Consider the following 45,628-nt stretch of genomic DNA (forward strand, 5'->3'; position numbering starts at 1 on the left):
TGGCCGGGACCCCGCGGGGTCCCGGCCATCGCCGTGTACGTGAAAGCGAGGGCCCTACTGGCGGCCCAGCGCCCGGTAGGTCCAGCCCGAGGCCCGCCAGAAGGTCGGGTCCAGGGCGTTGCGCCCGTCCACGATCCGCTTGCGCGCCACCAGGGCGCCCAGCTCCTCCGGGTCGGCCTCGCGGAACTCCGCCCACTCGGTGAGCAGCAGCACCACGTCGGCGCCGGTGACCGCCGCGCGCATCGACTCGGCGTAGTTCAGCTCCGGGTGCGCCTGGCGGGCCCGCTCCAGCGCGGCCGGGTCGTACACCGTCACCTGCGCGCCCAAAGAGGCGATGGTGGCGGCCACGTCCAGCGCGGGCGAGTCGCGGATGTCGTCGGAGTTGGGCTTGAACGCCGCACCCAGCACCGCCACCCGGCTGCCCGCGAACCCGCCGCCGATCAGCTGGCGGGCGATGTCGATCGTGCGCGCCCGGCGCCGCTGGTTGATGGCGTCCACCTCGCGCAGGAACGACAGCGCGGGCTCCACCCCCAGCTCGTCGGCGCGGGCCATGAACGCGCGGATGTCCTTGGGCAGACAACCGCCGCCGAAGCCCAGGCCCGGGCCCAGGAACTTGCCGCCGATGCGGTCGTCGTAGGACAGCGCCTGCGCCAGCTGGATGACGTCGGCCCCGGCCACCTCCGACACCTCCGCCATCGCGTTGATGAAGGAGATCTTGGTCGCCAGGAACGCGTTGGCCGCCACCTTGACCAGCTCGGCGGTCTGGAGGTCGGTCACCAGGAACGGGACGCCCTCGTCGATCTGCCTCTGCCACAGCGACCGCACGGCCTTCTCGACCCGCGGCGAGTCGGTGCCCAGCACGATCCGGTCGGGGCTCAGCGTGTCCTGCACCCCGAAGCCCTCGCGCAGGAACTCCGGGCTCCAGCCCAGCTCCGCCTCCTCGCCGGCGGGCGCCAGCGCCGCCAGCCGGGCGGCCAGGGTCGCGGCCGTGCCCACCGGCACGGTCGAGCGGCCCACCACCACGGCGGGGCGGGTCAGGTGCGGGGCCAGCCGGTCCACCGCGGAGTTCACGTAGCTCAGGTCGGCGGCGCCCGACTCGTCCTTCTGCGGGGTCCCCACACAGATCAGGTGCAGGTCGGCGAACTCGGCGACCTCGGCGAAGGAGGTCGTGAAGCGCAGCCGCCCCGACTCCAGCCCGGAGACCACCAGCTCCTCCAGCCCGGGTTCGAAGAAGGGCAGCCGACCGGAGCGGAGCATCTCGATCTTGGCCTCGTCGACGTCCAGGCCCAGCACCTCGAACCCCAGCTCGGCCAGGCAGGCCGCGGTGGTGGTGCCCAGGTAACCGGTACCGATGACGGAGACGCGCATACGGTCCGCTTCGATCACTGGTTGAGTCCTTCCTCGCTTTCGTCCGCGCCCGTATCCCATGGTTGTTCCCGTTGAGGGCGGTGAACACCCGGGGGCGGGCGGAAAGGCGGACATGAGTCGGCGTCGGGGGAGACCCGCACGCGGAGCATCACCCTACGCTCCGAGACGTGGCGCACGCCCGAACAGGGCGTGAACACATCAGGCGCTCAGGTTACCGCTGCGTGCGCGGTACCGGACACAGCCCCCTGGAGCGCCTCAATCCCGGCGTTCCGCGCCCTCGTTCAGCGGCGTCCAGCCGTCCTCGCCCCGCGCGAACGGGGTGGTCGTCTTGGCCGGATCGCCCTCCCGCGGCTCCCACACCTCGGTCGCGGGACCGCGGCCGGGGGCCTCGGGAACCGTGTCCCCCACCGGCGGCTCGGGCGGCGTCCCCCTGGGCCCGTCCACGTGTTCCCAGGGGGCGGCCATCATGGCGGGCCCGGCCGGGACCGGGGTGCGCCAGCGGTTCGGCAGGGCCGCCGAGAACACCAGCAGCGCGCCCAGCGGCAGCGCCACGGACACCCCCGGCCCGCCCGGGTACACGAAGCTCTCCGGGTTGAGCCAGGACAGCGCCGACGCCAGCGAGGCCGGGTGCACCGCCGGCCACAGCGCCAGCGCGCTCAGCGGCAGCCCGGCGGCCCCGGCGGCCAGCGGCGAGATCCGGGCCGCCGCCAGGTACGCGCAGCCGCACCCGGCCAGGACCAGCAGCACCGCGGCCGCGACCGTGGCGACCGCCACATCGCCCTCCAGCAGCCCGGGGAGTTCGACCGCCGACCAGGACACACAGATCCACAGCAGGGGGGCCAGGGCGATGCCGACCAGCAGGCCGAGCAGGTGGCGGAGCACGGGAACACCTTCTTTCGCGGGGATCACCCGCAGATGTTGTCCCGGGCGGTCGAGGTGGACAGCGGGGCGTCCCCGGCCGAGGGGGACTCCTCCGGCTCGGGGGCCTCGACCTCCGGGGCGTTGAACGTCGTGTAGTTGAAGCCGATCACGATCTGGATCTCACCGTCCAGGGTGGTGTCCTCCACCACCTCGGCGCCCGGGATCGACCCGGCCACGTACTCGGCGGCCGCGGCGTCGTCGGCGCCGTGCCGGACCTGGGTGGCGGGCACGTCCCGGCTGCTCCAGTCGGAGGCGGCGTCGGGCACCCGGAACCCCGCGCCGGCCAGGGCGCCGTCCAGCGACGCCCCCAGCCCGGGGGTGCCGGTGCCGTTGAACACCCGCACCCGGATGTCGGCCGGGGAGGGGTCCTTCTCCTCCTCTTCCGCGGAGGGCTCGGCGGAGGGCTCGGTGATCGGGCGGTCGGCGTTGATGTCGGCGAACAGCTCGCGCGCGGCGGGCTCGTCCCACAGCAGGGCGACGTCGCCGCGCGGGGTCCAGAAGTCCATGTCGGCGATGGGCACCTGGGTGAACGTCACCTCGGACATGTCCAGATCGCGCATCTGGTAGGCGAGCTGGTTGATGGTGGAGGTGTCCAGCCCCTCGTCGACGGTCACCGACGACAGGGCGCTGTCCAGGAACCGGGTGAGCTTGCCGGGGTCGGACAGGGTCTCGCTGCTCAGCGCCTGGTCCAGCATGGCCGACAGCACCTGCTGTTGGCGGTCGATGCGGTCCAGGTCGCCGCGCGGGGTGGCCCGGGTCCGGGCGAAGGCCAGGGCCTCGGCGCCGTCCACCCGGTGGGTGCCCGCCGCCATGTCCAGCCGCGCCTTGGGGTCGTCGATCGCCTCGGGCAGGCAGACCTCGATGCCGCCGAGCGCGTCGACCACGCCGACGAACCCGGAGAAGTCGACCTCCACGTAGTGGTCGATGCGCACGTCCGTGACCGATTCCACGGTGCGCACCGCCAGCTGCGGGCCGCCGAAGGAGTAGGCGGCGTTGATCTTCTCCTCGCCCTCGCCGGGGATGTCCACCCACAGGTCGCGGGGGACGCCGACGACGGTGATCCGGTCGCGCTCGTGGTTGAGCCGGACCAGCATCATCGTGTCGGAGCGGCGCCCGGGCGTGGAGCCCACACTCAGCGCCGTGCGGTCCTCCTCGGCCAGGGTCTCGCGGCTGTCGGAGCCGATGACCAGGAACGTCAGCCCGCCGGTCTCCTCGGGGCGGTCCCCGTCGGCCAGGCCGCCGAAGACGTCGAAGCGGTTCAGGGCGCCCGACATCCACCCCGTGATCGCCCATGAGGTCCCCGAGGCGAGCAGGACCAGCACGGACAGGAACGACACCACGACCAGGCCCGCGCGGCGCCGGCGGACGGCGGGGGCGGGCACGGTGATCCGGCCGGAGCGGGGGGAGCGCCGACCGTCGGGCGGGACCGGCCGGGACCGCTCACGACGGAACTCGCCGCCGCCCGGTCGATCCCGTCCCCCGTTGTCGTCGTTCATCTGTTGGTCAGAGGTGTGGAAACCCTGCCCTTGCGGGCGGGGAGGAAACACCCCCGTCCCCCTCTCACCGATCCTCGTTCGTGTTTTCGACGACTTCTTCGGTTTTCCTCACACAGGAGCGGCGAGGTCGCTACCGTGCGGAGCATGACCAGGAGAACCGTGAAGCGGGCGTTCAAGTACCGCTTCCACCCCACAGATGCGCAGGCGGCGGTGCTGTCGCGCACGCTGGGCTGTGTGCGCCTGGTCTACAACCTGGCCTTGGACGCCCGAGCAGAGGCGTGGCGCACCGGGCAGCGCAAGGTGTCCTACAACGACACCTCGGCGATGCTCACCGCTTGGAAGAGGACGACCGAGTACGCGTTCCTCAACGACGTGTCGTCGGTGCCGTTGCAGCAGGCGCTGCGCCACCTCCAGCAGGGGTTCGCGAACTTCTTCGCCAAGCGCGCGCGGTACCCGCGGTTCAAGTCGCGCAAGCGGTCGAGGGCATCGGCGGAGTACACCGCCAGTGCTTTCCGCTACCGGAACGGGCAACTGTTCCTGGCCAAGATGGCCGAACCCCTGGACATCGTGTGGTCCCGCCCCCTGCCCGAGGGAGCAACCCCGTCGACGGTGACCGTCACCCGGGATGCCGCGGGCCGGTGGTCCGTGTCGCTGCTGTGCGAGGACACCATCGAGTCCACTCCCGCGCCCAACACCGCGGTGGGGGTGGACGCGGGTCTGACATCCCTGGTCACCCTGTCCACCGGGGAGAAGATCGACAACCCCCGCCACGGACAGCACGACCGCGAACGGCTGGCCAAAGCCCAACGGGGACTCGCCCGTAAGCAGCCGGGATCCGCGAATCGGGCCAGGGCCCGCCACAAGGTCGCCCGCATCCACGCGCGGATCGCCGACCGGCGCCGGGACTTCCTGCACAAACTCACCACTCGACTCGTCCGCGAGAACCAAACGGTCGTGATCGAGGACCTCACCGTCCGCAACATGCTCAAGAACCGAAGGCTCGCCCGCGCCATTTCCGACGCCGCGTGGCGGGAACTGCGCGCCATGTTGGAGTACAAGTGCGCCTGGTACGGACGGGACCTGGTCGTCGTGGACCGGTTCTTCCCCTCGTCGCGCACCTGCGCGGACTGTGGACGGGTCACCGAGGAACTCCCGCTGCACATCCGGACCTGGGCGTGTGCGTGCGGGTTCGTGCATGACCGCGATGTGAACGCGGCCAGAACGTTGGAAGCCGCCGGGCTGGCGGTGCTCGCCTGCGGAGACGATGCAAGACCTCAACGGGGCTCCTTCCCGGCGGGGCGGTCGTCGATGAAACAGGAGACCCGGCGGGCGACCGCCGGACTTCCCCGCCTCTGACGCGGGGAAGAGAAGTCAACTCTTAGGTTGTCACCCGTATCCCCCGCATCGTGTGAGATGTCGATCCTCGGCGTGTTGTTCTCGGCTTGGACCCTCACCGTCGAAATGGGGGAGAAAAGGGGCGAGGGTTCCAGGACGGGCCGAAGGCCCTGACCTGTGGTAATTTGTCGCCGATCTCACCGGTACCCGGCGCCCGCCAGAAGGGCGCACGGGCCCCCGCCACCGGTTCCCTTCCCGGACGCGGACACCTTCATGTCCGTCGTCCCCCTCACGTTCCGGAGAAACCGATGACGCATCCCCCTGTCTCCCCCAAGAACTGGCTCGTCACCGTTCTGCTGTCCTTCTTCCTGGGCTACCTCGGCGTCCACCGCTTCTACGTGGGCAAGATCGGCACGGGCGTCCTGATGCTCATCACCTGCGGCGGCGTGGGTGTGTGGGCCCTGATCGACTTCATCATGGTCCTGCTGGGCAAGTTCAAGGACTCCGACGGCCTGCCGATCACGAACCAGGCCTGACCCGGTCGGCCGCGCCGGACGACCGGCGCGGCCGCCGCCCGCGGTGCAGTACTTTGGACGCGCGCGAGCGTCGACGTCCCGTACTTCCGCCGCGCCGTCCGACACGTCCGATCTTGGGAAGTGCCCGTGTCCTGGCCGCCGGTCTCCGTCGTCATGCCCGTCCTCAACGAAGAGCGCCACCTCGCCGCCGCGGTGGAGCACGTCCTCGCCCAGGAGTACCCGGGCGAACTGGAGGTCGTGCTCGGTGTGGGTCCCTCCGCGGACCGCACCCGCGAGGTCGCCGACGGGCTGGCCGCCGCCGACCCCCGGGTCAAGGTGGTCGACAACCCCACCGGCAGGACCCCCGCGGGCCTGAACGCCGCCATCGGCGCCTCCTCCCACGACATCGTCGCCCGTATCGACGGCCACGCGATGATGCCCTCCGACTACCTCCGCGTCGCCGTGGAGACCCTGGAGGAGACCGGGGCCGACAACGTCGGCGGCATCATGGCCGCCGAGGGCACCACCCCCTGGGAGAAGGCGGTCGCCGCCGCCATGACCTCCAAGGTCGGCGTGGGCAACGCCAGCTTCCACGTCGGCGGCGAGGGCGGCCCGGCCGACACCGTCTACCTGGGCGTCTTCCGGCGTTCGGCGCTGGAGCGCGTGGGCGGCTACGACGAGGCCTTCCTGCGCGCCCAGGACTGGGAGATGAACCACCGCATCCGCGCGAGCGGCGGCGTGGTGTGGTTCCAGCCGCGCATGCGCGTCTCCTACCGCCCGCGGCGCAACGTCAGGCTGCTGGCCAAGCAGTACTTCCACTACGGCCGCTGGCGGCACGTGGTGGCCCGCCAGCACAAGGGCACCATCAACCTGCGCTACCTGGCCCCGCCGGTCGCCCTGGCCGGGGTGGTGCTGGGCCTGCTCGGCGGGTTCCTGTGGTGGCCGCTGTGGCTGGCGCCCGCCGGCTACCTGGCGCTGGTGACCGCCGCGTCGCTGCCGCTGGGCCGCGGCCTGCCCGCCGCCTCGGTGCCGCTCATCCCGGTCGCCCTGGCCACCATGCACATGTCGTGGGGCGCGGGCTTCATCATCAGCCCGCCCGGTCTGGGCGCGGACTCCCGTACCGCACGGGCCTCCCGGGGCGCCGAGGCCTCCTGAACCCGGCGCCGTTCCGGCATGATGGGCCCATGGACGGATTGCACGGGGATCAGGCGGATTGGGGCTTCGACGGCGCGACCGTCGACATCGTCTACAAGAAGACCTGGACCGGCAGCCCGCTCCTCAAGGAGCTGGGCCGGCTGAGCGTACCGGTGGGCGTGATCGCCGGGGTCGAGTTCACCCCCGGCGGCGGGCGCCGCAAGGGGTGGCTGCTCCGGCTCACCCTGCGCGAGCGCATGGACCCCTACGCGGCGGTCGGCGCGATGCTCCGGGACGACCTCCAGCCCTTCCGGCTCACCGGGCCCGCCAAGACCGAGCTGATCGCCGAGTACCTCGCCGACCAGATCCGGTTCGCCGCCGAGCAGACCCCGGGCGAGCCGGACCCGGTGACCGTCACCCGGCTGGTCCCCGCCACACCCCTGCACATCAAGACCTGCGAGGGCACCGCCACCCTGGACGGGTCCACCCTGCGGCTGGTGTGGTCCGGCGACTACGCGAGTACCGCCAAGCGCCGCGCGGGCCGCCGCGAGTACGACCTGTCGGGGATCTCCGGCGTGGACTGGGGGCCGCCGGACGGCTGGGGCTGGGGTTTCCTGCGGGTCGTCCCGGCCGACGGGTCCACGGGGGACGGCCGGCCCAAGCACGACCTGGGCATGCTGCGCTCGGCCGAGGAGGGCGGCGAGAGCCACAGGGCCTTCCTCATGGCCGCCACCGTCACCGCGCACCTGTGGGTGCGCGGCGGCCCGGCCCGGTCGGGGAAGGGCGGCGGCTGGCGGGAGCTCGCCCTGGGCACGGTCCGCGCGCTGACCGGCGCGCCCGTGTTCCCCGGGGCGGACACCTCCGAGGGCGCCCCCGAGGACGCCGCGGAGGATTCGGGGCGGGAGGCTCCGCGGGAGCCGGGCGGCCCGGACGCACCGGCCGTGGGGCGCGGCCCCGACACCGCGTGGATCTTCACCCAGATCGAACGCCTGGGGGAGCTGCACGCCAAGGGGCTGCTCACCGACGAGGAGTTCACCGCCAAGAAGGCCGAACTCCTCGACCGGATCTGAGCCGCCCGGGACCCGGGGCCGGGCCCCGGGACCGGGGCCCCGACCACGACCCCGGCGTTCAGGCCGCCCCGTCGACCTGTGCCTCGCGCAGCGCGGCCACCGCCCCGGGCACGTCGTCCACCACCACCGCGTCCATCCCGGCGGCCGCGAACATCGCCGCGTCGTCCGGGTCGGGGCACCACGAGGCCACCTCCAGGCCCGCCTGGTGGGCCAGGTCCACGGTGTACTCCACCGAGCGCCGCCCGGGCAGCGGGCCGTCCTCGGTCAGCCCGAACGACCGCACGTCCACCGCCACGATCGGGCAGCCCAGCCCCACCGCGCCCGCGACCGCCTGGTCCAGCGGGTTGCGCACGAACGGCATCCACGCCGTGGGCACCCGCGGGGCGCCCTCGTGGACGGCCAGCAGCACCCCGGGGTCGAACGAGCACACGAACACCCGGCGGCGCTCGGCCTCCCGGCGCAGGTACGGCATCAGCAGCGCGGTGGTCCGCCGGGCGGGGGCGTCCACGGCGTCCTCCATCACCGTCTTGACGTCCACGTCCAGGCCCACCTGCCGGGGGATGGCCGCCAGGCCCTCCTCCAGGCCCACGAGCCCGGCCTGCGCGCACTCGGCCGCGGTCAGGTCCACCACCGCGCGCCCGTCGTCCAGCGCGGCGTTGTGGTAGAGCACCAGCTCGTCGTCGGCGGTGCGGCGCACGTCGATCTCGATCCAGTCGGCCCCGGCCGCGGCCGCCGCCGCGAAGGACTCGGGGGTGTTCTCGCGGGCCTGGTCGACCACGCCGCGGCCCACGCCGCGGTGGCCGATGACCTCGGTCGCCCGGCCGAAGACCCCGCTCACCGTGCCGCCTCGCTCAGCAGGGCGTCCCCCCGGGACCGACGCAGCAGCGCTTCGGCCACCTCCACGTCGCCGGGGTTGGTCACCTTGATGTTCGCCTCTTCGCCCGGCACGATCCGGACCTCCTTCTCGGGCAGGTAGCGGAGCACCACTCCGCAGTCGTCGGTGGCGACCAGGCCGGGGTCGGCGGTCGCCAGTTCGTAGGCGCGGCGCACCGTTCCCAGCCGGAAGCCCTGGGGGGTCTGCATGCGGCGCAGCGAGGAGCGCGCGGGGACCTCGGCGATCGCCTCGCCGTCGGGGCCCGCGACCACGCGCACCACCGTGTCGGCGCTGGGCACCGCCACGCCCACGGCGTCCGCCCGGGCCAGCGCGGCCACACAGGCGGAGATGACGGCGGGGGAGACCAGGGGCCGGGCCGCGTCGTGCAGCAGCACGAGGTCGTCGTCGGCGGCGCCGGCCACCGCGGCCAGGGCCGCCACGGAGGTGTCGGTGCGGGTGGCGCCGCCGGGCAGGACCCGGGTCACCTTGGCGAACCCGGCGTCGGCCAGCAGCCCCTCCACCCGGGGCACGTACTCGTCCACCATGAGCACGACGATCTCGTCCACGTCGGGGCACTCCTCGAACGCGGCGACCGCGTGTTCCAGGATCGTCCGCCCGGCCAGCGGCAGGAACTGCTTGGGGGTGCCCGCGCCCATGCGCGCCCCGACCCCGCCGGCCAGGACCGCCGCGATCACCCGCGGGCGCCCGGCGCCGTTCGCCTCGTCCACCGATCTCCTCCTCGTGGTCGGTTTCCCCATCGATGGCAAACCGATAGCGCAGGTACACGGAACGGAAGGTGACATCGCGCGGACGCCACGGTTCCGACCCCCGGAGGGAACACCCGTGGTCAGAGCGGCCCAGGTGTTACACAGGTGTTTCCGCCTCCTACGAGCCGAGGCTAGCCGACCGGGTCCGGCCACGCGTGGTCACGGTCCGGCCACGGATGCGCGGCAGGTTGGTGGGCGCGCCCCGTCCGTCGCAGCGGTAATCTATGCACGCCTGTTCAACGTGCCCGGTCCGACCGCAATGCACCGCGGTCGTCGAGCCGGGCGCGGTCCGTGACATCCCCCGGTCGCCCGGACACGTCCCCCCGTTTCCCCGGTCGTCGTCCGGCCGGGGCCGTGGATCGCGCGTGTCGACCGGTGCGCGCAGGCACGAGAACCCACCTGTCCGGTGGCGCGAGCGTGGACCGGACGGCAATTCTTTCGATCCTTGGAGGTGGCGGTGGCGTCAAGGGCGCTGGCCGTCTGGGAGCACCGGAAGGTCGTCGGCCTCCTGGTCCGGCGTGACCTGAAGGTCAAGTACCAGCAGTCGATTCTCGGATACGCCTGGACGATGTTGGAGCCGCTGGCTCTGACCCTGGTCTACTTCTTCGTCTTCGGGGTCATCCTGGGGGCCGACCGCGGCATGCCCGCGGGCGCGGCGGAGTACGGCGGCTTCCTCCTCTTCCTGGTGGCCGGCATCCTGCCGTGGAACACCTTCGGGGCGATCCTCAGCGAGGCCCCGCGCGCGATGATCACGCACTCCAAGCTGATCACCACGATGAAGGTGCCGCGGGAGATCTTCCCCACGGCCACGGTGGGCACCAAGTTCATCGAGTACCTGCTGACCTGGCCGATCCTGATTCTTTTCGTGATCTTCCTGGGCGGCCGCCCCTCCTGGGAGGGACTGCTGGTCTGGCTGCCGCTGGCGATCCTGCTCCAGTTCACCATCGGCCTGGGCCTGACGCTGCTGCTGTCCTCGATCAACGTGCTGGTGCGCGACGTGGAGCGGCTCGTGCGCATCGCCTCCCGCATCCTGTTCTACGGATCGGCGATCCTGTACCCGGCGTCCATGGTCCTGGACTCGCCCCGGGTGCCGGACTGGCTCCAGATCGCCTACCAGATGAACCCGCTGCTGGGTATCTTCGAAATGCACCGTGCGGTGTGGTTCGCCGGGTTCGAGGAACTGACCCCGGGTCCGATCGCGATCACCTCCGCGGTGGTCGGTTCCCTGCTGATGCTGGTCATCGGATACTGGACGTTCCGCCGCCTGGAGATGTCCGTTCTGAAGGAGTTGTGATGGCGCAGACCGACTACGGCACCGACCTGGCGAACGGCCCGGTCATCGAGGCCAAGGGTCTCGGTGTCAAGTTCGCGGTCAACCGCCGTCGCAAGCGCAGCCTGCGTGAGATGTTCATCCACGGCACCAAGCGCGACCCCAACGCCGAGGGCGACGAGTTCTGGCCGCTGCGCGACGTGTCCTTCGAGGTCGCCCGCGGCGACTGCGTCGGCATCGTCGGCAAGAACGGCACCGGCAAGTCCACCCTGCTCAAGATGATCGCCGGGGTGCTCATCCCCGACGAGGGGCAGGTGCAGGTCCGGGGCAAGGTCGCGCCGCTGCTGGAGCTGCGCGCGGGCTTCAACGACAACCTCACCGGCCGCGAGAACGTGTACCTGGTCGGCTCGCTGCACGGGATGACCGAGAAGCAGATCGACGAGCGCTTCGAGGAGATCATCGACTTCGCCGAGATCAAGCCGAAGTTCGTGGACACCCCGGTGCGCCACTACTCCAGCGGCATGAAGGTGCGGCTGGGCTTCGCGCTGATCTCCCAGCTGGAGCACCCGATCATGCTGGTCGACGAGGTGCTGGCGGTGGGCGACAAGGCGTTCAAGCGCAAGTGCTACGAGGCCATCGAACGGATGCTGGCCAACCACCGGACCATGGTGCTGGTCTCGCACAACGAGGGCGACCTGCGCCGGTTCTGCAACCGCGGCCTGTACATCAAGGGCGGGTCGCTGGCGCTGGACACCGACATCGACGCCGCGCTGGCCGCCTACAACGAGGACACCAAGGCCGAGATCGCCAAGCGCAAGAAGGCCGAGGAGGCCAAGAAGCAGCGCGCGGAGGAGGCCGAGAAGAAGGCCGGGGAGGGCAAGGACGGCGGCCAGGCCGCCTGATCCCACGACTGCTTTCGGCCCGAAGCGAAGCGGAGGGCCAAAGAAGTAAAGTTCGCGAGGGCGCCCACGGGGTTCTGGAGTCCCGGAGCGAACGTCCGAGGAACGAGGATGTGAGCGGAGTGGGCGAAGGTTCCCGTTCCCCGGGTGCCCTCGCACGGCCCGAAGCGAAGCGGAGGGCCAAAGAAGTACAGTGCGCACCGCCGGAGGATTCCGGCGGTGCGCACTTTGTCATCTAGACCCGACCGAAACACCGGTACGCCGCTCCGAACAGGCCAAACGGACACCACTGGCGTGTCAGTGATTGATTGACCACAGAGCGTGGGCGACGGTTGCTCTCACCGAGAATCCGAGAGGGACACGTCCATGGCCAACGGCACCGTGGCGCGCTCGACCGCGCGCCTCCTCGAACGCAGGCACGTCACCCGGGCGGGGATGAGCCGGATCGCCGTGATGGTCTCCGTCGTCGCCGCCGTCTGGTTCACCCGCCCGGACACCGTCGGCGGGCTGGCCGGCTCGGCCTTCCTGGTGGCGGTGCTGTTCTGCGACTCCGTCCGCGACCGCATGCGCGCCGGTCGCTACGACGCCCTCACCCTGTGGCTGGCCGCCATGCTCTCCCAGCTGCGCGAGTACATCGTCTACCTGGGCCTGGCCGTGGGCGCCGTGCTGGCCGGGATCGGCGGGGCCTGGGGGTGGGCGGCCGGGGCCCTGGTGGCCCTGGCACTGCGCGACGCCCTCCTGGTGGCCCGTGAGGCGCCGCCCGCGCCCCCGCCGCCGTCCCGCCGCGGCCGGACCGGCGGCGGTCCGCGCGGTGGCGCACCGGCGCCCGCGGCGGTCGGCCTGATCCCGCGCCCGGCCACCGGCGGCCACGACCGCGACAGTGCCGCCACCCCGTCCGGCCACACTCAGTCCGATCGCACTCTGCCCGATCACACCCCGGCGCGGCCGGGGCCCGCACCCGCCCCGGAGGCCGGCCCCGGGGAATCCGCGGAGCCCGCGCGGCCCCGCCCCGCCGCCTCCCCGGGACCCGCGGTCCGGCGGCGGGCGCCCGCCGCCGAGCTCGCCCGGCGGCTGCTCGTCTTCCCCCAGCCCGTCCGCTTCCTCGCGATCGCCGTCACGGCCACGCTGTGGGACCCGCGGATCTCCTTCGTCACGCTCATCGTCGGCTGCGCCATCGCCATCACCACCGCGCTCGTCGACCCCGTCACCGCGAACGGGGGGCGGCGGTGAACCGCGCACAGGACCCCGCGGACGTCCCCACCACCGGCCCGGACCTGCGGCGGCTCCGTGACGACGGTCACTTGTGCCGCCTGCTGGGCCGCATCGCACCGGGCCTGATCCCACCGCTCCCGACCGCGCTGGCCGCGGCCCTGATCGTGCTCGTCCTGCTGGTAGCGGATCGCGGACATCCGGCAGGCATTACCCTGTTCGCACCGGTCGCTGCCCTACTTCTGTCCGGAACGGCCTCGGGACACCCCCACGACGGACGGTTCGACCGACTCGTACCGCCCGTCCTGCGCGTCATGGAGTACGCGTACCTGATGGTCGTGGGGCTCGCGACCGGTGTACCCGGTCCCCTGGTGTTCGTACTCTTGATGGTGGTCGCCTGTCATCACCGCGACGACGCGGCCCGCCCCCCGGTCGGTGTGGCCAGGTCGTCGCGGACGCGCGCGGCCGCCCTCGGCTGGGACGGGCGCATGCTCGTCATCGCGGCGGGGAGTGCGCTGCACGTGCTCACCCCGGTCTACGGCATACTCGCCGCATACCTGGCGGCACTGCTCGTCACCGAGGCCGTGCGCACCTGGAGCGCCACGCCGGTGACCGACGTGCCTCCGGCTGGTGCCGTCCCCGACGACGGTGCCGGGCCCGGACACCCCCGGCCCGGGTACGGCCAGGAAGGCGACCCCGCACCGGTCGCCGGAACGAACGGGGAGGCGTAGACCTCCCCGCTAAGGAGGAACACGCCCGCATGCTCGGAATGGTTCTCGCGGCAGGGGCGGGGCGGCGACTGCGCCCCTACACCGACACGCTGCCCAAGGCCCTGGTGCCCGTCGACGGTGAGACGACCATCATGGACATCTCGCTGCGCAACCTGGCCGCGGCCGGGCTGACCGACGTGGTCGTGGTCGTGGGTTACCGCGCGGAGGCCGTGGAGGCCCGCAAGGAGGCGCTCGAAGAGCGCCACGGCGTCAAGCTCACCCTCAGCTACAACGACAAGGCCGAGGAGTGGAACAACGCCTACTCCCTGTGGACCGCGCGCGAGTTCTTCTCCGAGGGCGTCCTCCTCGTCAACGGTGACACCGTGCACCCGGTCGGTGTCGAGGAAACGCTACTCGCCGCCAGGGGTCCGGAACTCCTCCTCGCGGTGGACAACGTGAAAAGCCTCGCCGACGAGGAGATGAAGGTGACCCTCGACGAGGACGGCCACCTCGCCACCATCACCAAGCTCATGGACCCGGCCACCGCCGCCGGCGAGTACATCGGCGCCACCCTCCTGGAGGGCTCCCTGGACGCCCGCCTCGCCGACGCCCTCAAGGCCACCTGGGAGCGGGACCCCCAGCTCTACTACGAGGACGGCTACCAGGAGCTCGTCCGCCGCGGTGAGAAGGTCTCCATCGTCCCCATCGGCCAGGTGGACTGGGTCGAGGTCGACAACCACGACGACCTGGCCAAGGCTCGGGAGATCGCGTGCCGCTACTAGCCCGCATGCTGCCCTCGCCGATCTCCATCGACGTCCGGCGCGGGGCCATCGCCTCGCTCGGCTCGGTGCTCGCCGACCGGCGCATCGCCAACGAGGGCCGGATCGCCGTCGCGGTCGGCCCCGGCCAGGGCGAGCAGATCGCCGCCGACCTCGACCTGCCGCACTGCGAGGTGTTCCGGGTCGACGAGGGCACCGTCGACGCGGCCAACGAGCTGGGCAGGAAGCTCCGCTCGGGCGCCTACGAGGCGGTCGCCGGGATCGGCGGCGGCAAGACCATCGACGTCACCAAGTTCGCCGCCACCATGGCCGGCATCCCGATGGTGGCGGTCGCCACCAACCTGGCCCACGACGGCATCGCCTCCCCGGTCAGCTCCCTGGAGCACGAGGGCGGCAAGCCCTCGATCGGGGTCACCATGCCCATCGCCGTGGTCATCGACGTGGACTACGTCCGTGCCGCGCCCTCCCACCTGGTGCGTTCGGGCATCGGCGACGTGGTCAGCAACATCTCGGCCATCGAGGACTGGGAGCTGTCCGGGCGGACCAACGGCGAGCCGGTCGACGGCATGGCCGTCACCTTCGCCCGGGTCGCCGCCGAGGCGATCCTGCACCGGCCCGACTCGATCGACTCCGACGCGTTCCTCACGGTCCTGGCCGAAGGCCTGGTCCTGTCCGGGATGGCCATGTCGGTCGCCGGGTCCAGCCGGCCCGCCAGCGGCGCCTGCCACGAGATCCTGCACGCCGTCACCCAGCTGTACCCGGGCAAGGGGAACCACGGCGAGCTCGCCGGTCTGGGCGCGCTGTACGCGTCCTACCTGCGGGTCCGCCACCTGGGCTGGTCCGAGGCGCGGATGGGCGAGATCCGGGACTGCCTGGTCCGCCACGGGCTGCCCGTGGTGCCCGCCGACGTCGGCCTCTCCGACGAGGAGTTCGCGCGGGCCGTGGTCCACGCGCCGGACACCCGTCCGGGCCGGTTCACCATCCTGGAACACCTCGGCCTGTCCGAGAGCGAGATCGGACGGAGCGTCGCCGACTATGTCAAGACCGTCGGTCGCTGAGGTCCGCGCGGGCGGCCAGCCCGCGGGGATCAAGGAGAGAACCAACGAGGAGCACTGGGCGGGCCGCCTCTACATGAGGGACATCTCGCCCTACGTCAGCACCTTCTTCGTCCGGCTGGGCGTGCCGCCGAACCCCATCACCTACCTGATGATGGCGTTCGGCGTCCTGGCCGGCGTGGTGGTCGCCTTCGGCGGCCTGTGGTCGGCCCTGGTGGCCGCGCTGATGATCCAGATCTACCTGCTGCTGGACTGCTCCGACGGCGAGGTCGCCCGGTACACCGGCCGCACCAGCGTCACCGGGATCTACCTGGACCGGATCGGGCACTACGTGGCCGAGATCGCGCTCCTCATCGGCCTGGGCGTGCGCGCCCAGGGCGGTCTGGAGCCGGGCGGCTGGGTGATCCTGGGCATGGTCGGCGCGATCGGGGTGGCCCTCATCAAGGCCGAGACCGACAACGTCGTGGTGGCCCGCGCCAAGGCGGGGCTGCCCGAGAAGCTGACCGACGAGGCGATGCGCCCGCGCTCGTCCGGGCTGAGCCTGGCCCGGAGGCTGGCGTCCGCCCTCAAGGTGCACCGGCTGATCCAGGCCGTCGAGCTGTCCCTGATCGTCGTCGTGGCCGCGGTGGCGGACCTGTTCCTGGGCGACCTGCTCGCCACCCGGGTCCTCATCGCCGCCTGCGCCGCCGTGGCGGTGCTCATGAGCTTCGCGCACTTCGTGAGCGTGGTGGCCTCGCGCCGCCTCGAATAACGCGTCGATGACGTTCGCGTCACATACGGGGCCGTGGCCATTACCCCGTCCACGGCCCCGTACACCGGGCTTTTATTCTTTCGTTAGCCTGTTCCTGCGAATGTCGGTCTTCGTCAACCTGCAAGAAGCCTGTCGTCCACTGATACGGTCCCGAACATGACCACACCCGTGATTCCGCCCCGGACCGAGGGGTCCGCGAGGGAGGTCTCCCCAGGGCCCAGAGCCGAACGGAGCCGTCCCCAGGTGTCCGGTGCCAGCAAACCCACCCTCTCCTGCGTTCTGCTCACCATGGGCAACCGCCCGGCCGAGCTGCGCCGCGCCATCACCAGCGTGTTCGAGCAGGAGGGCGCCGACGTCGAGGTCGTCGTCGTGGGCAACGGCGCCGACCTGCCCGAGCTGCCCGAGGGCGTGGTCACCGTCCGCCTGCCCGAGAACGTGGGCATCCCCGAGGGCCGCAACCACGGGGTGCGCGCCACCCACGGCGACGTGATCCTCTTCCTGGACGATGACGGCTGGTACCGCTCCACCGACCTGGCCCGGCACGTGCGCGAGCGGTTCGCCGCCGAGCCGACCCTGGGCGCCCTGTCCTTCCGCATCGCCGACCCGGACGGCGGCCCGGACCAGCGCCGCCACGTGCCGCGGCTGCGGGTGGGCGACTCCCGCCGCTCCAGCGTGGTCACCACGTTCCTGGGCGGCGCCAGCGCGGTCCGCCGCACCGCGTTCGAGGCGGGCGGCGGCCTGCCGGGCGACTTCTTCTACGCCCACGAGGAGACCGACCTCGCCTGGCGGATCATGGACGCCGGCTACACCATCGAGTACGACGCCGACGCGGTCATGTACCACCCGGCGGTCGCCCCGACCCGGCACGACAACTTCTACCGGCTCAACGCCCGCAACCGCGTCTGGCTGGCCCGCCGCAACCTGCCCTGGCCGCTGGCCTTCGCCTACCTGGGCACCTGGGTGGCCCTGACCGTGCTCCGCGAGCGCGACCGCGCCTCCCTCAAGGCCTGGTTCGCCGGCTTCCGCGAGGGCTGGCGCGAGGACCCCGGCCCCCGCACCCCCATCCGCTGGTCCACCGCCTGGCGCATGACCCGCGCCGGCCGCCCCCCGATCATCTGACCCGATCACGTGAGGAGGGGCGGGACGCCTTCGGGCGTCCCGCCCCTCTCACATGTGCGGCCACAGAGTGACCTGCACGATCACGATCTCCCGCAGGTGCCGGGCCACGATGAACTTGAAGAACCCCACATCGTCACCGAGCGGGAACTCACGCAGACCCCCCGACCGGTCGTGCGGTCTGCCCGCCTGGTCGGCGTCGGCACCCAGGGCGGCCAACTCCGTGGCCAGCCGCTCGATCTCGGCCACCGCCCCGACGGGCAGCCCGGAGGAGAGGTCGGGCGGCTCGAAGCACCAGGTCCAGTCGTTCACTCGTCAAGCTTGGCATCGACCCAGGCCCGGATACGGGAGATCTCCGCAATCGCCTCCTTGGCATCGGGGGAGCCCGAGTCGACCAGGGCGAGGAGCTCGTTCTGGCGGCGTGCCACCGCCGGGTGGCGTTCGACCTCGATGAACTGGGCCCAGGAGCGGCAGAACAGCCACAGCGGGCCGATGCTCTCGCCGGTCAGGGCCTGGGTGCTGGCCTCCCGGAGCCTGCGGTCGAACTCGGGTATCTGCGAGGGGGCGAGCCTGGTCAGGGCATCACGCAGTGCCGCCGGTGTCGGCTCGGGCCTGCGGATCGTCGCTTCCTCGGAGTCCCAGGCCACAGGCTGTTCGGACATCGCTGCTCCCACCCAGGTGACGACCGGTCGACTTTCATTTCATTTCATTCTGATCTGACAAAACTATCCCGGCTCGAACCCCGGCGCGGTGTGTCCGCCCAGAAAACCGGATGGCGAAGCCGTGGCCTTCGCCCCCGAGCGGGGCGTGCCATGATGGGCGTCCCCGCCCCGTGAGCCTCGGGGCACGCATCCCCTGGAGGCAGTATGGGTTCCGGTCTGCTCGGACTCATCATCCTGGCCGTGGTGGTCCTGGTCGGCATCGCCGGGGTCGTCGGGCTGGTCCTGCTCATCGTGAAGGCGAGCAAGCCCAAGACACCGCCCGCGCAGCCCTACCACCCCGGGCCGCCGCACGCCGGGCCGCAGTATCCGCAGGGTCCGCCCCAGCAGGGGTGGGGGCCGCCGCAGGGCGGGCCCGGACCGCGGTGAAGCAGCACGAAGGGCCCCTCGCGGAGCGAGGGGCCCTTCACCGTCCGGCCGGGTGGCGGACCGGCCGGTGCGGGATCAGACCTCGGTGACGACGGCGTCCCGCTCCAGGCGGGGCAGGCGGTCGAACCAGGCGTCCGGGCCGGGGCGGCCGATGTTCATCACCACGACCGGGCGCAACGGCGAGTCCGGGCCGAAGAACTCCTTGCGCACGCCCTCGGCGTCGAACCCGGTCATCGGGCCGGCGGCCAGCCCCGCGGCGCGCACGCCCACGATCAGGTAGGCGATCTGGAGGAACGCGTTCTTGACGGCCATGTCCTCGCGGGCCTCGACCGGCATCCGCGCGAAGTTGTCGCGGGCGTCCGGCAGGACCGGGAAGGTCGTCGGGAAGTGCTCGTGGAAGTCGGTGTCCGCGGACAGGATGAGCGTCAGCGGGGCCGTCGCGGTCTTGGGCGCGTTGTTGCCGGCCATGTGCGGGACCAGGCGTTCGCGGGCCTCGGCGGAGCGGACCGCGGTCACGCGCAGCGACTGCAGGTTCATCGCGGTGGGGCCGTACTTGACCAGTTCGTAGATCGCGGCGAGCTGCTCCTCCGTCACCGGCTCGTCGGTGAAGGAGTTGGCGGTGCGGGCGGCCCGGAAAAGCAGGTCTTGGGCGTCCTTGTCGAGCAGCAACTGGGTCATGGTCGTACCTCGGTCGGTCGTGGGGTGTGACCTGCGGGAACTCCCGCGGGTCGGTACACCCGCACCCAACCTTGTTGACTAGGAAGATATTTCCTAGGCCAGGTAAGTGTGGTCGCCCTCACTCGCCGGAGTGCGCTCGTCACTGCGCTGGCGGGGTATCCGCGGCGCCGGACCGCCCGCCTCGTCCACCCACTCCTCCAGCTGCTTGACGAACGCCCGCGCCTGGACCGGCCAGTGGTACGAGGTCTGCGCGATGCGGTGCCCGGTCCGCGCCAGCCGACCGCGCAGCCCCTCGTGCTCGCGCAGGCGCAGCACCGCCTCGGCCGCCGCCGCCGGGTCCTGGAACGGCACCACCAGGCCTGCGGGCCCCTCGGGCCGCTCGGTCACCAGCCGGGCCGCCACCGGGCTCGGCGAGGTGACCACCGGCAGCCCGTGCGCCATGTACTCCACGACCTTGGTCGGCATCGAGTGCCGGTAGTTGGGGGTGTCGTGCAGCAGGCTGACGCCCGCCATCGCCCCCGCGCACATCCGCAGCGCCCGGTCGTTGGGCACGAACCCGTACCAGGTCAGCGCGTCCTCCTGCTGCGCCTCGCGCAGCAGCGGGCGCACGCCCGCGTCGGCGCCGCCGATGATCTCCAGCCGGACCCCGTGCGGCCGCAGCAGCCGCCCCAGCTCGACCATCTCCCGGGCGCCCCGCGCCAGCGACACGTGCCCCAGGTAGACGACCCGGTCGTCGCCCGGAACGCGGGTGGGCGCCTCGGGCACCTCGGTGGTGTTGGGCACCACCGGGTGCGGCCGCCGGAACCGGTCCCGGTACCCGTCCTCGGCGAGCAGCAGCTTCATCCGCCGCTCCGCCCGCCGCTCGAAGGACCGCACCAGCATCCCCAGCGGGCGGCGCACCGGCCTGGGCACCCACGGCTTGGTGAGGATCGACGCGGCGGTGTCCTCGTGCACGTCCCACACCGTCACCGGGCGCTCGGCCGGCAGCGCCAGCAGCAGCTCGGGGTCGTGGAAGAGCAGCAGGTCGGCTTTGGGCGCGTGCTCGGCCAGCACCGCGCGGGCGGCGCGCAGGGCGGACAGCCGCTCCCGGCCGGAGGCGCGCGGAACGTCGACCGAGCGCAGCTCGCTCCATGGGGTCACGCCGCATTCGCGGAAGGGCGCGACATAGGTCACCGTGTGTCCTGCGTCCAGCAGGGCGCGGATCTGCCGGTGCAGGATCCGGGCGTCCTCCGGGTGGTGGACCACCGTGGCCACAAGCGCGTGCATCACATCACCTACCTGTGTCGCCGGTATGGCGCATCTGATGAAGATGATCCGCTTTTGGACAGCGGTACCGGCTGTGCGACACGGTATTCACCTGCGGAAACACGCAAAGGTCGGCGGGGTGGACGCCCGGGGTTCAACCGGTGAACCTTGGCACGACGGCATGTGAACACACGAGGGCACGCCGTCGGACACCGGGTGTCCGGGACGGCGTGCCCTGAGGTGAGGGCGCCCGGCGGGGTTCTGGAGGCTCCGGAGGAGATGTCTTCGAGGAGGAGACCGTGGCCGAAGACCGTCCGTTGAGGGTGGTGGCGGGCGACGGGTGGGCGAGGACGTCGACGGAGGAGCCGAAGGTTCCCGCCCATGGAGGCGCCCGAGCCTCGGCAAAAGAAGGCCCGTCGACCGCCGGGCCGTCCGTTGAGGGCGGTGGCGGGCGACGGGTGGGCGAAGCCGGAGGGCCGAAGCCGAACGGCCTGTCCTCGGTCGGTCGGAGGACCTGGATCCCCTGTTAGAGGACCTGGATCCCCTCGCGCTGAACGTGCCGGCGGGCCTGCGCGGGCACCAGCGCCGGGTCCTCGTCCTTGGGCGTGCGGCGCAGCACGCCGCGGGTGTCCAGCAGCAGCCGCGCGTACTCCTCCAGCCGCTTGGGCCGGTAGTCGCTGTGGTCGGTGAGCAGGATCGTCAGGTCGGCCTCGGCCAGCGCCCGGTCCAGGTCGGTGGACCGCTCGATGTCCTCCCCGTCCACCTGCCAGGACTCCACGTGCGGGTCGTGGTAGGTGAGCGTGGCGCCCTTGGCGAGCAGCTTGCGCGCCACCGGGCGGGCCGGCGACTCGCGCTGGTCGGCGATGTCGGCCTTGTAGGTGACGCCGAGCAGCAGCACCTTGGACCGCGACAGCGCCAGCCCGGACTCGTTGAGCAGCTCCTGGGCACGCTGGATGACGTAGGACGGCATCCGGCTGTTGATCTCCTGGGCCAGCTCCACGAACCGGAACGGGTACCCCAGGGTCTTGACCTTGTACGACAGGTAGTTCGGGTCGATCGGGATGCAGTGCCCGCCCACGCCCGGACCGGGGTAGAACGCCTGGAAGCCGAACGGCTTGGTGGCCGCCGCCGCGATCGAGTCCCACAGGTCGACGCCCAGCTCCTGGCAGAAGATGGCCATCTCGTTGACCAGGGCGATGTTGACGTGCCGGTAGGTGTTCTCCAGCAGCTTGGCCATCTCGGCCTCGCGGGTGCCCCGCGCCCGGACCACGGTGTCGACGAACCGGCCGTAGAACTCGGCCGCCGCCTCCCCGCACTCGGGCGTGAGCCCGCCCACGACCTTGGGCGTGTTGGCCACGCCGAAGGTCGGGTTGCCCGGGTCGATCCGCTCGGGCGAGAACGCCAGGTGGAAGTCGGCGCCCGCGACCAGCCCGGACTCCTCCAGGAGGGGGCGCACGACCTCCTCGGTGGTGCCCGGGTAGGTGGTCGACTCCAGGATGACCAGGGTGCCGGGGCTCAGGTGCGCGGCGATCGACTTGGCCGCGGAGGTGACCGCGCCCAGGTCGGGGCCGCCCTCCGGCGACAGCGGGGTGGGCACGCAGATGACGATGGTGCGGGCGGTGGCCAGGACGGACGGGTCGGTGCTCGCCGTGAACCCGCGGTCCAGCATGGAGCGCACGTCCTCTTCGGACAGGTCGTCCACGTGCGACACACCGCTGTTGAGGCCCTGGACGACGCGCTCGTTCACGTCGAGTCCGGTGACCTTGAGACCGGCGGAAGAGGCTTCTGCGGCCAGGGGCAGACCGACGTAACCGAGACCGATGATGACAAGGTCGCCGGTCGCCGGGGACTGCTCGGCTGCAAGGGCTGGGTTGGAGGCTGCGGCATCCACTTCGTGGTCACACTCGCATTCGTTTCGTGAACGGGCGCACTTCATCGAGAACAGCCAGGAACGTCACTACATGCGGGACGTCCGAGTGTAGATAGCTGTTGTCCGCGATCACGGGATCTGGCCTGGTTCGGACATTTTCCGGATAAGGGCCCGGTACGCGTGGTTGTAGCGGTATACGGCCCCGGTCCATGTGCGGTGCGCGCCGATAAGGCTGCGACCTGCGAGACCGTAGGCCTCTCGCCTTTCCCGACTGTAAGCGAGTTTTGTCAGGACATCAGCGAGACCTGCCGATTCGCCCGGAGGAATTAACTCTCCGGTCACCCCAGGTTCCACGATCTCTCGCAGAGCCGGAAGATCACTGGCCACAACCGGCAATCTTCCGGCCATGGCCTCCACGGGTTTGAGCGGTGTCACCACTCTGCACACACGGTCGTCGCGCCGTGGCACGGCGAACACGTCCATAGCGGCGTGGTGTTCGCGCACCCGGCCCGCCGGCACCCGGCCGGGGAAGTGGGCGGCCCCGGCCAGCCCCAGCTCCTCGGCGCGGGCCCGCAGCGCGGCCAGCTCGGGTCCGTCGCCCACGATCAGGGCGTGCGCCCGCTCGCCCTCCCCGCGCATCCGCGCCACGGCCTCCAGCAGCGTGTCCAGCCCCTCGTAGCCGTAGCAGCTGGTGGTGGTGCCGACCACGAACTCCTCGGGGCCGATGCCCCACTCACGTCGCACCGCCGCGCCCGAGGGCAGCGGCTCCAGGAACGACTCGTCCACCGCGTTGGGCACCACCAGCAGCCGCTCGGGCGGCACCCCCCGCGCCTCGATGTCGGCGCGCATCGCCTCGCCCAGCGTCACCACCAGGTCGGCGGCGAGCATGCACTCGGTCTCCCGCTCCCGCTCGTGGCGGTAGAACGCGTCGTCCACGCTCCGCGACGGGTCGCGCGACAGCCACGACTCCTCCAGGAAGCCCCGCACCTCGTACACCACGGGCAGCCCGAACCGCCGCCCCAGCGCCAGCGCCACCCGGGCGTTGCGGTGGTTGCTGGCCGCGTGCAGCACGTCCGGGCGCAGCCTCTCCACCAGCTCCGAACCCAGCTTCAGCCCCGCCGCCAGCTCCTGTTCGGGGTCGGCCGGGGCGGTCCACGGCAGCAGCCGGTGGTAGGCGATCCCGTCCACGCGCACCAGCGTGCGCGCGTCCCGGCTCCCCTTGTCCAGGGGGTGGCCGACCCGGCTCACCACGTGCACGTCCATGCCCGCCTCGCGCTGGGCGACGGCGATGCGGTGGGTGCGCTGGGTGTACCCGGCGTTGGTGTGCGGCAGCGCGTTGGTGACCAGATGCAACACCCGCACGCCCGATCCGTCCACCGGCCCCTCCGGGACCGATGAGAGTCGTTCACCTGCGGGACTTTCCGGTCGCCGAGCGTTCACCGTGTCTTCGGGCCGCGTTGGGGCATCGCGGGTTAACGTGATCCCGTGGTGGACGGGCGATGGGGACGGGGACGCGGCGACGGCCCGCCCCGTGGCCAGGTCCGTCCGGTGGACGGCCCGGTCGCGGACCGGACCCGGAGGAAGGCGTTCGAGCAGTTCGCGCGCCGTCCGGGCGTCCCCGGCGGCCAGGCAGGCCGCCACCAGGCGCCCCACCCTGCGGGGTCCGGCACCGGACGCGGCGGCGAGCACCGCCTCGCGCGCCTCGGCCCGGCGCCCCTCGTCCCACAGGGCGTAGGCGCGCACCGGCCCGCCCACCCGGGCGGCCGCGCCGCGCGCCGCGCGCCGGACCGGCCCCGGCATCAGCCGCAGCGCGAGCAGCGGCGTCCGGGCGGGGTCGGAGCGCAGGTGGCGCCAGGCCGTCGACGCGGTGAACGTCACCGCCCGCAGCCTGCGGGTCCGGGGACGGGGCACTTCGGAAACAGGGATGTCATGCACGGTCAGTCACCCAACCACGCGGATGTGGCCGGACGGTGACACCACGGCGACACGGACGGGACGTCCCGGCGAGGAACGCCCCACCGGACCGCCACGGCCCCACCGGAACCGGTGGTGCCGAGCGACGAGAAGAACGACGACCAGAAGGAGACCAGAGAGCCGTGGCAGCGAGCGCCCCCCTGGGCAGCCGGGACACCCCGATCGTTCACATCGTCGGCGCCCGCCCCAACTTCGTCAAGGCCGCCCCCGTCGTCTCCGCGCTGCGCGACCGCGGCGCCCAGCAGGCGGTGGTGCACACCGGCCAGCACTACGACGACCGCATGTCCGCGGTGTTCTTCCGCGACCTGGGCCTGCCCACCCCCGACGTCGACCTGGGCGTGGGCTCGGGCTCGCACGCCGCCCAGACCGCGGCGCTCATGGTCGGCCTGGAACAGGAGTTCATCACCCGCCGACCGGGGATCGTGGTCGTGTACGGCGACGTGAACTCCACCGTCGCCGCCGCCCTGGTCGCCGCCAAGCTCCACATCCCGGTGGCGCACGTGGAGGCCGGCCTGCGCTCCTTCGACGACACCATGCCGGAGGAGGTCAACCGCCGGGTCACCGACCAGCTCAGCGACGTGCTCTTCGCCACCTCCCCGGAGGCGATCGGCCACCTGGCCGCCGAGGGCGTCTCCCCGGACCGGGTCCACCTGGTCGGCAACCCGATGATCGACACCCTGCTGGCCAACCTCGACCGGTTCGACGCCGACGCCCTGCGCGCCCGCCTGGACCTGCCCGAACGCTACGTCGCCGCCACCCTGCACCGCCCGGCCAACGTCGACGACCCCGACACCGTGGCGCTGCTGGTCGCCCGCCTGCACGAGATCGCCGACCTCGTCGACGTGGTCATGCCGGTGCACCCGCGCGGCAAGGCCGCCTTCGACCGCGCCGGACTGGGCGGCCACCCCCGCGTCCACCTGCTGGAACCTCTCGGCTACCTCGACTTCGTCGCCCTGATCCGCGGCTCCGAGGCGGTCGTCACCGACTCGGGCGGCGTGCAGGAGGAGACCACCGTCCTGGGGGTCCCCTGCCTGACCCTGCGCCCCAACACCGAGCGGCCCGTCACCATCACCCACGGCACCAACCGCCTCGTCACCGAGGCCGACCTGCTCCAGGCCGTCACCAAGGTCCTGCACGGCCAGGGCTCCGAGGCCCTCCTCGACACGACCCCGCCCCTGTGGGACGGCCGCGCCGGCGAGCGCGTCGCCGCCGTCCTCACCCAGTGGTCCAGGTGATCCCATGACCCGTCCCCTCCCTCCCCGAAGAGCCCCCGGGCCCCGCCCCGCGGCCGACGACACCACCTCTGGCGGTGCCCCGCGGCGCGGCCGGGACGGGCACCCGGCCCAGGGCCCGACACGACACAAGGCCGGCGAATCCACCGTTCCGCCCTCATCCGGCGGTACCGTTCCCCGACAGAGGGGCAGGTGAGCCACCGTGTCGCACCAGCACACACCACCGACCGCGCCCCGCGAGCCCGCGACACGGCTCACCAAGGGCATCCGGACCCGACCCGGGACCCGCCGCGGTCCCCACCCGACGGGGTGCACCCGCACGGGGACCCCGGCGGTCCCGCCGATCCGATCCGAACACAAGGTGGCAGACCGTGAAACGGCGTGAACAGAGCCAGACCGAACAGCTCAGGCAGGCCCTGGCCGAACGCGAGGCCCAGCTCCAGGAGGCCCGCGCCCGCCTCGCGGCGGTGGAGGACTCCACGTCGCTCCAGGTGGGCCGCGCGCTCACCGCCGCGGCCAAGAAGCCCGGCCGTTCCCTGGTCCGCCTCCCGCGCGACCTCTACCGCCTGTGGCGGCGCAGCGGCTCCACCCGCCACTCCCAGCAGCAGCGGCGCCCCGGCGCCGAGCCGGTCCGCTCCTTCGACGCCGACCGCCAGGAGGCCCGCCTGCTCGCCGGGGTCGCCGGCGGCCCCTCGGAGCTGCTCGTCGTCGCCACCGTCCTGGGCCCGCAGGTCCAGCGCGCCCTGGACCCCTACATCCGCGCGGTGCCCCTGCGCCCGCACGACGCCCAGATCGTCATGGACGGCGTCGACGTCGACCTCGTCCTGGTCTCCGCCTCCGCCGCGGCCCCCGGCTCGCCGTGGGCGCACGTGGGCGACCCGGCCGCCGCCGACCGCACCCGCGCCCTGCACTGGGTGCTGGAGTCCGCGGCCGCCCGCGGCATCCCCGCCCTGCTCCTGGACGACGCGCCGACCGCCCCGGGCCTGCGCGCCCTGGGCTTCGACCGCATCCACCGGGGGGACGCCGGGGTGCCCCTGCACCTGTTCAACCCGGTCGCCGCCGACCTCGCCGAGGGCCCCGAGACCGTGTTCGTCCGCGACACCCCGGCCGAACCGGTCCCCGACATCCTCACCGGGCTGGGCGCCGGGGCGGTCGACGCCGACGCCCCCGGCCTGGCCGAGGCCCTGCGCGCCGCCCGCGTCGCCGTCGTCCCCGCCCGGGGGCCGAGCGCCGAGGCGCTGAGCCGCCGCGCCCAGGCCTGCGGCACCCGCCCCGTCCCGCACGACCCGGTCGCCGAGGAGACCGGCGAGACCGAGGGGCTGGCCGTCACCGTGCCCCGGCTGCGCGCCGCCGCGCCCACCGCCGCCGAGCAGCGCACCATGCTCCGCGAGGTCTTCCTCGCCGACGCCACCCCGGTCCGGCTCGCCGAGATCCTCGCCGGGCTGGACTTCCCGCCCGGCACGCCCGGCCCCGAACTGCCGCTGCGCGGCCGCGCCGTCGCCGTCCTGGCCGACCCGGCGGGGGAGTCCGACGCCGAGGACCTGGCCGACTCCCTGCTGGCCGCGCGCCTGCGCCCGGCCGAGGTCGTCGTCCCCGACACCGCCGGCCGCCTGCCCGGCGTCCAGCGCCTGCGCTCGGAGGGCGTCACCGTCCGCACCGCCCGGTTCAGCACCCCGGACACCCCCGAGGAGCTGACCCGCGACGACGACCGCACCGTCCGCCTGGGCGGCCTGCGCCCGGACCGGTGGGCCGTCCTGGCCGACCGCGCCACCGCGCCCTGGGCCCACCTGTGGACCGGGCCGGTGGGCCCGGACCGCCTGGCCGACCTGGTGTGCGCCGTGGAGTGCTCCGACGCCGACGCCGTCGGCACCGTCGCCGCCCCGGCCGTCGCGGCGGGGGAGCGGGGCCTCTTCGACCGCCCCGCCGGCGAGCAGTACGTTTTCGTCAGCTCCCTGACCCCGGAGCTGGCCCGCACCGCCCTGGTGCGGCGGGGCTGGAACCCGGCGGAGTGGAACCGCCGCGGCACCCGCCTCCTGGCCCTGGGCCCCGATCACGGCCCCGGGACCGACAGGGGCGCCAGGGGGCCCGCCCACACCGCGGCGGACGCCCCGACCGGCGCCGTCGGATGACCCCCGGCCGCCTCGACCGCCCGGCACGGGCCACCCGCAAGCATCCGAAGGGAAGAACGTGAGCACACCTCCTCCGCGCGCACTCTTGTACGGGGACGTGGACCTGAACATCATCGACGGTTCAGCGATCTGGGCACAGTCGATGGCACAGGCCCTGGCCGCCGCCGGATGCGAGGTCACCCTGCTGCTGAAGGCCCCCGTGCGCACCGACCGGCTGGTCGCGCCGCTGGCGGGGGCGCCCGGCATCCGCCTGCTGCGCCCCTACGAGGACAAGCTGGTCCCCGACGCCGGGCCGCGCGGCCTCACCCCCGAGCAGGCCGTCTCGCTGCTGGTCTCCCGGCACGAGCGCACCCCGTTCGACCTCGTCGTGGTGCGCGGCAAGCGGCTGGCCGGGCTGGCCGCCCAGGAGGAGTCCCTGGCCGGGCGGCTGTGGACCTACCTCACCGACTTCCCGCACGCCGTCGACGGGCTCACCGCGACCGCCGTCGCCGAACTCACCGAGATCGCCCTGGCCTCCCGGTTCCTGCTCTGCCAGACCGAGGAGCTGCGCGCCTTCCTGGAGTCGTCGGTGCCCGCCGCCTGCGGCCGCTCCGTGCTGTTCCCGCCGGTGGTCGTTGTCCCCGAGGACGCCCGCGCCGACGGGCAGGTGCACGCCCGCGCCCGCCTGGCCTACACCGGCAAGTTCGCCCCGGCCTGGAACACCCTGGAGATGACCGGGCTCCCGGCCGCCCTGGAGCGCCGCGGCGTGGACGCCGAGCTCGTGATGATCGGCGACAAGGTCCACGCCGACCCCGCCGACTGGTCCAAGCGCATGCGCAAGGCCCTGGAGAACACCCCGGGGGTGGACTGGCGGGGCGGCATGGCCCGCGCCGACGCCTTGCGCGCCTCCGCCGAGTGCGACTTCGGCCTGTCCTGGCGCGACCCGTCCATGGACGCCAGCCTGGAGCTGTCCACCAAGGTCCTGGAACTGGGCGCGCTGGGCCTGCCCGTGGTCCTCAACCGCACCCCCATGCACGAGGCCATGCTGGGCGCCGACTACCCGCTGTTCGCCGGGGCCGACCTGGACTCGGTGGCCGAGGTGGTCGCCCGCGCCTACCACGACCGGTCCGTGTACGCCGACGCCGCCGCCCGCTGCCGGGAGGCCGCCGGGGGCCACACGCTGGAGCGCGCCGCCGAGCGCCTGCGCGGCCACCTCGCCGAGGCGCTGCCGCCCGCACCCGCCGGGACGGACGCCGGGCGCCCGCTCAAGGTGGTCGTGGCCGGGCACGACATGAAGTTCTTCACCCGGCTCGCCGAGTACCTGTCCTCGCTGCCCGGCCTGGACGTGCGCATGGACGAGTGGGAGGGCCTGGGCACTCACGACCAGTACCGGTCCCGGGAGCTGGCCGGGTGGGCCGACGTGGTCATCTGCGAGTGGTGCGGGCCCAACGCCCTGTTCTACGCCAAGTGGAAGCGGCCCGACCAGCGCCTCATCGTCCGGCTGCACCGGTTCGAGCTGTACGCGGAGTGGCCGCGCAAGCTCGACATCGACAAGGTCGACGCGGTGGTGTGCGTCAGCCCGCACTACGCCGACCTCACCCGGGAGATCACCGGCTGGCCCGCCGACAAGGTCGTGGTGGTCCCCAACTGGGTGGACGACGAGCAGCTGGCCCGGCCCAAGCTCCCGGGGGCGGAGTACTCCCTGGGCATGATCGGCATCGCGCCCTCCCGCAAGCGGCTGGACCGCGGCCTGGACGTGCTGGCGGAGCTGCGCCGCATGGACCCGCGCTACACGATGTCGGTCAAGACCAAGCAGCCCTGGGACTACTGGTGGATCTGGAACCGCCCGGAGGAGCGCGAGTACTTCGAGCGCGTCTACCGGCGGATCCAGCGCGACGAGAACCTGGCCGGGGCGGTGGTGTTCGACCCGTTCGGCCCCGACGTGGCCACCTGGCTGCGCCGGGTCGGGTTCATGCTCTCCACCAGCGACGACGAGTCGTTCCACCTGGCGCCGGCCGAGTGCGCGGCCTCGGGCGGCGTGCCCGCCCTGCTGCCCTGGCCGGGCGCGGACACCATCTACGACCCGCACTGGATCCACGGCGACGCGGTGGCGATGGCCGAGGCCATCCACGCGACGGTGCGGGAGGGGCGGTTCGCGGCCGAGGCCGAGCGGGCCCGCGCCGAGGTGGTCGAGGCGTACGGCCTGGGCCGGGTGCGCTCGCTGTGGACCGACCTGGTGGTGCGGGGCAAGGTGCCGGCCCCGGTCGGGGCCTGACGCCCCCGCGGCGGGGGTGCGGCGGGCGGTCCGGGGTCCGGGTCGGTCCGGTCAGACCGGCCCGGTCATCTTGGACAGGCCGCCCGCCCCGGCGGGCAGGAACAGCGCGAAGGTGGTCGGCCGGGACTGCACCAGCTCGACCCGGGCGCCCTCGGACTCGGCGATGTGCCGGGCCAGGGCCAGCCCCAGGCCGGTGCCGCCGCCCCCGCTGACCTCCCGCTCGAAGATCCGCCCGGACAGGTGCTCGGGCACGCCGTCGCCCTCGTCACTGACCTCGATGCGCACCGACTGGCCGGTGTCGATGCGGCGGATCGTCACCGTGCCCGCCCCGTGCTTGTAGGCGTTCTCCACCAGGGTCGCCAGGATCTGAGCCAGGTCGGTGGGCACGGTCATCGCGGTCAGCCCCGGTGATCCGGTCACCAGGAGCTTGCGGTTCTCCTGCTGGAACACCGGGGCCCACTCGGCCTGGAGGTGGTTGAGGACCGGGTCCAGCGGGACCGCCTCCACCTCCGGGTTCTGGCTCTTGCGGGCCCGGCCCAGCAGGCTCTCGACGGTCTCCACCAGCCGCTCGGTCTGGGCGAGGGCCGCCTCGCCCTCCTCGCGGACCACCTCGGGGTTCCCGGCCTCGGCGATGATCTCCTCCAGGCGCATGGTCAGCGCCGTCAGCGGGGTGCGCAGCTGGTGGGAGGCGTCCGTGGCGAAGTGGCGCTCGGTCGCGATCAGCCCCGCGATGCGCTCTGCGCTGCGGTCCAGCACCTCGGCGACCCGGTCGGCCTCCGGGATGCCGTAGCGATGGCCCCACGGCGTGGTCACCCCCGAGCCCAGGCGCTCGGCGGTGGCCGCCAGGTCGACCAGCGGCAGGGTGAGCCTGCGGGCCTGGAACATCGAAAGGCCCACCGCCACGCCGATCGCCAGCAGGGACAGCGAGGCGATGCCCAACCAGGCGCGCACCACGCTCTGCTGGACCTCCTCGCCGCTCATCCACACCTCGACCACCGTGCCCCGCCCGGTCGTGGCCGTGGCCCGCAGCAGGGGCGGTGCGTCCGGCGCGTTCGGGTTCAGGGCCGGGTTCCCGGCCGTCACCGTGCTCGAACCGTCCGCCGTGGTGATCCGGATGAATCGCTCGGGGTGGTCCCGGTCGAACTCGGCGAGGTTGACCTCGTCGTGGATCTCCAACATGGTGTCGCTCTCGGCGCCGATCAGCTCCGCCTCGCCCAGCAGGGCACGACTGCTCTCGTCGTGCACCAGCTTGTAGGTGAGCGCACCCAGGGGCAGGCCGAGCAGCATGACGGCGATGACGGTCACCACCAGGGTGGAGAAAACCATCCGCCTGCGCATGTCACCTCATGTTCGTCCGACCGGGAGACGGCCGAGGCGCGTCGAACACACGGTCCGATCAGTCCCGCTCGAAGCGGAAGCCCACGCCCCGGACGGTCGTGATGTACGACGGCTGGTTGGCGTCGTCACCGAGCTTGCGCCGCAGCCAGGAGATGTGCATGTCGAGGGTCTTGGTCGAACCCCACCAGTTGGTGTCCCACACCTCCCGCATGATCTGCTCGCGGGTGACGACCTTGCCGGCGTCGCGCACGAGCACGCGCAGCAGGTCGAACTCCTTGGTGGTGAGCTGGAGTTCGCGCTCGCCCAGCCAGGCCCGGCGGGAGTCGTTGTCGATGCGCACGCCGTGGACGACGGGCACCTCCGCCCCGCCGCGGCGCAGCAGCGCGCGCACCCGGGCCAGGAGTTCGGCCAGCCGGAAGGGCTTGGTGACGTAGTCGTCGGCGCCGGCGTCGAGGCCGACGACGGTGTCGACCTCGTCCGCGCGGGCGGTGAGGATGAGGATCGGCGTTCCGTGGCCCTCGGCTCGCAGCCGACGCGCCACTTCGAGCCCGTCCATTTCGGGCAGGCCCAGGTCGAGGACCATCAGGTCGATGTCCCCCGCTCGGGCACGGTCGAGTGTCTCAATGCCGTTGACGGTCACGTCCACCGTGTAGCCCTCGCGACGGAGTGCGCGCGCGAGAGGCTCGGAGATCGAGACATCGTCTTCGGCCAGCAAAACGCAGGTCATGCTGTCGATCGTAGGTCCGGGGTCGCGCATTTCCCTATTATGCGCGCCGGATGGCCCAAGGTTGGCCGAAAATACGGTATTCACATACCGGACAAATGGTTCAGGTGTTCAATTCGTGTGCTTTCCTTGCCCTTGCTTGACGAAAAACTGGTTCTTGGTGAAGTGGTGTGCGCTCGGTCGCCGACGGGTGCCAAGGGGTCACCGTTCCCGGGACCCGGCTGGTCGTTTCGGCGGGACCAATGGGATGATCCGGGATGAAAGGGTGGCAGTATCACGGTGATTCGGGCATCGGAGTGAGGAGATCCCCGGGCTTCGCCGTCGACCGCTCGACGCCGATGACGAGGAGAGAGCACACGTGAACCCTCACGCGGAGCCCGGGCAGCCGCAATGGAACCTCCCGCCGGGGCAGGGCGCGCCCGGGCGGCCCCCGTACCAGGGCGGGCAGGTGCCGCAGGCGCCGCCGCCGAACCAGGGTGGACAGGCACAGGGTGGGCAGGCGCCGGGCGGGCAGGCGCCGCCGCCCGCACGGCCTCCGGGGCAGCCCCCGATGGGGCCGCCGGTGGGGCCGCCGCCCGCGGGAGGCCCGCCGCCCCCGGCCGGGCCGCCTCCGGGGGGACCGAACCCCGGCGGCCCGCCCCCGCCGAGAAGCACGTACGGCACCGGCCTGCTGGCCGTCCTCGTGGTCATCACCGTCCTGGCGGGCGGTACCTTCCTGGGCGGCGGACTGCTCTGGGGCAACCGGGTCATCGCCGGGTCGGCCGCCGCCGAGCCGAGCCCCTCGCCCTCGCCCTCGGCGCAGGAGTCCCCCACCCCCGAACCCGAGCCCACCGAGCCGGCCCCGACCCCCGGGCCCACGTTCGAGCCGACCGAGCGACCCACCCTCCCGCCCGAGGACCTGCTTACCGCCGACGAGCTGGTCGCCGAGCTGCGGGAGGAGTACGACATCCCCAGCCGGAGCAACCTGACCGGCGAGATCTGCGCCTCGGAGGACGAGGAGCCCGCGCCGTTCCAGTGCACCTCGGCCACCGACACCCCGCTGGTCCGGGTGATCGCGTTCCCCAGTGAGGGTGCGGCGATCCTGGCGGCGGTGCTGCTCGAACAGGACCTGGAGGAGGGCGAGAGCGACGCCGTCGACGTCCAGGACGCCTGCCACTTCGTCCTCATCTGGTTCGAGGAGTCCGGCACCGACCAGGCCCAGCGCGACGAGATCGCGCAGTTCACCCGCGACGTGGTGGCCTGCCTCTGATCCGCTGCCTGATTCGGCTCCGCGGTCGGGCTCGTGTCGCAACGGGACGAATTGTTCACTCTGAGTGACAATGTGGTGGTGGGCGGTGATCGCCGCCCATCACCACATTCCAGCAGGAACATCCGTCCCGGAGTGCGGGCGCACCGGTGTCCGGGGGAGTCGAGGAGCATTCCGATGACCCGAGCAGGCACACTGCGCGCGGCTGCCGTCGCGGTCGCCCTGGCCCTGCCCCTGAGCCTGGCGGCCCCGGTCGCGGCGGCCCAGGCCGCGGCCCCCGTGAAGCCGGCCGGAACGGACGCCGCGGAGCGCGGCGCCCTCTCCGTCCGCCACTACTACACGACCTGGCGCGACGCCCGCTCGTACTGGTCGCCGGACACCCGCCACCCCACCAGCGGGTGGCTGTGGGCGGGGCGGCACTACTTCTTCTGCCAGACCGAGGGCACCGCCCACTCCGACGGCAAGGGCGCCTTCTCCACCTGGTGGGTGCTCACCGACGACGACACCGGCGACCGCGACGTCTTCGTCAGCGCCACCGCCCTGCGCGTCTCCCAGCCCTGGAGGCCCATCGAGGGCCTGCCCCACTGCTGAGGGAGCGCGACCACCCGGGAACACGAAGGGCCCCGCCGGACGGAAAGTCCGGCGGGGCCCTCGCCTACCGCGTGTTACCGCGGTCAGGAGTCAGGGGCGGCGCCGTCCGCCGCCACCGCCTTGCGCTTGCGGCTCATGTACAGGGCCGTGCCACCCGCGCCCACCGCGACCACGGCGGCCGCGACCAGGCCCAGGATCGCGGTACCGGTCCTGGGCAGCGAGCCGTTGCCCGGCTTGGGGCTCGGGCTCTGGCTCGCCGGGTCGGAGGGCTTGCCGCTCGGGCCGTCCGTCGGACCGTCGGTCGGCCCGGTCGAGGGGCCGTCGGTCGGCGACGGGGACGGGCTCGGGCTCGGGCCGGTGCCCGGCTCGGGGACGGTCGCCTCCTCGCCCACGACGATGCGGCCGGAACCGCCCTCGGGGTAGGCGGCCTCGGTGATCTCCCCCTTCAGGGTGTCGGTGACCAGCCGCTCCAGGGCACCCTGGTAGGTGGAGCCCACCACGGTGAAGTCCGCCCCGCGGAACGGGTACAGGTCGCCGCCCCGGGCGGAGAAGTCGTTGGTGACCACCGTGATCGGGTCGCCGGCCACGACCTTGCCGTCCTCCACGATGACCGTGCCGTCGTGCAGGATCACGTTGCGGACCCGCTCACCCGGCGTCGTGATGGTGCCGTCCGGCGCGGCCACCTGGGCGGTCCGCTCCGGGTCGTAGGCGAAGTTCACGCCCGCCACCTGCATGAAGCCGCCGCTGGCGGCCGGGGCGGCGGAGACGCCCTGCTCCAGCAGCTCCTTGATCTGGGAGCGCGGGAGGTCGGGCACCACGGCCACCTGGTTGGCGAACGGGGCGATCGAGTAGGTGTCCAGCGCGGTCAGCGGACCGGCCGGGATCACCGAGGCGTTGCGGATGCCGCCGCCGTTCTGGATGCCGATCTGCGGCTCGGGAACGCCGTACCGCGCGGCGTTGCGGACACCGGTGTCGAGCAGGCCGTCGGCCACCAGGTTGCCCAGGTTGGTCTCCTGGGTGCGCACGCCCGGGTTCTGGACGCCGTTGAGGTCCACCTCGCTCTGGGCGACCACGGTCTCGGCCAGCTCGGCCACGTAGTCGGTGACCGGCTTGGTGACCTGCGCCTCCACGTCGGGGTGCGGGGCGACCGCGTCGTCCCCGGTGCCCGAGACCCGGACGGCGCCGGAGCGGTCCGACACCGACGTCACGTTGCCGTCGGCGTCGAAGTTCAGGACCAGCAGGCCCACGTACTTGTAGTTGGAGCCCGCGGTGACGATCGGCACGGTCTCGCCGTCGGGGTTGGTGGCGACCAGCGGGTAGGAGAGCGGCTGCCCGGTGCCCGGGTGGTTGGTGACCGTGTCCCCGGGGACCAGGGCGTCGTCCGGGTTGGCCATGACCTCGTGCCCGCCGCCCGAGACGATCGCGTCGATCCCGGTGAGCTCCTGGGCGACCCGCTCCTCGTAGGTGATGTTCTGCAGGTGCGAGATCATGATGATCTTGTCCACACCGGCCGCTTCGAGGCGGTCGACCTCATTCTGAACCGGGTCGATGAGGTCCTCGACCACCACGTCGCGCGGGCTGGTGATGGTGGCCAGCGGCGGGTAGAGCGCGCCGACGATGCCGACCTTCTCCCCGCCCGTCTCGACGACGGTGCTGGGCGCGATCCGGCCGGCCTGCTCCAGCGCGGCCAGCGACGGCTCCTTGGAGACGTCGACGTTGGCGGCCACCACCGGCACGTCCGGCAACTGCTCGATGAACTCGGCGTAGACGTCCGGGCCGAAGTCGAACTCGTGGTTGCCCATGGAGATCGCGTCGTAGCCCGCGTACCGGGCGGCCACCGCGTCGTAGAACGGGGCGCCGTCCTCGCGGGAGGCGGCGAACTCCGGGCCGGGCAGGTACATGTCGCCGGAGTTGACGGTCACCACACCGCGGCTGTCGGCCTCGTCGCCACCGGCCTGCGCCCCGGACTCCTCGGCGTCGCGCAGCTGGTTGATGAGGGTGGTGAACCGGGCCGCGCCGCCGAAGCCGTCCTGGCCGGAGGCGGCCAGCAGCTGCGACTCCGGGTCGTTGGCGTGCAGCAGCGACAGCGTGAACGCGGTGTCGCCGGCGGCGGGCTCCTGCGGGACGGCGGCGCCCGCCGCGGGGGCGAACGGCACCGTGAAAGCGCCCGTCAGCATCAGTGCGGCCGAGGCGCGCACGAGTCTGGACATGGGTCCGTGCTCCTTCATGGGGGGATCAGGGGATCGTCGTGTTACCGCTCGGGGTGGAAGCGGGCCCAGAGACGCAACCTTAGATGTGATCTCTCCGGGGGTCATGGGCCCCAGGGTTACGATTTGTAGAATCTGCCGTACCGCAGGAGATTTTTCGACCCGTCCGTATCACCGGGTCCGGCCCGGTGTCCCACCCCCGGGCCCTACCATGAGGGGTGCCGGTGACCCCGAAACCCCTTGGAGGACGGCTGTGTCTCCCGCTGGCCAGGACCCCTACGAGCCCGACGGCATGCCGCCGCGCGGGGGCCTGCCCGACTTCGAGGCGAGCTTCGCCGCCCTGCGCCCGGACGCGCCCCTGCCCCGGCGGGTGGCGGTCGTGCGCATCCTCATGTTCATCGGCGGCGCCTGCGGCATCGCCATGGCGCTGCTCCTCCTCCAGGGCCTGGTCATCCCCCAGGAGCAGATGGAGGCGGCGCTGGCCGCCCAGGCCGAGGCGTTCGCCCAGCAGGGCGTCCAGATGGACCTGGGCGTGGAGGCCATGCGGTCCATGATCCTCGTCCTGGCCGTCGTCACCGGTGTCTACGGGGTGCTGTCCACCCTGCTGGCCGCCCGCATCCGGCGGCGCACGGTCGGCGTGTTCTGGGGCGTGGTGCTCTTCCACGGCGCCGCGGGCGCGCTGCTCGCCTGGAACCTGCTCTCCGGCGGCTGGGAGGCCGTCGTGCCGCTGGGCTTCGCGGTGTACATGGTCGCCGTCATGTTCGGCCGCGACGCCCGCGCCCACTACGGCCTGCTCTGACCGAAAAGGCGCAGCCCCTGCCGGGGCACGTCCGGCGGGCGCACCGCCACCTCCGTCCAGGACCGCTCCATCAGTTCGCGCACCGTCGCCGCGCCCTCCAGGGCCAGTAGCTCCCGCAGCAGTTCGGCCGCCTCCGGCCGGTCCTCGGGGTCCTTGGCCACGGCCGCCTCGACCAGCTTCTTCAGGCCCTGCGGCAGGTACTCCAGGTCGGGTTCCTCGAACAGCACCCGCCGGGCCATCTCCTTGGGGTCGGCCCGCCCGAACGGGTCGTGGCCCAGCGCCGTGAACGCCACCGTCGTCCCCCACAGGAACACGTCCGAGCGCTGCGTCGTGGGCTGGCGCGAGTACTGCTCCGGGCTGATCCACCCGGGCGTGCCCAGCTTGTCCACCCAGGCGGCGATCCGCGCGTCGGGCAGCGACTCCGGCGACGGAAGCTTGAGGTCGCGGTAGGCGCGGCGCATCCGCCGCAGCCGGATCCACTTGGTGGGGTCGGGGTCCTCCACGGGGTGCGCGATCCCGAAGTCCACCAGTTTGGGACCCTTGGCCGACAGCACCACGTTGCTCGGCTTCAGGTCCCGGTGCACCACCCCGGCGGCGTGGATGGCGCGCAGCGCCTCCGCGGTCCCGGCGGCGACCCCGAGCAGCATCCCCTTCTTGAGCCGGCCGAACCGCTCCACGTGGTGGCGCAGGGTGGGGCCGGGCACGTACTCGGTGATCATCCACGGCAGCTCGGCCTGCACGTCGGCCCGCACGAACCGCGCCACCGAGGGGCTGTTCACCCGCGCCAACAACCGTGCCTCTAGGGCGAACCGGTCCCGGAACCGGTGGTCGGAGGCCTGCTCGGCGTGGATCACCTTGACCGCCATGTAGCCGCCGGACCCCGGCGAGGAGGCGGCGTAGACGGTGCCCATGCCCCCCGAGCCGACCCGGCCCACGATTCGGTGACCGCCGACCTCCTGCGGGTCGCCGGGTTCCAGGGGGTGGAGTCTGCGGATGCCGCGCGCCTTCATGAGGGCTCCGATCATGGGGGACGTCGAGCGGGAGTCTATCCACCGGGGGCCTGCCGAAACCGGGACCGCTGACCGCCCGTCCGATATAAAAGAGGACGAAATCCCCCTGTATCCCCCGGCCCCCCGAGGATCCGCTTGGACGTCACACTCGCCGACGGTCGCACGATCCCCCTGAGCCGCGGACTGGCCGAGGCGGTGCTGGGCGCGGAGCCGCTGCCGGACGACCCGCACGTGTGGTCGCCGGTGTACCTGGGGGCGCCGGGCAACGCGGCGCTCATCGACCTGGGGCTCGCGGAACGGAACCGGCAGGGGTTCCTGGGGCTGACGCCGCTGGGGCACGAGGTGCGCGCGTGCCTGATGTCCCCGGCGGCGGGCGACGACACGGCCGGGGTGATCCTGGACCCCCGGCTCCCGGAGGACCGCCGGCGGGCGCTGCTGTCGGCCCTGGCCGACCCGGAAGCGGGGCCCGAACTCCGGGCCCGGGGCTGGACGGCCCTGCGCGCGGGCTACGCGGCGGCGCTCGTTTTCGTGGCCTTCTGGATTCCCGCGTCGGACCTGCCCCTCGCCGTGTTGGCCCCCGTGGCCGTGGTCACGGCGGCCGGGCTCATGGTGCCCTCCTACCTGGGGGAGCGGGCCCGCAAGCGCCGGGAGCCGCGGCACGTTCTGGAGGCCCTGGCCGACCACTACGTTCTCCCGGAACGGGTGGAGGGGGAGTACCGCGCGCTGCTGGAACGCACCCGGCGGGCGGTGGAGGCCATCCTGGACTCCGACCCGCACCGCGAGGGGCTGCTGCTCGACACCGTCCGCAACCAGGTGGTGCTGGCCGAGACCGAGTGGGCCATCGCCCGCGGCCTGGCCCGCCTGTCCGGCGAGGCGGCGCGTGCCGACGGCACACCGGTCGCGGGGGAGCGATCCCGCGCGGCGGCCGAGCGGGCCCGCGCGGCCCTCGCGGAGGAACGCGGCCACCTCGAACGGCGGATCGAGCTCCTGGAGGAGTACGCGACGGGGGTGCGCTCCTTCGAGGCCGAACGCGCGGACGCGGCCTCGGCGCGCGAGTTCGACGCGATCGCCGACCGGGTGCTGGAGTCGGGGGCCGCCCGCGACCTGCACGACGAAGCGCTGACCTCCCTGGTCCGCGCCCAGGAACTGGCCCTGCGCCTGTCCGAGCTCACCGACGAGGGGAAGCCGTGGACCTGACCCTCCCGGACGGCTACACCGTCGTCCTCCGAGCACACACGGCGGCCGCGCTGCTCGCCGCCCGGCCCTTCCCCGGGCGTGACGACCTGTACTGCCCGGTCACCGGGGACCCGCAGACCACGGCGGCGCTCATCGCCCAGGGGCTCGCGGAGCGCGATCCCCAGGGGCTGCTGATCCTGACGGCACGCGGGAACGAGGCCCGCGCCGCCCTGGAGCGTTCCGCCACGGGGGAGGCCCCGACGGAACCGGTGCCGGTCCGTCCGGTCCTGGACCCGACCCTCCCGGCCGAGGACGCCGAACGCCTGTCGGCGGCCCTGAGCCGCCTTGCGGCGGGGGACACCGGGCCCGTACCCGTCCGGCAGCCGTTCCTGGTGGCGCTGCTGGTCTTCGCCGTGGTGCCGATGCTGCTCCTGTACTCCCTCCACGCGTTGATCCCGGCGTGGTGGGGGCTCTTGGTGGCCGTCGGCGTCCCGCTGATCTGGAGCGCCGGTGCCCTGCACCTCACGTTCCGTCGCCAGCGCAAGGCGGAACAGGAGACGCCGCCCGTCGTGGCCGCGTCCTACGAGGGGCGCCATGTCACCCCGGACGCGCTCGACGATCAAGGCCGCGCCCTGCTCGCACGGACCCAACAGGCGGTGGACACGGTCCTGGAGTCCGGACTGCATCGCGAAGGGTTGCTCCTCGACTCGGTCCGCAACCAAGTCGTGCTGGCCGAGACCGAGTGGACCATCGCCCGAGGGCTGGGGGATCTGGCCCGCTCGCTGCGGGAGATCGAGGCCACCCCGATCACGGGGGAACGTTCCCGCGCGGCGGCCGAACGGGCCCGGGTGGCCCTCGCAGAGGAGCGCGGCCACCTCGAACGACGGATCGAACTCCTGGAGGAGTACGCGGATCGCGTTCGCGCCGCCGACGACGAGCGCACGGACAGTACCTCCGCGCACGAACTCGGGGCGATCACCGACCGGGTCATCGAAGCGGGAGCGGCCCGCGATCTCCACGACGAGTCGTTGGCCTCCCTGGTTCGTGCGCAGGAGGCCGCCCTCCGCCTGTCCGAACTCACGGAGGACCGGTGAAACTTCACCTGCCCTGGCAGCCCCCGGTTCCACTGCGTCCGGACACGGTCGCGGCACTGTTCGACATGGGCCGCGTCGACGACCCGAAGACCGCAACGGCACTACTCGTCGCCCAGGGACTCGCGGAACGCGACCCGGCAGGGGAACTGCTCCCCACCCTCTGCCTGGCGACCCCCTAGCCCAGCGCCCCCGCCTTCACAGATGAGGTCAAAAGAGACACCCCCGACCGAAGCACGGAACCGGATATGTCATCCGCACCACCGCTGAGTAGCTGTTGGCCTTGAGGCCACCCTGACGTTCATGCAACAGTGATCGGAGCCGAGCTTCCATGGCCGTCTCGGGTATATAACGCGGAGATAACGCCCCGCGTTTGCCCAGGTCATTAACTCCAAGCCCCGCGCACGTGGGGATGGACCGCCGAGATCCAGCGCCGCACCCAGACCGGACGCCCAAGACCCGCGCACGCGGGGATGGACCGGTGGCGTCCTACCTGGACCTGCCCACGGACAGCCAAGCCCCGCGCACGCGGGGATGGACCGCGCCTGCGCGAGGCCGGGGTGTACGCCGAGGGCCAAGTCCCGCGCATGCGGGGATGGACCGTGGGGGCCGGACTTCCACCAGGTCAAGCCAGCCGACCCCCGCGCATGCGGGGATGGGCCGGAGAGCTCGCGGTTTCTGGGCTGCTGTCGGTCAGTGGCCGGGAAGCCGGCCCAATTCCGTGGCTCGCACGAGGTCGCGGTAGGGCATCGCCACCACCGGGTGTCCGTTCAGGCCGAGGTCTTCCTCCACCCGGGCCAGGACCTGCTCGGCCTCGCCCGGGTCGTCGCTGATGACCTCGACCTCGACGAACGTCCCTGCGCCCTGGACCTCATCGACGGCGACGGTGACCTCGCTCAGGTCCGGATGCCGCCAGGAGGTGCGCGCCTTGTCCACCCGGGCCAGGGGCACCATCCCGATCAGCTCCAGCAGCGCCTCGGCGTCGGACGCGAGCCCGGCGTTGGCCAGGCCGACGTTGGTCTCCTGTTTGGAGATCGCCCCCGCAGCACTGTGTGTGGTGTCGGTGGAGGCGGGCTTGTAGGTGATCTCCGCGAACTCATCGCCGCGCCGACGCACCCGCAGGCACTCCATGGTCTTCAGGTAGTCCACATCCGGGCGGCTGTAATTAGGTGTCCACCTCCCGATCCACGCCGACTTCATGCCAACCCTGCTCGACCAGACGGCGCGAGAGCGGCCCGGCATCGTCTCCGAGGGCGCGTTTGCGCTCGACCTCGATGCCCATGAGATTCCTCCCGGACCGAGAACGGTGTAGGTGCGGGTGAGGGCTGTTGTGCCACCGGCTGCGATTGGGGTGGTCTGACGGCGGTCATCGGCGGGCGGTGGCGATCAGCGTTCCCACGTGCTCCGGGTCCGGCGCGGGTTCCTCCCACACCCGCACCTCCTCGAACCCGTGGCGGGTCAGGATCCGCTCCCACTCCGCGGGTTCGTAGGCCCACCGGTACACCCACACCCGGCGGCCGTTGAACCCGCCCCCGTACATGCCCTGCGCTCCGTACGACCCCGGGATCGCGGGAGCGTGGGAGAACACGAAGCTCCCGCCGGGTTCCAGCCGGTCGTACACCAGCGGGAGCAACACCTCCGGGTCGGTGAACCACACCGCTCCCCAGACCGAGTAGATGGTGTCCCACCGCCGGGGCGCGCCCTCCAGAAAGTCGACCGCGTCCGCCTGGTGGAACTCCGCGCCCAGATACCCCCACCGTGTCCGCGCCTGCTCGACCGCCACCGGAGACAGGTCCACTCCGGCGGCCTTCGCGCCGAGGGAGGCCAGCGTGGCGACGGCGTTCCCCCGCCCGGATCCCAATTCCAGGGCGGAAGAGGGCTGCCCGAGTAGTTCGACACCGGGTCCGTGTCCCGCGTATTGGGTCCATTCCAGAGCAGAGGCCAGCCTCTCCTCCGGAGCCTGCGGTGTGATGCCCCGGGTGTACCGGTCCCAGTAGCTCGGGACATCCCTGGTCGGGTCGGCCATGGTCGTGGTCCTCGCAGCTGGGGAGAGGGGACCCGCACCACGTTAGCCACGACACCACTGAGATGGCAGGTGAACAGCGATAGAGGCCGACACCTCCGCAGGTGTCGGCCTCGCCCGGATTTCAGCCGGTCGTCAGTGGCAGTTGCTCCCCGGGTGACAGGGGCTGCACTTGGCGGCGTCGCGGTCCCACAGCGGCCAGTCCACAGCGAAGCCGTTGGCCTCGATGATGTGGGCGGTGCGAACCACCGTCCCGTCGTACTTGAACGCGATCTCGGGGACGTGCTCCAGGAACCGGCCATCGAAGTGGACGGCGCAGAACTCGCGGTAGTTCACCGTGTCCAGGATGAATCCGTGCACGGCGATGTCCACCAGCGGGCCGCAGCCGAGTTCCAGGCCCTGGCCCCACTTCTCCATGGCGGTGATCAGGTAGGCCACGGCCTGCCCGAGGCACCGTTCCGCCATGACGGTGTCCCACGGGTGGTCACGGGTGAGCAGGAGGACCTGGCGCGCCCACACCTCGGGGGGCATGAAGGCGCGGGGAACGCGGGTGGTGGTGTCCGTTGTGGTCATCGGCCATCTCTCGTTTCTTCCGGAGGCGGGGACCTGCCGGCTGTTTCTCCCAGAGAACGCCTCGCGGCTCGGGCGCATCAATGCCGCCGCGGTGAGCGAACATTGACCGTGGCGGCAATGTTGCGCACTCTGCGGCGCGGGTACGCTCCCAATCCCCCGCCCCTTTTCGGGAGACGGATGTGAAGGCCGCTCGCGTCACACGTGCCACCCGTGCCCAGCTCGCCCGCGCCGCTGCCCGTATTCGTGCCGACTGTCAGCGCCACGGTGCGACCGTCCCGGCGATCGCCGGGCAGATCATCCGCGACCTGCCCATCACGCGGTTGGAGGCATGGCGGCTCGCCTATGGGTGGTCCCGTCCACACGTCGTGGAGGCTGTCGCGGAGGTGTACAGGTTCGATGGGCTGGCTCCCCCCGGGTTGACCACCGCCATGCTGTGCCGTTGGGAGCACGGTCAGGCCCGCCCCGGCCCGGACTACGTCCTGGCCTTGGCCCGCGTCTATGCGGCGAACCCGGCGCACTTGGGTGTTCCCCTGCCGAGATCTCTTGTTGATTGGTACGGTCACCGCATACCGCAGCCGCGACAGGAGCAGCCGATGCCCGCCGAGTTTCCCGAACTGGCCGCCGTCGCCGACAGCATCGCCCTGACCGGGCCCGGCTCCGGTACGGCCGATCTCGCCCAGCGGGCGATCGAGTTCTATGAGGCGCGGTACAGCGACTACCCGCCCCGGGTCCTGGCCGCCGAGGTGGCCCGTTGCCGTGGGCTGCTCATGGGGCACTCGGATACGGAGACCCGGCGTGCGCTCGGGTGGCTGTCCGCGCTGCTGGGCAACCTCGCCCACCACACGGGGGACCCGGCCGGGGCACTCATCCACCTGGGGACGGCGGCCCGGGTGGGCGAACAGGTCGGTGACCGGTGGCTGGCGGGATGGGCCCTGGGCGCCCAGTCCATGGTGACGCTGGGACAGGACCGACCGGGGGAGGCCCTGGAGTCGGCGGACCGGGCCGCGGGGTTCGCGGACACTCCGCTGCGGCGGGCTCAGATCGGTGCGTGGTGCCGTGCGCGTGCCCTGGCGGAGCTCGGCGACAGGGAAGAGCTGGCCCGGACGATCATCGAGTCCCGCCGCCACATGGACGCGGGCGAAGAGGTGCCGGGGCGGTTCGGGTTCGACCGGGCGGAGTTCGAGCTGCACCTGGCCGAGGCCGCGCTGCCCCACGATCCGGCCGATGCCCTTGCCCATGCCGAGTCCTCGGCGGGGCTGAAGAGGGTGGGGGCGCCGGGCTGGGCCGCCGCCGTGGCGGTGCAGGCCCGCGCCCACGCGGCCGCCCGGGACGGCGAGACCGCCACTGGGCTGGGCATGCAGGTCATAGAGACGGTTCCTGCCGAGAGAATCCGGGCCACGACCCGCACCCGCCTGCGGCACCTGGTGACCGATCTGGGCGACTACCCGGGTGGCCGAACGCTGCGCGAGGCCGTGCAGTCCCTTTAGCGGTCACTCGCCAGGCCGAGCTGGGTGAGGTCGAGGTGTTCGGCGCGGCGGGCGAGGAGGTACAGGCGTCCGGCGTTGCGGTCCTGCTCCTTGACCAGGGCGAATCCCTGGGTCTTGTAGTACTTGACGAGCTCCGGAAAATAACAGCCCTGCCGCACCCAGCGGCGGCCCTGACGCGCGGCCCGGTCGACCGCCCACAGGCCGATCAGGGTTCCGGGCCCGTGCTCCCGGTACGCGGGGTCGGTCGCGGTCGTGAACAGGTACAGGCTCGGCTCGGCGGCCTCCTCGGGAGTCCAGTCCTGCGGCAGCGCCTGCGTCATCACCGTCGTGCACCCGACGATGCGGCCCTCGGTTTCGAGCACCCACATGAAGCCGCGCCCGGCCTGCCCGGCGAGGTCGTCGACATCCTCGCGCCAGGATTCCAACCCGTGCCTCTCCATCCATTCACAGCGTGCGGTGATCATCGAGGCCACACCGGACACGTCGTCCCCGGTGGCGGGTCGCATGATGAACAAGAAGGCTGATCCTCTCGGCGAAGGAACGCGGTGCCCGGCCGCTCGACCCTACGGCGCGAACCCTTTGCGGCGACAGCCCATCGCGATCCCCCCAGGGTCCGCCAGCGGATACCTCTGTTCGGTGCACCTGTGGGCCAGCCCGGAAGACAAGTTTGACTAGTGGTGGTCAAAGTTGACCTCCGGTGAGTCCTGGGGGCTTGAAATCGGACGTCATGTGGCCGCGTGGTCGCGGCGCCAGAACGTGGGAGGCCACCAGCAGAGCAGCGAACGATCGTTCGGCCATGGGGGTATGGTCTTCTGCGTCCCAGTCCTCGAAGGGGTCGTGTGTGAGGCCGATCGGCCGCCCGCACTTTCCCTCGCCGACGCGGGTGGGTGAGGGAGGCCTGTCGCGGTTCTTACGCCGGCTGTTCCTCCTCGCCCACAAGCTCGATGCCGATGGCGACCACGCCCAGGGCCTCGCGCTCGGGCGGGTAGATCGCGCGGATGTTGCGGAGCTGCTCCTCACGGTTCGCGGTCGGGTCGGTCGAGGCCTCCGGCTCGTGGTCGAACATCTCCGCAAAGGTCGAGTACCGGGCCAGACGGGTGATGCGGGTCAGGACCTCCTCGTCCCGGCACCTGAACCGCAGCAGGTCACCGACCGCGAGCCGTTTGCGCTTGTCGTCGTCGACCCTGACCTCGGTGGTCTTCCTCCCCGAGGCGATGAGGTCGAAGTAGCGCTTGTAGATGCCCATCTCGTGTGTCCTGGGGCGCTGTTCGAGGTCGGCGGTCCGATTGTGCATGAGGCGTCCGAGTTCCTTGGGGATGAGGGGCTTGCCGACGCGGCAGAGCAAGGCGTCGATGCTGCCGGGCCGGTTGGCGGTGTCGAGCATCCAGGGTTCCAGGTCGGCGGACATGGCGCCCGCGCGCCGGTGCGGCGAGTACCTGTGCGAAGACGCGCAGCCGCATGTGTGGGCCGGAGGTACTTCGAGCCTTGCCCCGGAGGACGAAGGGAAGAGGGGACTTCCTCGGTCTCCGCCGTGGGAAAGGCCTCCTGCGCGCTCGGGGCAGGCGCCATGGGCGGTCGACGCGACGTCAGAGGCCGTCGGCGCGCTCGGGGCGGGGCCAGCGGG

43 protein-coding genes are annotated in these 45,628 nt (G+C 72.3%); 23 read left to right on the forward strand and 20 right to left on the reverse strand.

The window, feature by feature from the left end; all coding sequences use genetic code 11:
- Nucleotides 1–54: 54 nt before the first annotated feature.
- The 3 genes from ACJOT3_RS04185 to ACJOT3_RS04195 form a co-directional block, all read right to left on the reverse strand.
- Nucleotides 55–1,386 carry a UDP-glucose dehydrogenase family protein gene (locus tag ACJOT3_RS04185; protein ID WP_406968946.1) on the reverse strand — a complete coding sequence of 444 codons (1,332 nt, stop codon included), beginning with the start codon at nucleotides 1,384–1,386 and terminating at the stop codon, nucleotides 55–57.
- Between the two features lie 237 nt (nucleotides 1,387–1,623).
- Nucleotides 1,624–2,250 (reverse strand): YIP1 family protein, encoded by a 627-nt coding sequence (locus ACJOT3_RS04190; protein ID WP_406968948.1) that lies wholly within the window; start codon nucleotides 2,248–2,250, stop codon nucleotides 1,624–1,626.
- Nucleotides 2,251–2,273: 23 nt separating this feature from the next.
- Nucleotides 2,274–3,785 (reverse strand): LCP family protein, encoded by a 1,512-nt coding sequence (locus ACJOT3_RS04195; protein WP_406968950.1) that lies wholly within the window; start codon nucleotides 3,783–3,785, stop codon nucleotides 2,274–2,276.
- A 144-nt stretch (nucleotides 3,786–3,929) separates the two neighbouring features.
- Between ACJOT3_RS04195 and ACJOT3_RS04200 the strand changes: the two genes are divergently transcribed.
- The 4 genes from ACJOT3_RS04200 to ACJOT3_RS04215 all read left to right on the forward strand — a co-directional run bounded on the left by ACJOT3_RS04200 (nucleotide 3,930) and on the right by ACJOT3_RS04215 (nucleotide 7,839).
- Nucleotides 3,930–5,141 (forward strand): RNA-guided endonuclease InsQ/TnpB family protein, encoded by a 1,212-nt coding sequence (locus tag ACJOT3_RS04200; RefSeq protein ID WP_406968952.1) that lies wholly within the window; start codon nucleotides 3,930–3,932, stop codon nucleotides 5,139–5,141.
- A gap of 287 nt (nucleotides 5,142–5,428) precedes the next feature.
- Nucleotides 5,429–5,656: a TM2 domain-containing protein gene (locus tag ACJOT3_RS04205; RefSeq protein ID WP_406968954.1), complete on the forward strand. Its 228-nt coding sequence runs from the start codon at nucleotides 5,429–5,431 to the stop codon at nucleotides 5,654–5,656.
- Between the two features lie 126 nt (nucleotides 5,657–5,782).
- Nucleotides 5,783–6,790: a glycosyltransferase family 2 protein gene (locus tag ACJOT3_RS04210; RefSeq protein ID WP_406968956.1), complete on the forward strand. Its 1,008-nt coding sequence runs from the start codon at nucleotides 5,783–5,785 to the stop codon at nucleotides 6,788–6,790.
- A 29-nt stretch (nucleotides 6,791–6,819) separates the two neighbouring features.
- Nucleotides 6,820–7,839, forward strand: a complete 1,020-nt coding sequence (locus tag ACJOT3_RS04215) for a DUF4429 domain-containing protein (RefSeq protein ID WP_406968958.1) — start codon at nucleotides 6,820–6,822, stop codon at nucleotides 7,837–7,839.
- 58 nt (nucleotides 7,840–7,897) lie between these two features.
- On the opposite strand, the gene ACJOT3_RS04220 is transcribed toward ACJOT3_RS04215, so the two are convergent.
- A complete protein-coding gene (locus ACJOT3_RS04220) occupies nucleotides 7,898–8,677 on the reverse strand; it encodes a glycerophosphodiester phosphodiesterase (RefSeq protein ID WP_406968960.1) in 780 nt (259 codons plus the stop codon).
- Entirely contained in the window at nucleotides 8,674–9,441 is a 768-nt protein-coding gene (locus tag ACJOT3_RS04225; RefSeq protein WP_406968962.1) for an IspD/TarI family cytidylyltransferase, read from the reverse strand. The genes ACJOT3_RS04220 and ACJOT3_RS04225 overlap by 4 nt, the downstream gene beginning before the upstream one ends.
- Before the next feature lie 484 nt (nucleotides 9,442–9,925).
- Here ACJOT3_RS04225 and ACJOT3_RS04230 point away from each other — a divergent pair, with 484 nt between their 5' ends.
- The 8 genes from ACJOT3_RS04230 (at nucleotide 9,926) to ACJOT3_RS04265 (ending at nucleotide 17,272) form a co-directional block, all read left to right on the forward strand.
- Nucleotides 9,926–10,774, forward strand: coding sequence for an ABC transporter permease (locus ACJOT3_RS04230; protein ID WP_406968964.1), 849 nt, complete (start codon nucleotides 9,926–9,928; stop codon nucleotides 10,772–10,774).
- Nucleotides 10,774–11,652: an ABC transporter ATP-binding protein gene (locus ACJOT3_RS04235; RefSeq protein WP_406968966.1), complete on the forward strand. Its 879-nt coding sequence runs from the start codon at nucleotides 10,774–10,776 to the stop codon at nucleotides 11,650–11,652. The genes ACJOT3_RS04230 and ACJOT3_RS04235 overlap by 1 nt, the downstream gene beginning before the upstream one ends.
- A gap of 363 nt (nucleotides 11,653–12,015) precedes the next feature.
- Nucleotides 12,016–12,879, forward strand: a complete 864-nt coding sequence (locus ACJOT3_RS04240; protein WP_406968968.1) for a hypothetical protein — start codon at nucleotides 12,016–12,018, stop codon at nucleotides 12,877–12,879.
- Nucleotides 12,876–13,589: a DUF5941 domain-containing protein gene (locus tag ACJOT3_RS04245; protein WP_406968970.1), complete on the forward strand. Its 714-nt coding sequence runs from the start codon at nucleotides 12,876–12,878 to the stop codon at nucleotides 13,587–13,589. The genes ACJOT3_RS04240 and ACJOT3_RS04245 overlap by 4 nt, the downstream gene beginning before the upstream one ends.
- 29 nt (nucleotides 13,590–13,618) lie before the next feature.
- Nucleotides 13,619–14,350 carry a phosphocholine cytidylyltransferase family protein gene (locus ACJOT3_RS04250; protein ID WP_406968972.1) on the forward strand — a complete coding sequence of 244 codons (732 nt, stop codon included), beginning with the start codon at nucleotides 13,619–13,621 and terminating at the stop codon, nucleotides 14,348–14,350.
- A gap of 5 nt (nucleotides 14,351–14,355) precedes the next feature.
- The gene (locus ACJOT3_RS04255) at nucleotides 14,356–15,405 is read left to right on the forward strand and encodes an iron-containing alcohol dehydrogenase family protein (protein WP_406969025.1); all 1,050 of its coding nucleotides are present in this window, start codon (nucleotides 14,356–14,358) and stop codon (nucleotides 15,403–15,405) included.
- A complete protein-coding gene (locus ACJOT3_RS04260) occupies nucleotides 15,383–16,153 on the forward strand; it encodes a CDP-alcohol phosphatidyltransferase family protein (RefSeq protein WP_406968974.1) in 771 nt (256 codons plus the stop codon). Before ACJOT3_RS04255 ends, ACJOT3_RS04260 begins: the two co-directional genes overlap by 23 nt.
- 288 nt (nucleotides 16,154–16,441) lie before the next feature.
- On the forward strand, nucleotides 16,442–17,272 hold the full coding sequence (locus tag ACJOT3_RS04265; protein WP_406969027.1) for a glycosyltransferase family 2 protein: 831 nt from the start codon (nucleotides 16,442–16,444) through the stop codon (nucleotides 17,270–17,272).
- 48 nt (nucleotides 17,273–17,320) lie between these two features.
- Here the strand turns inward: ACJOT3_RS04265 and ACJOT3_RS04270 are convergent, their stop codons facing one another.
- Together ACJOT3_RS04270 and ACJOT3_RS04275 are read right to left on the reverse strand one after the other, a co-directional pair.
- Entirely contained in the window at nucleotides 17,321–17,581 is a 261-nt protein-coding gene (locus ACJOT3_RS04270) for a hypothetical protein (RefSeq protein ID WP_406968976.1), read from the reverse strand.
- Nucleotides 17,578–17,931, reverse strand: a complete 354-nt coding sequence (locus ACJOT3_RS04275; protein WP_406968978.1) for a hypothetical protein — start codon at nucleotides 17,929–17,931, stop codon at nucleotides 17,578–17,580. Before ACJOT3_RS04275 ends, ACJOT3_RS04270 begins: the two co-directional genes overlap by 4 nt.
- A 204-nt stretch (nucleotides 17,932–18,135) precedes the next feature.
- On the opposite strand from ACJOT3_RS04275, the gene ACJOT3_RS04280 reads away from it, so the two are divergent.
- Nucleotides 18,136–18,357, forward strand: a complete 222-nt coding sequence (locus ACJOT3_RS04280; protein ID WP_406968980.1) for a hypothetical protein — start codon at nucleotides 18,136–18,138, stop codon at nucleotides 18,355–18,357.
- A gap of 75 nt (nucleotides 18,358–18,432) precedes the next feature.
- On the opposite strand, the gene ACJOT3_RS04285 is transcribed toward ACJOT3_RS04280, so the two are convergent.
- The 4 genes from ACJOT3_RS04285 to ACJOT3_RS04300 all read right to left on the reverse strand — a co-directional run bounded on the left by ACJOT3_RS04285 (nucleotide 18,433) and on the right by ACJOT3_RS04300 (nucleotide 24,028).
- On the reverse strand, nucleotides 18,433–19,035 hold the full coding sequence (locus tag ACJOT3_RS04285) for a malonic semialdehyde reductase (RefSeq protein WP_406968982.1): 603 nt from the start codon (nucleotides 19,033–19,035) through the stop codon (nucleotides 18,433–18,435).
- A gap of 93 nt (nucleotides 19,036–19,128) precedes the next feature.
- Nucleotides 19,129–20,301, reverse strand: a complete 1,173-nt coding sequence (locus tag ACJOT3_RS04290; RefSeq protein ID WP_406968984.1) for a glycosyltransferase — start codon at nucleotides 20,299–20,301, stop codon at nucleotides 19,129–19,131.
- 505 nt (nucleotides 20,302–20,806) lie between these two features.
- Complete coding sequence (locus ACJOT3_RS04295) at nucleotides 20,807–22,171, reverse strand: nucleotide sugar dehydrogenase (protein ID WP_406968986.1); 1,365 nt, start codon at nucleotides 22,169–22,171, stop codon at nucleotides 20,807–20,809.
- A 108-nt stretch (nucleotides 22,172–22,279) separates the two neighbouring features.
- Complete coding sequence (locus ACJOT3_RS04300; RefSeq protein WP_406968988.1) at nucleotides 22,280–24,028, reverse strand: glycosyltransferase family 4 protein; 1,749 nt, start codon at nucleotides 24,026–24,028, stop codon at nucleotides 22,280–22,282.
- 218 nt (nucleotides 24,029–24,246) lie between these two features.
- On the opposite strand from ACJOT3_RS04300, the gene wecB reads away from it, so the two are divergent.
- From wecB to ACJOT3_RS04315, 3 genes are all read left to right on the forward strand, one after another.
- Entirely contained in the window at nucleotides 24,247–25,359 is a 1,113-nt protein-coding gene (gene wecB, locus ACJOT3_RS04305; RefSeq protein ID WP_406968990.1) for a non-hydrolyzing UDP-N-acetylglucosamine 2-epimerase, read from the forward strand.
- 368 nt (nucleotides 25,360–25,727) lie between these two features.
- Entirely contained in the window at nucleotides 25,728–27,485 is a 1,758-nt protein-coding gene (locus tag ACJOT3_RS04310; protein WP_406968992.1) for a hypothetical protein, read from the forward strand.
- Nucleotides 27,486–27,543: 58 nt separating this feature from the next.
- On the forward strand, nucleotides 27,544–29,739 hold the full coding sequence (locus ACJOT3_RS04315) for a glycosyltransferase (RefSeq protein ID WP_406968994.1): 2,196 nt from the start codon (nucleotides 27,544–27,546) through the stop codon (nucleotides 29,737–29,739).
- A 51-nt stretch (nucleotides 29,740–29,790) separates the two neighbouring features.
- Here the strand turns inward: ACJOT3_RS04315 and ACJOT3_RS04320 are convergent, their stop codons facing one another.
- Together ACJOT3_RS04320 and ACJOT3_RS04325 are read right to left on the reverse strand one after the other, a co-directional pair.
- A complete protein-coding gene (locus ACJOT3_RS04320; RefSeq protein ID WP_406968996.1) occupies nucleotides 29,791–31,077 on the reverse strand; it encodes a sensor histidine kinase in 1,287 nt (428 codons plus the stop codon).
- Between the two features lie 58 nt (nucleotides 31,078–31,135).
- Nucleotides 31,136–31,804: a response regulator transcription factor gene (locus tag ACJOT3_RS04325; protein WP_017570862.1), complete on the reverse strand. Its 669-nt coding sequence runs from the start codon at nucleotides 31,802–31,804 to the stop codon at nucleotides 31,136–31,138.
- Between the two features lie 355 nt (nucleotides 31,805–32,159).
- On the opposite strand from ACJOT3_RS04325, the gene ACJOT3_RS04330 reads away from it, so the two are divergent.
- Nucleotides 32,160–33,050 carry a hypothetical protein gene (locus ACJOT3_RS04330; protein WP_406968999.1) on the forward strand — a complete coding sequence of 297 codons (891 nt, stop codon included), beginning with the start codon at nucleotides 32,160–32,162 and terminating at the stop codon, nucleotides 33,048–33,050.
- A 174-nt stretch (nucleotides 33,051–33,224) separates the two neighbouring features.
- Nucleotides 33,225–33,638, forward strand: coding sequence for a hypothetical protein (locus ACJOT3_RS04335; protein ID WP_406969001.1), 414 nt, complete (start codon nucleotides 33,225–33,227; stop codon nucleotides 33,636–33,638).
- 83 nt (nucleotides 33,639–33,721) lie between these two features.
- Here the strand turns inward: ACJOT3_RS04335 and ACJOT3_RS04340 are convergent, their stop codons facing one another.
- Nucleotides 33,722–35,848: a bifunctional metallophosphatase/5'-nucleotidase gene (locus ACJOT3_RS04340; protein WP_406969003.1), complete on the reverse strand. Its 2,127-nt coding sequence runs from the start codon at nucleotides 35,846–35,848 to the stop codon at nucleotides 33,722–33,724.
- A gap of 250 nt (nucleotides 35,849–36,098) precedes the next feature.
- Here ACJOT3_RS04340 and ACJOT3_RS04345 point away from each other — a divergent pair, with 250 nt between their 5' ends.
- Entirely contained in the window at nucleotides 36,099–36,644 is a 546-nt protein-coding gene (locus tag ACJOT3_RS04345) for a hypothetical protein (RefSeq protein WP_406969005.1), read from the forward strand.
- On the opposite strand, the gene ACJOT3_RS04350 is transcribed toward ACJOT3_RS04345, so the two are convergent.
- Nucleotides 36,629–37,654, reverse strand: coding sequence for a serine/threonine-protein kinase (locus ACJOT3_RS04350; RefSeq protein WP_406969029.1), 1,026 nt, complete (start codon nucleotides 37,652–37,654; stop codon nucleotides 36,629–36,631). The genes ACJOT3_RS04345 and ACJOT3_RS04350 overlap by 16 nt on opposite strands.
- Before the next feature lie 135 nt (nucleotides 37,655–37,789).
- Here ACJOT3_RS04350 and ACJOT3_RS04355 point away from each other — a divergent pair, with 135 nt between their 5' ends.
- From ACJOT3_RS04355 to ACJOT3_RS04365, 3 genes are read left to right on the forward strand one after another with little or no spacing between them, the layout of a single operon-like run.
- Nucleotides 37,790–38,851: a hypothetical protein gene (locus ACJOT3_RS04355; protein WP_406969007.1), complete on the forward strand. Its 1,062-nt coding sequence runs from the start codon at nucleotides 37,790–37,792 to the stop codon at nucleotides 38,849–38,851.
- Complete coding sequence (locus ACJOT3_RS04360; RefSeq protein ID WP_406969009.1) at nucleotides 38,842–39,924, forward strand: hypothetical protein; 1,083 nt, start codon at nucleotides 38,842–38,844, stop codon at nucleotides 39,922–39,924. The genes ACJOT3_RS04355 and ACJOT3_RS04360 overlap by 10 nt, the downstream gene beginning before the upstream one ends.
- Nucleotides 39,921–40,103 (forward strand): hypothetical protein, encoded by a 183-nt coding sequence (locus ACJOT3_RS04365; protein WP_406969011.1) that lies wholly within the window; start codon nucleotides 39,921–39,923, stop codon nucleotides 40,101–40,103. The genes ACJOT3_RS04360 and ACJOT3_RS04365 overlap by 4 nt, the downstream gene beginning before the upstream one ends.
- Before the next feature lie 511 nt (nucleotides 40,104–40,614).
- Here the strand turns inward: ACJOT3_RS04365 and ACJOT3_RS04370 are convergent.
- The 3 genes from ACJOT3_RS04370 to ACJOT3_RS04380 all read right to left on the reverse strand — a co-directional run bounded on the left by ACJOT3_RS04370 (nucleotide 40,615) and on the right by ACJOT3_RS04380 (nucleotide 42,517).
- Complete coding sequence (locus ACJOT3_RS04370) at nucleotides 40,615–41,070, reverse strand: CYTH domain-containing protein (RefSeq protein ID WP_406969013.1); 456 nt, start codon at nucleotides 41,068–41,070, stop codon at nucleotides 40,615–40,617.
- Between the two features lie 217 nt (nucleotides 41,071–41,287).
- Nucleotides 41,288–41,947, reverse strand: coding sequence for a class I SAM-dependent DNA methyltransferase (locus ACJOT3_RS04375; RefSeq protein WP_406969015.1), 660 nt, complete (start codon nucleotides 41,945–41,947; stop codon nucleotides 41,288–41,290).
- A 132-nt stretch (nucleotides 41,948–42,079) separates the two neighbouring features.
- Nucleotides 42,080–42,517 carry a glycine-rich domain-containing protein gene (locus ACJOT3_RS04380; protein WP_406969017.1) on the reverse strand — a complete coding sequence of 146 codons (438 nt, stop codon included), beginning with the start codon at nucleotides 42,515–42,517 and terminating at the stop codon, nucleotides 42,080–42,082.
- Nucleotides 42,518–43,110: 593 nt separating this feature from the next.
- Between ACJOT3_RS04380 and ACJOT3_RS04385 the strand changes: the two genes are divergently transcribed.
- Nucleotides 43,111–44,004: a hypothetical protein gene (locus ACJOT3_RS04385; RefSeq protein WP_406969019.1), complete on the forward strand. Its 894-nt coding sequence runs from the start codon at nucleotides 43,111–43,113 to the stop codon at nucleotides 44,002–44,004.
- On the opposite strand, the gene ACJOT3_RS04390 is transcribed toward ACJOT3_RS04385, so the two are convergent.
- On the reverse strand, nucleotides 44,001–44,519 hold the full coding sequence (locus ACJOT3_RS04390) for a GNAT family N-acetyltransferase (RefSeq protein WP_406969021.1): 519 nt from the start codon (nucleotides 44,517–44,519) through the stop codon (nucleotides 44,001–44,003). The two genes, ACJOT3_RS04385 and ACJOT3_RS04390, sit on opposite strands and share 4 nt — an antisense overlap.
- 395 nt (nucleotides 44,520–44,914) lie before the next feature.
- Nucleotides 44,915–45,412, reverse strand: coding sequence for an ASCH domain-containing protein (locus ACJOT3_RS04395; protein WP_406969023.1), 498 nt, complete (start codon nucleotides 45,410–45,412; stop codon nucleotides 44,915–44,917).
- Between the last annotated feature and the right edge of the window lie 216 nt (nucleotides 45,413–45,628).

This window comes from Nocardiopsis protaetiae (genome assembly GCF_045446735.1).
GTDB classification, from domain to species: domain Bacteria; phylum Actinomycetota; class Actinomycetes; order Streptosporangiales; family Streptosporangiaceae; genus Nocardiopsis; species Nocardiopsis protaetiae.

Excerpts from the sequence above, each read along its gene's own strand:
- ACJOT3_RS04195 (WP_406968950.1), bottom strand. The coding sequence starts at position 3,785 with ATGAACGACGACAACGGGGGACGGGATCGACCGGGCGGCGGCGAGTTC.
- ACJOT3_RS04200 (WP_406968952.1), top strand. The coding sequence starts at position 3,930 with ATGACCAGGAGAACCGTGAAGCGGGCGTTCAAGTACCGCTTCCACCCC.
- ACJOT3_RS04205 (WP_406968954.1), top strand. The coding sequence starts at position 5,429 with ATGACGCATCCCCCTGTCTCCCCCAAGAACTGGCTCGTCACCGTTCTG.
- ACJOT3_RS04215 (WP_406968958.1), top strand. The coding sequence starts at position 6,820 with ATGGACGGATTGCACGGGGATCAGGCGGATTGGGGCTTCGACGGCGCG.
- ACJOT3_RS04235 (WP_406968966.1), top strand. The coding sequence starts at position 10,774 with ATGGCGCAGACCGACTACGGCACCGACCTGGCGAACGGCCCGGTCATC.
- ACJOT3_RS04240 (WP_406968968.1), top strand. The coding sequence starts at position 12,016 with ATGGCCAACGGCACCGTGGCGCGCTCGACCGCGCGCCTCCTCGAACGC.
- ACJOT3_RS04250 (WP_406968972.1), top strand. The coding sequence starts at position 13,619 with ATGCTCGGAATGGTTCTCGCGGCAGGGGCGGGGCGGCGACTGCGCCCC.
- ACJOT3_RS04255 (WP_406969025.1), top strand. The coding sequence starts at position 14,356 with ATGCTGCCCTCGCCGATCTCCATCGACGTCCGGCGCGGGGCCATCGCC.
- ACJOT3_RS04260 (WP_406968974.1), top strand. The coding sequence starts at position 15,383 with ATGTCAAGACCGTCGGTCGCTGAGGTCCGCGCGGGCGGCCAGCCCGCG.
- ACJOT3_RS04265 (WP_406969027.1), top strand. The coding sequence starts at position 16,442 with ATGGGCAACCGCCCGGCCGAGCTGCGCCGCGCCATCACCAGCGTGTTC.
- ACJOT3_RS04275 (WP_406968978.1), bottom strand. The coding sequence starts at position 17,931 with ATGTCCGAACAGCCTGTGGCCTGGGACTCCGAGGAAGCGACGATCCGC.
- ACJOT3_RS04280 (WP_406968980.1), top strand. The coding sequence starts at position 18,136 with ATGGGTTCCGGTCTGCTCGGACTCATCATCCTGGCCGTGGTGGTCCTG.
- ACJOT3_RS04285 (WP_406968982.1), bottom strand. The coding sequence starts at position 19,035 with ATGACCCAGTTGCTGCTCGACAAGGACGCCCAAGACCTGCTTTTCCGG.
- ACJOT3_RS04290 (WP_406968984.1), bottom strand. The coding sequence starts at position 20,301 with ATGCACGCGCTTGTGGCCACGGTGGTCCACCACCCGGAGGACGCCCGG.
- ACJOT3_RS04320 (WP_406968996.1), bottom strand. The coding sequence starts at position 31,077 with ATGCGCAGGCGGATGGTTTTCTCCACCCTGGTGGTGACCGTCATCGCC.
- ACJOT3_RS04325 (WP_017570862.1), bottom strand. The coding sequence starts at position 31,804 with ATGACCTGCGTTTTGCTGGCCGAAGACGATGTCTCGATCTCCGAGCCT.
- ACJOT3_RS04335 (WP_406969001.1), top strand. The coding sequence starts at position 33,225 with ATGACCCGAGCAGGCACACTGCGCGCGGCTGCCGTCGCGGTCGCCCTG.
- ACJOT3_RS04340 (WP_406969003.1), bottom strand. The coding sequence starts at position 35,848 with ATGTCCAGACTCGTGCGCGCCTCGGCCGCACTGATGCTGACGGGCGCT.
- ACJOT3_RS04350 (WP_406969029.1), bottom strand. The coding sequence starts at position 37,654 with ATGAAGGCGCGCGGCATCCGCAGACTCCACCCCCTGGAACCCGGCGAC.
- ACJOT3_RS04375 (WP_406969015.1), bottom strand. The coding sequence starts at position 41,947 with ATGGCCGACCCGACCAGGGATGTCCCGAGCTACTGGGACCGGTACACC.
- ACJOT3_RS04380 (WP_406969017.1), bottom strand. The coding sequence starts at position 42,517 with ATGACCACAACGGACACCACCACCCGCGTTCCCCGCGCCTTCATGCCC.
- ACJOT3_RS04385 (WP_406969019.1), top strand. The coding sequence starts at position 43,111 with ATGCCCGCCGAGTTTCCCGAACTGGCCGCCGTCGCCGACAGCATCGCC.
- ACJOT3_RS04395 (WP_406969023.1), bottom strand. The coding sequence starts at position 45,412 with ATGTCCGCCGACCTGGAACCCTGGATGCTCGACACCGCCAACCGGCCC.